Origin of the sequence: Chryseobacterium sp. SIMBA_038 (genome assembly GCF_046535115.1) — a bacterium.
Taxonomy (GTDB): Bacteria; Bacteroidota; Bacteroidia; order Flavobacteriales; family Weeksellaceae; genus Chryseobacterium.
The window spans coordinates 1-57671 of sequence record NZ_JAWRXH010000001.1 but is presented as its reverse complement, the minus strand read 5'-3'; the positions used below and the strand labels follow the sequence as shown (position 1 = coordinate 57671).

Below are 57671 nucleotides of genomic sequence, written 5' to 3'. Positions count from 1 at the left end.
GATAATAAAGTATATTACCTTAGAGACGGCGCTCCGCAATTCCCTACTGGCCTTGCAACTTGGAATCCTCCTCATCTTGCTATCTCACCAACAATGGGAGGTGCGGGAGGTGCTATTAACCTTGACGAACCGGCTCCGGCATGGGTTCACCAGACTTTAACGGATGAAACCGACCCTGGTTCAAACAAAATTTATACACAGAGAATATTGGCAAATGAGCTATATCCTTATTGTGTAAGACCGGATATGAGATTAAGAGACACATTGAGCGGACAAAATGTTGCCAATTATGTACTTGTTCAATTATCATCAAAAATGCAAACAGGAGCACAAGGTGGAATTCTAAACGTTCCTTTTGTTAATCGTTTTGTACCGACCGTTGAAATAGATTTTAATCTTTGGATCGAAACTGTAATTGAAGATGGAAAAGAAATTCTTCAGTTACAATACGAGCAAATTATATTTTTCGAATTTGATTTTGGAAACGATGGTGGTACAACAAGCTGGCCACACATTCAGGTTAATACACTTCGTAAAATCGAGGATATTCCTGCAGATCAGAGAAAAATAATCGAACAGGAATTTTTCAATGCACCTCCCGCAATGAACATGACAACAACTGCTGCAGTTTCTGAGCGTATTGCCAATCCACCTTCAGGATGTCCTTATCATAAAGAATAAAATTTTGATTTAATCTTATCAATTCAAATAAACTCTACTCAACCTTATAGGTTTCAGAAACCTATAAGGTTTTAAAATTTTAAAGCAAAAAAACTAAAAAACCAATTTATCATGAGCAATCAATTACCTCCAATTCCGTCAGGATTTGGATTACCATTCTATTACGCAACCCTTTTCAATATTGAGGTTGCCTTTCTTGTTGATCGCGAAAAAGTTTTAAAATATCTTGAAAATACAGGACTCATCGTCGCAGATTTCGATGGAAAAGCTTTGGTTAGTTTTAATTTTCAAAATTATACAGGACAGTTTCCAAACGGATCTAGCACCACTCAGGAAATCGAGTTGAATATCGTTTCTTACCCTGAATCACAAAAAAATACTGTTGCGTTTGTAACTGCTGAAGAATATCTTCGCGGAGAAGAACAGACAAAATTAATGGGACACAAGCGTGTTTGGGTTCCTTGTGATGCTGATATGGCGATAAAAGCAGGAATAGAATTGTTTGGAGAACCGAAATTTAAAACTTCATTTACTACCAATCTTCCTTCATTAAACGTTCCCGGTCAAAATACCTGGACAGTGACTTGTAATGATCCAACTGACAGTACAGAATCAATTTTCACTTGTGTTGCAGATGTTGCGGATTTAATCCCTGAAATGTCGGCATTCTCTCCTATCACGGAATATGGAAAATTTGAAGATAAGTTAATCGGTTGCCGTTGGAATATTCTTCAACCAACAAATCTTCACTTTTTAAACTCAGAAGAAAGCAAAAAACGAGTACAAATGACTTATGGAAATTCTGATCATCAAATGAAAGCCGATATGGAGTTTTTGATCGGAGATTCATCGGCTTTTGCAGTTCGTACAAGCATGTCGGCTCCGGCTGCAATCCAGACGAGAGCTTATTATATTTAATTTAAACTAAAAACTTTTAACCTTAAAAACTAAAAATTATGAATCTAGAAAGCAAAATGAGAGGATTAACATTAGGAGCTCAAGTCCTTCCTCTTGAAAAAGTTTCTGCCTCAGATCTTGGTGCTTTGGCACCATTGGTAGGAACTTGGAAAAACGTTGACGTTCCTGCAACAGCTATTTCAGCGGGTTGGAATACCATTTCTGTTCCCGGACAGGATAAAGGATTTGTCTTTGAAGTCATTCCTTACACGGAAACATTGACTTTCAATCCGGTAGTTGTACAGGCCGGAAATCGTGGTCCTGTCGTGAATGGACAACAAGTAGAACAAATGATCTTCGGTCTTTTGTATGAACAGCAAATTATAAGCGCATGTGACAGTAGTTTTTGCAACGAACGTGGTTTTCCTGCAGGATCCACAATTCATGTTGAGACAGGATTATTTTTAAATTTAGGTCAGCCCAACGGAGGGTATACGATTGCCCGTATGTCGACTATTCCTCACGGAAATTCATTATTAGCGCTTGGAAGCTCAGTTGAGGTAGGTAATCCGGGAACAGATTTCTTTAGTCCGGCTTCTTCAATTCCAACTTTATTGAATGGTGACAGAATCACTCAGCTTGGTTATTCGGATCAGATTATTGGGAATCCTCAGTTTGCGCCATTCAATCAGGTTAATCCAAATGCTTTCCTTGAATCTACATTGGAAGCTTTAGTAGGAACAGGCGGAGTGAGCAATATGACTGTTATTCAAATGTCTACCGACACACCGGATGCCAACGGAGGAATTTTGAATATTCCGTTTATCCAGACCAATGTAAACGCTACAAAAATGGATGCAACCTTCTGGATTGAAGATATCGTGGACAGCGCAGGAAATCCTAGTCAGGTATTGCAATATTCGCAGACAATCAATCTGGTTTTCCCGGCTACAGGATCTGCACAGCCTGTTAACTGGCCTCACGTTACGGTCAATTCTATGGTAAAAGTGCCTGAAACCATGCAACTACAACAAAAGTTTCAAAGCTTAGATGTAATGGAAGGATTAGATGTGACGCAAGGTCTTACAGAAAGTTAATTTTAATTTTTAAATACTAAACCTCTGGATTTAATTCGGAGGTTTTTATTTTTAATTTAGCAGCTTTCGATTTTTCTATCTTTATTTTCCTGAAATCCCACGGTGATATTGCATTTTTATCTGCCCATAAACCTCGCTTCTTTTTCTTTGCTAAAATTTCATATTCTTTTAACTGAAGATTTTTAGAAGCTTTAAAATACCACCATCCATACCCGGATTTGATGATTTCCGCAGAAAGATATTTGTCATCATCATAAAATATTTTGGCGATTGTTCTACGGTATCTGTCTTTTTTAATTCTGTAAAATATAACCTCCTTTCCAAAGACTTTTGAACTCGTAAATTGTTTTGCATTGTTGCCAAAAGGCTGTTTCTTTTCGGGACAATCTACCTCTGCCAAACGTAATGTTTCCTGAGTTTTATCTGCTAATAAAGCAACAACAGTATCTCCGTCTTTTATGCCGATAATTTTTGCCTTGATTTGAGAAAACACCCACATAGACGCAAAAAATAGCAGTACACACATCATTTTTTTCATGAGTGCAATGATAAGAACTTTAAATGGAAAATTCAAAAACCTTCAAATTAAAATTTGAAGGTTTTGTTTATTAATTATTTCTTTTAACGCAAAGTCCGCTAAGTTTTTTTTAACCAATGATTCTGCTGATCTTTAAGTTCGCAAAGGCGTTTCACTCAGCAAAGTTCACAAAAAATTTCATTATTATTTTTCAAATATTGGAAGTTCAATTCCTGAAAGCATCATTTTATAGTGTTGAAGCTGATTATTAATTGTATTTAATTCTGATTGAAAGAAATTTGATTGACTAAACAAGTTTTCATAATACGAAATTCCCTCAAAAAGATTTTCTTTAAATGTTTTCCATTTTTTATCCTGAGATTTTGTCATTGTTCCTGAGAAATCTGAAATTTCTTTTTTCAGGTGATCAACGTACATTTTCAACTCATTGATGAACATATTTGGACGGTCATTATCGGGAAGAATATTGGTATTTCCATAAATATGCTTTACCATTTGCGAAAGAGAAACTTCTTTATCGAAAAAAGCAAGATTAGGCCCCGGACAGATCACCACACCTTGTTTTTCTCCTTTTATTTCTAACTTTTGCTCCATGTAAGCAGCGTTCACCAATCCGACGCATAAACATGCTTTTTCTGTGATGATTTCTTTTCTTTTTTGAAATTGTTCTGGAGTTATCTCTTGTTTTTCGGCTTCTAAATTTTTAAGTTTAATATCCTGATATTTTTTCGAAGCCGTACAAATTCCTTCTGATGAAAACTCTTTACTCAGAGCCAATAATTTTTTAGGACACGAACTTCCGTAACGGTTTTTATTGTTTTTATTTCGTCTAAAAATCTCATTGGACGTTCCTCTTACTGTATTGAAAGGCACTCCCAAAGGCGAAAGATTACTTAAATAAAAATCATGTTCTTTAGATTTTAAAAGTAGATTTCTCGTTTCATCATCCACTGAAGTTGCCTCTGGAACAAGCAAAAATGGAGAACCCCAGCCGACACTGTTTACATCATAAGTCTTCAGTAGAAAATCATGTTCTTCCGATGTTCCTACTCCACCCTGAACGGTAATTTTCATTTCTAAAGGATCAGAAACTGTAATTTTCCCTTTTTGCTGTAAAGCATTGAGCATTAATGAATGTGCAGAATCGATCAGTTCGTTTTTCTTTTGTTTGAATTCTTCCATGATCGGGCCGAGCAATAAACCTTCGGTAGCAAAAGCATGACCGCCACAATTCAAACCAGATTCTATTCTGTATTCAGAAACCCAAAGTCCTTTTTTAGCCAAAAAATTCCCTTGAATCATCGCAGAACGGAAATCACTCACTTTTAAGATAATTTTCTTTTTCAGAAAACCATTTTCATCAGGAAAAAAGTCATCAAATTCTTCGATATAACTGTACAAACGAGGATTCATCCCCGCGGAAAGTACTACTGATGAAGATAATTTACTGTTGGCAAAACCGCGTAAAGAAGCGTGAGCATCATTATAAATAACAGGTAATTGCTCATTTTTTTTGAAATTATCCTTATCAACCTTCGTCATGATATTGACATCTATACTCCCGGGAGCAAGATTTTTTTCAATAAAATGTTTAATTGAAGATGTAAAACTTTCCTTTTGATTCAGAAGATTTTGCAACCCGTTTTTCAGCTCTGATGTGTTGGGAAGGATATCCACAAAGTTCATCAAAGCGGTTTTGTTTTTCGCAATTTCTTCTTTGAAAGCATCAAATTTTTCATTGACGATATCATCCACCATGTCCAGATAAGCGGTAATTCTTTTGGCACGGTAGTCATCTATTTTTGTTGAAATACTTGAATAATTCAAATTGAATTTTTCATTATAAAAGTTTTTCATTTTCTCTATAATTTCATCATCAATTATAGAAACAACGGAAGAAATTCCGTATTGTGCGACACGGATAGGACTGTCTATCGTATACGCTAATCCCATCACAGGAATATGGAAATTGTGTAAAGGTTTTTTGATCATTTTTATATTCATTAAAATAATTCTTGGCCTCTAAATTCCCATCAACTAATTCACTGTAAAAATATCAGTTTAAAATTAATTATGCATTAAATAATAATTGAATTTCTTGAAAATATGCTTAAAATCATTCTCTTTGAGATTTTTTAACGCAAAGAGCGCAAGGTTTTTTTGACTACTAACTGTTTTTAAGTTTGCAAAGGCGTTTGACTACGTCGAATCTTCGATTTCACTCAGCTAGGAGACATATGAATATAAACCCCAACCGTTTTAGTCAGGGTTTATAATTTTTTATAGTTAAAATAAACCTTTAATGTAGCATCAATGACTGTTAATAATCAAATAAAAACAGTGCAAATCGAAAATAAGTTATTAAAAAATTAACTGCTCATTAAAAATCTAAACTTATTGATGTTTTTAAGCGCGATTCCTGTTCCACGAACAACTGCTCTTAAAGGATCTTCAGCAACACATACAGGCAGTCCTGTTTTCTTGTGCAATCTGTCTGCCAGTCCGTTTAATAATGCACCACCTCCGGCAAGATAAATACCTGTTTTGTAGATATCTGCAGCCAATTCCGGCGGAGTCAGAGATAGTGTTTCCATCACAGCATCTTCAATCCTCATGATAGATTTATCCAGAGCTTTGAAGATCTCTTTATAATTGATCATGATCTCTTTTGGCTTACCCGTAATCAGATCTCTTCCCTGTACAGGAATGTCTTCTAAAGGATAATCCAGTTCCTCCAGTGCAGAACCTATTTCAATTTTTATTCTTTCGGCAGTTCGCTCTCCAATATATAAGTTATGATATGATCTTAAAAAGTAAGAAATATCATTGGTAAACACATCACCAGCAATTTTTAAAGATTTGTCACAAACAATTCCTCCAAGCGCAACAACAGCGATTTCGGTAGTTCCCCCACCTATATCAACGATCATATTTCCTTCAGGACTCTGTACATCAATTCCAGCTCCAATAGCTGCTGCCATTGGTTCATAGATTAACTTTACTTCCTTGGCATTTACCTTCAATGCAGAGTCTTTAACGGCTCTTTTTTCAACTTCGGTGATTCCGGAAGGAATACAAATAACAATTCTAAGCGCAGGCTGAATAAACCTGCCTCTGATTCCCGGAATTTGTTTGATGAATTCCTTAATCATATGTTCCGAAGCGTGAAAATCGGCAATAACTCCATCTTTTAAGGGACGGATTGTTTTAATATTTTCGTGGGTTTTCCCTTGCATTAATTTGGCTTGTTCACCAACTGCAATAGGCTTTCCTGTTGTTCTGTCTATAGCGACAATGGAGGGTTGATCAATAACAATCTTGTTATTATGTATGATTAGTGTATTAGCGGTTCCGAGATCCATTGCGATCTCCTGCGTAAACATATCAAATAACCCCATTTTATCGTTCTTTTATTATATTGCAAAGTACGGCTTTCTGTACGGATATAGATGTCGGGGAAATTGGCAATTGGAGTTAAAGTTGTGTTAATCTTTTTTAAATATCTGATTTTTAATAATGCTAATTTTTAACGCGAAGTTTGCTAAAATTTTTCATTTTAAGCTATATTAATTTATTCATGAATGTATTTTATCTTTTATAATTCACTCTTTTATTTTTAATTTCCAAAATATAACTTACACGACAGTAAATAATTATCAATTATTAAAATAACACAGAAAACATTTCATCTGATATTCATAAAACTTATCTATTTTTAGCCCATCAAATTAAAAATAGAATGAAGGCTAAAACTCCTTTTTACATTGCTCTCGTTTTCGGAATGATGGCAACTCCTTTTTCGGCACAAACAGACTCCCAATTAAAAAATGAAATATCTAAAGTAGAATCAGGATTGATGCCTGTTGTCCGGTTTGAAGGTGAACCTCTCTGGACTTTAGAATCCCGAATGAAATATTACAATGTTCCCGGAGTTAGCATCTCTGTCATTAAAAATTCTAAAGTAATATGGAGTAAAACCTACGGATTTGCAGATGTAGAATCTAAAACTCCTGTGAATTCCAACACGCTATTTCAGGCGGCATCTATGAGTAAACCAGTGAGTGCTTATGCTGTGCTAAAAGAAGTGGAAATGGGAAAAATCGATCCAAATGCAGATGTAAATTCTTATCTGAAATCATGGAAAGTTCCTGAAAATGAATTCACAAAACAGAAGAAAGTAAGTCTTAAAAATATTGTCAGTCACACTGCAGGGTTTAGTGTCAGCGGATTTGCGGGTTACGAAGTTGGTCAACCTATTCCGACATTAGTTCAGGTTTTGAATGGACAAAGTCCCGCCAATTCTCCCGCTGTCGTTGTTGATAAACTTCCCGGAACACCTTTTCGTTATGCCGGTGGTGGATATTGTGTGTTACAACAAATGTTGATAGACCTTGAAGGAAAAGATTTCGCCTCAATATTGACTGAAAAAGTACTTTCTCCTCTGAATATGAAAAACAGCACTTTCTCACAACCCTTATCGGAAGCTCATGCTCAGTTTGCGGCTACGGCTTATAATGAAAACGGAATTAAAGTTCAAGGAAAATACCATGTTTATCCTGAATTAGCGGCAGCAGGTTTGTGGACAACAGCAGAAGATTATGCAAAGTTTGTGATTGATATTCAAAATACGCTGAGCAATAAAAGCCACACAGTTATTTCTAAAAAAACAGCCGAGGAATTTACAACTCCATTTATTGATCCATTCATGGGATTAGGTATTTTTCTTGAAAATAGAAATGGCAAGGTCTACTTCACGCACGGTGGCTGGAATGAGGGTTTTTCCAGCAAATCTATAGGAAATAAAACCAGCGGTGACGGAATTGTAGTTTTAACAAATACCAACAAGCCTGCGTTTATTGAAGAACTTATCCGCTCGGTCGCAAACGTTTATCAGTGGCCGAATTACGTGAATTCAATTAATAAAATCCTACCTACTACCGAAAAAGATTTTAGCAACAATATCGGTCGTTACCGATCTGATAAGTATGGTTTTTATAAAGTTTATCAGGAGAATGGAAAGCTAATGGTGATCAATAATACGGAAGCTCCAACAGAACTTATTAAAGTAGGTGAAGACACTTTTGCAATTCGGGATTGGGATTTTCAATTTAAATTTATAAAAAATAGTAAAACAGGAAAGAAGGAATTGATACAAGTTTTAGGAGACAAGACCATAAGATCTAAAAATCCACAAATGAGTTCTAATGAAAAGATGCCTCTTGAGCTTATTTTGGAAGGTAATTTTGATAAAGGTTTACAATTATATCAAAAAGCAAAAACTGAAGATGCCAATCATAATCTGATTTCCGAAGGGTATTTGAATGGAGTCGGTTATGCTCTTCTTCAACAAAAACAACCTAACAAAGCCATTGATATTTTCCGAGTGAATACTCTACTCTATCCTAAAAGCGAAAATGTATACGACAGTTTAGGAGAAGCTTATCTGGGAGCCGGACAAAAGGAAAAAGCCAAACAGAATTATCAAAAAGTATTGGAAATAAATCCTAAAAATGAAAATGCCGCTAAGGTTTTAAAAACATTATAAAAGAAATTGCCTTCATTAATTTGGAGGCATTTTTTGTTTTAGAACTTTTAATTCAGATTAAAATAAACCGGTTTAAACTTTTTAATTAAACCACAAAAGATACAAAAGCCATGATTGAACATTTTAAAATTTAACCGTTTTGAAAACAAAAGCCCTCAAAAGATAAAAATCAAAGATTTTTAAAAACTTATGTGTTCTTGTTTGCAGTTCATCATGAACTTAAATAAGTAATATGTTCAGTCTTTTGTGCCTTTTGTGGTTTAAACAAGTTCAATAAAAAAATCCCAACTTTCGTCAGGATTTCATTAAGTTTTTCTTAAAATATTTCTACTCAATCACAATACTTCTCTTACTAACCGTATGCGCTGAAAAATATCCCAAAGCTCCGTTATTGATATTGCTTGGCGGGTTGGAAGGTGTAACACCTCCACCAGGGCCACCATCTCCAGAAATCTGAAGAAGAGCGCTATAATAAGTAAAAATATTATTGTCAATACTCTGCATTTCAACATGAATTGTGTCTCCTGCCACAACTAAAACATCATCCGGATCATCGCCATCATCGTTGGGAAGAAACAGAGGACGTTGATTTGGCAATCCGTTATTCACGTTATCTGAAAAAACTTCGAATGTCTTTTTAGGTTTGTCATTAACGGTAAAATTAAAAAGATAACGATTTCCTAATGCCTGAGGATCAGTAAAAACAGGTAAAAGGGTGTATGTCGTTGTTCCTCCAAACACAAAAGAATCCTGCGTTAATCCATCAAAATTCACTTCTTGAGGCATCGTACTTTGGGCAGTATATTCTTTTCCTTCTGCCTGAATTTTCAATGTATAAGTTCTTCCCACTACTCCGCTGAAAGCTGTGGTTTTATATTTTCCGTCGCTAACATATTGCAATGTTTCGGTCTGACCTGTATCATCGCTTAAAACAACCTGAGCATTGGTAACTGCAGGATATTGATTGTTTTCTGTAAAAGCCACAGATTTTGTTATTCTCACAAAATACGGGCCGGGTTGATTGGTTATATTAGCTTCTATGACTATGTTTCCAGCTTTATTATCTAGATCTAAATCGATTTCTTTTTCGCAAGACGTTAATAAAAACAGGGATAATATGATAAAAAATGTATTCTTCATGATTTAAAATTTGAAATTGTAAGTGATGTTTGGTACCCAACGGAATAACGAAGTCTGCATTGCGCGGGTTGTTCCCGGATTGTTCGGAATATCTTCAAAAGTAATCGTGTAGGCATTTTCGCGACCGTACACATTGTAAATTCCGAATGACCAAGAACCTTTGAAACGTTTTGTAGATTCAGGTTCATAGGTTGCACTCAAATCCATTCTGTGATAGGCAGGCATTCTGTCAGCATTTCGGTTACTGTATTGGAAAATTGTTTGTCCGTTCAGTTCATATTTTCCGGTTGGGAAAGTCACTGCATTTCCTGTACTGTAAAGGAATAATCCTGAAAGCGACCATTTTTTACTCAATTCATAGGTTGCAACGATGGAAAGATCGTGGGTTTTATCCATTCTGGCGTTGTACCATTCGTTATCGTTTATTCCGTCTATTTTTCTTTCTGTTTTTGATAAAGTATAGGAAATCCAACCTGTCAGTTTACCGCTTTTCTTTTTAGCAATTAATTCTAAACCATAAGCTCTTCCTTTACCAAACAATAATTCACTTTCAACGTCTGCAGCGGTATCAAATGAGATCTGAGCCCCATTTTTAAAGTCAATCTGATTTTGCATTGATTTGTAATAAACCTCCGCATTAATTTCATAATTATTGTTATTGAAATTTCTGCTGTAGCCTAAACTTACCTGATCTGCAATTTCTGGTTTTACGCTGTAACTGCTTCCAATCCACTGATCTGTAGGATTTCCACTGCTACTGTTGCTCAACAAATGTAAATTCTGCGTGTTTCTGGAATATCCTCCTTTTACACTACTCACCTCATTAATACGGTAGTTTGCCGTAATACGCGGTTCAAGATTTACATATGTTTTTCCGAATTTTCCTTTTTCTAAAAACCTGCTGTCTGTAAGAACTCCGTTTTCATAACTATTAAATGTATCACCACCTAAAACACTGAAACCGGAAAGTCTTAACCCATAATTAACCGTTAATTTTTCGGTTGCCTTAAAATCATCATTGATATAGACTGCATTTTCCCATGAAGATCTCGGATTTCTAGGAAAACTGCTCACACTCGTTCCCGAAGCACTGCTTGGCGTAATTGTATGATAGATAGACTGTAAACCAAAACGAACAGAATGTTTATTTCCTGCAAACCATGTGAAATCCTGTTTAAGATTCCAGTCTTCGATCTGAGAATCTAGTCCGAATGTATTGTCGTTGCTTTGCAAGCTTACTTTATAATTGTAGTTGCTGTAAATTAAAGACGTATTGGAGAATAATTTACTATTAATAATACTGTTCCAACGAAGTGTTGCCGTTGTATTTCCCCAATCTGTTGAAAAAGTATCGCCTAACCCCAAAACATCTCTTCCAAAATATCCTGATAAATAAAGACGGTTATTTTCGTTAACCTGATAATTTGCTTTTAGATTTAAATCATAAAAATATAATTTACTGTCTTTAAAATCGTCGGTTGATTTCAAAAATAAATCAGCGTAAGTTCTTCTTCCAGAAACAATGAATGATGATTTTTCCTTTTGAATCGGGCCTTCAACGCTCAATCTGCTGCTTATTAAACCAATTCCTCCGTTGACGTTGTAATCTTTATTATTTCCGTCCTTCATTTTAACATCCATCACGGAAGAAAGACGTCCGCCGTACTGTGCGGGGCTGTTTCCTTTGATGATACTCGCATCTTTTAACGCATCACTGTTAAATGTACTGAAAAATCCAAGTAAGTGTGAAGCATTATAAACAGGCGCTTCATCTAATAATATTAAATTCTGATCGGTCGCACCTCCTCTTACACTGAATCCGCTGCTTCCTTCACCGTTACTTTTAATTCCCGGTAAGAGCTGGATCGTCTTCATCACATCTTTTTCACCAAATAAAACCGGCAGTTTTTCTATATTTTTGATACTCAACGTTTCCGTACCCATTTGAGCAGTCGAAAGGTTTTTATCTTTTTTAACACCGGAAATAATAACCTCATCGATATTGGCTGTTCTTTCCTGTTTTTCTTCCTGAATTAAGGGAAGATCAAGCTTAACATTCTGATCAACTTTTATATTCTGTTCAAAATCTTTGTAACCCGGATAGGAAATGATCATTCTGTAATTACCCTCCGGCAGGGATAAAGAATAGAATCCGTATTCATTGGCTACCACATTGATAGATGGATCTTCAGCCACTTTTACGGTCACTCCGATCAGTAATTCGCCGTTTTTCTGGTCTTTTACAGTTCCGCTTACCGAGTATTTCTGCTGGGCTACAGCTAAAGTACTGAAACAGAGCGCAGCCGAAGCAGCCGCGATTTTAAAAAAAGATGTTTGCATTCAGTTTATTATTTAATGTAGTAGATTTTTTAAATATTAAAAAAGTTTATTGATGTTAATTAAATAGATGAAATAGGAAATCAATTGAGCAAAAAGACAAAAAAAATAGTCATTTCTTCTCATTAAAAGGCCTATTTTAGGATATTTCACTGCAAAGATAAATATCAACTTGAAATAAAAACATTTTGATGTCGAAATTATTGCCTTAGTGTGAATAAAAAACTAAGTATTAAATTCTGTGATGATATTATTTCTTCAATTTTTAGATCTTTTATTGATTGATCGTAAATAAAAAAGCCCTTAAATATTACTATTCAAAGACTTTATATCTTAAACTCATCAACTTTCGAAAAAGAAGAATATTAATTAGAATTAACTTAGGAAACGATCATTTTATCTTTCAAGAATTGTGTTCTGTAATCTTTAGGAGTAATTCCTGTAATTTTCTTAAAAAGTTGAGTAAAATGGGAAGCTGTATGGAAATTAAGCTCATAAGCGATCTCCGCTATATCTTTACTTGAATGCAATAAGGCTTTGCTGTAATTAATATCCATTTCGTTGATCCATTGTTTGGGTGACTTTTGGGTTACATTTTTGATACATTTTGTGAGATAATTTTCTGTAACAGACAGTTTATCGGCATAAAAAGCAACTCTTTTTTCGCCTACATGATATTTAAACAGAATCTCCCGAAACTGAAGAGATAACTCCATAGGACGGCTAGCTGATCTATGATGATTGTTGGAATCTGTACTTAATATTTTCACTAAAATAAGATGAAGCATGGTGACAATTATTTCATTCAGATTCAATCCATTAAGCCATAATTCCTGTTCCATGATAGTAAGAAGCTGGGTGATTGTTCCGTAAGTAAGTGTATCCAAATTCAGGAAAGGAGGCATGAAAAAAATGCTTGTTTTATGCTTTGGCAATTCCTGTTCAGATAAAATATTATTTTCGTAAGCTAAGAAAAAGCCTTCAGCATCATCTGATAATTCTATGGTTGCCGTAATCGTACCTTGTTTTATAAAAATAACTCCACCTTTCTCAGCCTGAAATTCCTGATTATCCAAATACTGCTTGATATGACCATTGGTAATAAAAATAATAAAATTAAACGTGGTTCGGTAAGGAATCACAGGCATGAGAATCCCTTTTAGGTAATCCTCAAGCCTGTAAAGCTGTATATCTGCGTTGTTAGACAGTATTTTCTCAGTAATATTCGGGAGAAAAAGCTTTTTATATTGAAAATTGGAAAGTACTTCCATATCAGTTAATTATCATATCTAGCGTTATACAAATTTAATGCTGAAATTCTATTTAAAACTTATAAAACACACCCATTTTTATTCCGAAAGGAATTCCTGGAGTGTAGGTAATGTCTGTGATAGGTTCGGCTTCATTTTTTAATTGGGTTTCTGTAGCAAATTGAGCTTCGTTCCATTTTACGTTGAAAAGGTTGTTGATTTGCAGATTGGCACCCCATTTTGCCCGATTGTAAGAAAGTACAAGATCATTCACAAAATAGGCTTTTGTGCGGAGGCTATTATCTTCAACGGCTGGTCGATCGCCCAAATAACGGTATTGTAATCCTACAGATAAACCATTCAGAAAATCCCAGTTTACGTAACCTGTACTCGTTATTACCGGAGCTAACGGAACATAATCCTCCCCTTTTTTTTCGTCAACAAATCGGGCGTGAGAATAATTAATATCAGCATTCAGATACAAATTTTCCAACGGTTGAAAACGGATTCCCAAATCTGCTCCAAACCGTCTTGATTTTCCGGAAGGTTCTACTACAGCATCATCTCCGACATACACAAACTCCTGCTGTAAAGCCAGATACCAGATGGTTGGTGTAATAATTAATGATTTGAAAGGATGCAGTCTAACTCCAAAATCTCCGCCGATAGAATACGGTAAAGTTTTCGCATCTTTTTCCTGAACAACCACTCTCATGTCGTTGGAATGAAACCCCATGCCTGTTTTCAGAAACCACATGATTTTGTCGTTGGCAGCGTAGGAAAAATTAAGTTTTGGGTTTAATCTTGTACCTTCAGATGATTGTCCGGAAGGCAGTTGCTCATAATCCAGCAAATTATGCATGTTGAAAATGAAATGATCTACCCTCAAGGCTGGATTAATCGTCCACTTTCCTGTTTTCCAAATCAATCCTGAATAGGCATGAAGATTGGTTTCTGTTCCATTCACATCAGCCATTTTATCTAACAATAAATCTCTGTGATAAACATGATTCAGCTGCAAAGTATTAATATCATCGTTTCGGAATCCTACTCCCGATATCCAGTTTAATGAGCCGTTGGGCAGAGAAAAACTTTTGGTGTATTTAATTTCAGTTCCGTATATATTTCTGCCGTCTTTCTGCTCGATTTCGTCGCCATGATCTATATCTTTCAAATAAAATGTAAAATCAGAATACAGGTTAAAATTATACTTAGAATACCAAGCCATTGCTTCAATTTGTTCAGATGGAGAAATAATATGCTTATAATTCATCTGAAGATTTGTTCGTGACGTACTTCCGCCTTCTGTAGGATCAATGCTTCCCCAGCGGTCAATAATCCCTTCATTTACGGCACGTTCCGGGATTTGTCCAGACGCATTCCATGAAGAATTGAATGTTGAAAACTGAATATTAAAATAATCTTTATCGGTAATCCATTGGTTGTATTTTCCGAAAATATTGACTCTGTTGAAGTTTTGTTTCACATCAAACGGACCATCGGTATAATTGTACTCTGCAGCGACGTAAGCATTTTGCCTTTTGTTAGAATCATTGATGATATTGAACATTCCCAATATCCTTTTTGAATTAAAAGAACCTCCTTCCAGCTTTACCATGCTGTTTTTCAGTTTATCATATGTCTGAAAATCAACGTAACCCGCAGTATCAAAATCTCCGCGATCCATGTAATAAGCTCCTTTTCCAAAATCAATATTATTAACGGTTTCAGGAATGATAAAATGGAGGTCTGAATATCCCTGTCCATGAGCATGAGAAACAATATTTACGGGCATTCCGTCTACATTTACACTGACATCGGTTCCATGATCGGCATCAAAACCTCTTAAAAAAAGCTGTTCTGCTTTTCCGCCTCCGGCATGTTGAGCAATGAATAACCCGGGAACTTTCCGCAACAAATCCTGAGCAGAATTTACCGGAAATTTATTCAAATCAACCTTTGTAATTGCTGAAAGAAATGAACTATGATTAATTTCTACTTCAGAGATCTGAAAAGGTTTGTGTTGAATAAAAACAACTTTATTTTTATCTTCATCACTATTAATCACCAATTTAACCTCATCATAACCGTTATGACTTACTACCAAAGTATCCGGGAATGACTGAACATTAAATTTAAATGATCCATCAGATCCCGAATGTGTATGATCATTTCCATGATTGTATTTTATCAAAGCTTCATTAATCGGAAATTTATCGTCTGCATCTTTAATAAATGATTGCTTTTCTGAGCTTTTTTCTTGTGCCAGAGCTATTCCGTTTATCATTAAGGCCAGAAAGGCAACCATTATCTGAGTTCTCTTCATTGATATTCTTTTTGAATGATTTTTTACTGTTAAATATTTTAGTTTTCTTTTTTAGAAATAAAAATTTTCTGAATTAATAAAGTAATCCATGTTCCTGCAACAAACGGAAAAGTAAGCACTCCGCCGACTTCAGTAAGAACATGATTATCAATTAATAAATCATCGATTCCGACTGTAATTAATACAGATACAAGCACCCAAAATCCATCCATTTTTTTGAAACCTGAAAAAACAATGGCAGAAAGCACGGCATTAAAACCAAATAATCCCATATGAACTTCTTCAACAGATTCTCCATTCACATGAGAAATATAAGCTCCCAAAACAGAGCCTGCAAAACCATATAAAGCGGCGGCGGGTGAACTGATGAAAACGGCTAAAAAGAAAATTATTCCTGATAATATTCCACCCTGAAAAATAACTTCTCCGAAGCCATTAATTGGAGTTATTACCTCATCATAATCAAGATTTTCGGCTTTCGCACTGATTAATTCTGATGGTGGGATATGCGTAAAATGATGCAACACAAAAACACTTATCCAAATGATAATGATGAAAGGAAAGGTAAAAACCGGAATTTTTTTAGCAATAAAAAAATGCTGAATAATGGCTGCCAATGCTCCACCCAAAATAATAAGAACCCAGATTAAAATAGTTGTCTGAAATATGAAAGATAAAGCAACTCCCACCAAGGCAGCACTGAAACCGTATAGTCCAGCGTTTATTTCAGATTTATCGTAATTCAGCTTCATTGCGGTAAATGTTCCGACACTTGTGGACAAGAGAACAGCGATGCCGCTTTCCCAACTTCCCATAAAGATCCCGATAAGGAACAGAAGGCCTGTCCATCTGTTTTCCTGAAGCATAATTTGCCCGATTCCTTTTAAAATATGATCAATAAAAGGGAATTTTTCAAAAATTTTATTCATAGTTTAATTTTATAAATGATTGAGACTAAGATTGTGAAATATGAATAGTCAATTTGGCTTTGCCAGTGAATGATATTGACAAGCGAAGCAAATTCACTATTCACCATTCGCTACCAGCCTAAAAAGACCATTCCTATACCGCATATCGTAACTACTGCACCGCTTATCACACCCATATAACGTTCTAATTTTTCGGTATTGAATAAGGTTGAATATCCGTATCTTCCGAGCAAAACCATCCCCAACATCGTTGCAACTGTTGTTAATGTAAAAGGCAGTACCAATGCCAGAATTTCAGTTACAGAACGGTTTAATCCTGAATAAAAAAGAAGCGGAGTAAGCGGTTCGCTCGGTCCCATCACGAAAATCATGAACAGGACAAAAGGAGTTACTTTTATTCTGCTTTGTGGCATTACCATTTCAGTGTGATTGTGTTCGTAAACGTAAACATCATCTCCCAATACATCAAAATGTTTGTGAGGTTTGTTTCTTGCTGCCTGAATCAATCCATAAATTAAATAAGCAATCCCGAAAATAAGCAATGCCCATCCCGAAATATTCCCTCTGATATCCTGAAACCAAGCAAACTTATTAAGCTGCCATCCAAGAAAAACTCCGATCGCTCCTATCACCAAAGAACTCAGAACATGACCAAAACCGCAGGCAATTGTTAACAAAATGGTTCGGCTTCTGCTCCATTTTTTTGATTTAGATAAAACAATAAATGGCAGATAATGATCCGGCCCCGTTGCGGTATGGATAAAACTTATAGAGATGGCACTTAGCATTAATGCCCAAATAGTTGCGTTCATTTCTTTATTTTATTTATTCTAATTCCCAAAGGATATCCTGAACTTTAAGGAAAAAATTATACATCACCTCGCCTCCATTTCCCAATGCTCTGATGATAAATCCGTTATCTTCCATTGCTGAAATACCAATTTCCATTTCATCTTGGGATTCTATTTGAGTGTAGATGATTTCGATAAGATCATTCTTATTCAAGTCCTTTTTAGTACTGTAAAAAATAAGAGTTCCTTGATGGGTATATTCTTCCAGATTTCCGATGCTTTTAATTGGAATCAAATCAGGTCGAATCAGCACGTTATCTTTCACCTTTAATTTATCTTTATGGTAAATTTCTGTGAGATTCTGGAATTTTTTAAGCTTAAAAACTTCTCCGTAATGCTTTCGTCCACAAGTGATGATCTCAGCCATAATTACCTGACTGTTTTCTCCAATATTGATGTTTGCTTTACTTTTAAAATTCGAATCTTCATGCGGAACCACAGGGTGCGGAACATAGGCAAAAGAAGTATTATCCTCCATGGAAATATTCAACTGCTGAACGGCTTCATCCTTCATATTGAATAATCTTTGATAAGACTGAGACTGAAGTTGTAACGCAGAACCTTTTTCCAACTCAATATCCAACTTATATCGGTCACCATCCAGAATTCCGGGAGAAGAACTCATCACGATCTGATACAGTTTGTTATCATTTTTCCTTTGTCCGACAGAAACTACACGGAAAGGAGGTGATACAAAAAGATCTTTCACGTAGGATTTTCCGGCTTTGTGTCCGGCTATGATATGTAAGCGACTATCCATTTATCTTACAAGATTCGGTTCTTCAATTTCTTCCAATAAGGCGTATTTTTTTACCCAGCCAATCACTTTTTCAAGACCTTCATCAGTTTTAAGGTTGGTAAATACGAAAGGAGATCCGTTTCTCATTCTTCTGGCATCATTTTCCATTACTTCAAGGCTCGCGCCTACGTGAGGAGCTAAATCTATTTTATTGATAATCAACAAATCTGATCTTGTAATACCGGGACCACCTTTTCTTGGAATTTTTTCACCTTCAGCAACATCAATAATGAAAATTGTAACATCAGCAAGGTCAGGACTGAATGTTGCCGATAGATTATCACCTCCACTTTCGATAAATATCAATTCGATCTCCGGAAAACGCGCTGCCAATTCATCAACCGCTTCCAAATTCATACTTGCATCTTCACGAATCGCTGTGTGAGGGCAACCGCCTGTTTCTACACCAATAATTCTGTCGTGAGGAAGAAGACTGTTTTTAGCCATAAATTCTGCATCTTCTTTGGTGTAAATGTCATTGGTAATTACTCCAAGATCATATGTTCCGTATAATTTTCTGCTTAATCTTTCCAATAAAGCTGTTTTTCCTGAACCTACAGGTCCGGCTACTCCTACTTTTATATATTTTCTATTTTCCATTTTAAATTGCTTCTGTTTTTATTTTTATCGCAAAGTCCGCAAGGATTTTTTTGATTTTAGTTATGAATATTTTTTAAGTTCACAAGGGCGTTCCACTCAGCAAAGTTTTGTGGTTGTTACATTTTTAAACTCTGATTATGACATGTAAAGCCTTGAATAAAGCCTTTCATGCCGCATACAGCGGATATCGAAAGAAGTATTGCAAAGACCGACTAAATCTCTGTCGAGTTCTATGGTTTCCTGAGCTGTTTTTTCCATTATTGAATATAATTTGAATAGAATATCCTGTCCATCAAGCTGTCCAAGAGGAACTAACTTTACTGCATTCGTAATTATTCCTGCCGAAGAAGTATAGTAAAATCCGAAAAGTGCTTCCTGTAGAGGAATTCCTAATAAACTCGCATACATTCCGAAGACGATGCTGTAATGAGAACTTGCTTCACGATTTTGAACTGCCTTTTCATAAGCTTCCATCAACTCAAAATTTTCATGTCTTTTGAATATTTTGATTAAACGCAAACCTAATTTTTGACTGGCCTGACGAATTTCTTTTGGGCATTTCAACGCGTTACATTCCTGATCCAGATTTAAAATTGTTTTTAAATCTTTAGATTCTGTAGCTTCATACGCCAGTTTTACAAAAGCTCCGTCGTTGTATTTCAGATTATATTTAAGCATATTTTCTACAAATTCCTGCGCGGTTTCTCTGTTGTGTACAATCCTTTTTTGCACAAAAGTTTCCAGTCCGTTGGAATGCGTGTAACCTCCGATCGGCAAGGTTGGATCTGAAATATGTAATAAGCTGGCTAAAAATTTCATGTTATTCATCTTTTGGAGCTGCCATTTTTAAAATTTTAGTAAAAATTGATGAGCCTAAACTTCCGTGTCCGTGAGGTTCTACATTTGATTTGAGAAGATTCAACAACTTTACAGTTTGTTTTTCAGGCTTGAAACCACTTACTTCCAACCATCTGTACATCGGCATTTCAAAAGGTAACAACACTTTATTTTCCTGTATAAAAAGCGGAATATGTTTGTTCCCAATTTCATAGCAAACCGTTCCCATTTCCAACATAGAATCCGGAGAAATTACAATGGCTTCTGTCTCCAAAATATTGATAACAATGAGCTTTTCTTCGTTTTCAAAAAGAATATCACCTTCTCTGAGACGCTGACCTTCTCTAAGAAATTTAATCGCAATATCTTCTCCCTGACGTGTTTTTTTACGTTGAATTCTCTTTGTAGATTCAAACCATTCCAGATCAAGATAATCTATTGATTTTCCGACAACAGGTTTATCTGAAATATTACCTAAAGTTTCATTAATTATCATCTTTCTTAGCTTTTTTTCTGAAATTAAAATTCTTAGAAATACCAACTCCGAATGTCGAACCGCTGATTCCTGCAACATACGTTTTCGTCCAGCCTTCTTTTGCCTTCGTCTGCAACATGGAAAGCTCTGCAAACTTGAATTTGAGTGCCCAACCGCCACCTAAAACAATTCCGATCAAAGGATAAGCACGCAGACGGTATCCATTAAAGTTTTCCATTGATTCTGCAGTTGTTGAAACCTGTTGTCCCCAAACGTAATGAGCATCGATCTGAGCGATCAGTAAAAAATATTTTCCGAGTGTTAATGATGGGCTGTACCAAATTCCGGCTTCATTCTGTTTATAGACAACGTTATGATCCACAGCATTTTGTGAATAAGCATAATTTACCCCGATAACGTCATTGTTATTGATAAAATACCCCAATCCAATCGGCGCACCTGAAACTGTACTACTTGTGCTTGAAGGCGTTGTAATTTTTGAATAATCTAATGAACCGTAAACCATGAACTGTCCTTTTGGGCCATCTTCATCACTTTTCATTCTCATTCCGCCCAAAAGTTGTGCATTTGTTTTTACTGAAAATATTGATAATCCAACTATTGCAAAAGAAAAAATGGTTTTATTAAAGTTTCTCATTCTTAATTTTAATTCTGTTATTATTTAAATTTTTCTTTGAGATAAACCTTATAGGTTTTTAAAGCCTATAAGGTTTGTTTTATTTTTAAAATAAATAATACAACTGTGTTAATGGCAGTTTGTCTGCCGGTTCACAAGTGATATGCACTCCATCAACCGTTACTTTATAGTTTTCAGGATTTACCTCAATTACCGGAGTTTTATCATTATGAATAAGATCTTTCTTTGAAATATTTCTGCAATTCTTTACAGGAAGAATCATTTTTTCTAATTTATATTCAGCAATTGTCCCGTTATCAATTGAAATTTGGGAAACGAAATTGGCACAAGTTCCATATTTAGCACGACCATGAGCTCCAAACATATTTCTGTAAATAACAGGTTGTGGCGTTGGAATCGATGCATTCGGGTCACCCATTTTTGCAGCAATTACGAAACCTCCTTTTACGATCATTTCTGGTTTTACGCCAAATAATGCAGGTTTCCAAATCACTAAATCTGCTAATTTCCCAGCTTCGATTGATCCAACATATTCTGAAATTCCGTGAGCAATAGCCGGATTGATGGTATATTTCGCAACATAACGCTTCGCACGGAAATTATCATGAGCTGTATTTTCATCTTCTTCTAACTGCCCGCGTTGGTCTTTCATTTTGCTCGCAGTCTGCCAAGTTCTCGTAATTACTTCTCCCGGTCTTCCCATCGCCTGAGAATCGGAACTCATGATACTGAACACTCCGATATCATGTAAAATATCCTCTGCAGCAATCGTTTCCGGACGAATACGTGAATCTGCAAACGCTACATCTTCAGGAATATTTTTACTTAAATGGTGACAAACCATCAACATATCCAAATGCTCATCAATCGTATTGATCGTGTAAGGACGCGTAGGATTTGTTGAAGCCGGTAAAACGTTGGGATACATTGCTGCCTTAATGATATCCGGAGCGTGACCACCTCCCGCACCTTCAGTGTGGAAAGTATGAATTACTCTGCCATTAATCGCTCTCATTGTATCCTCCAAAAAGCCACTTTCATTTAAAGTATCGGTATGAATTGCCACCTGAACATCATATTTATCTGCAACTTTTAACGCTGCGTCAATCGTTGCAGGAGTCGCTCCCCAGTCTTCATGAATTTTTACGCCTAATGCTCCAGCTTCTACCTGTTCTTCAATCGGTTCTTCTGCAGAACAGTTTCCTTTTCCGAAAAAACCTAAATTCATAGGATATTCTTCTGCTGCTTCCAACATTTTCTGCATGTTGAATTTCCCCGGCGTAACGGTTGTTGCGTTAGTTCCGTCATTTGGGCCCGTTCCGCCACCGATCATTGTCGTAATTCCACTGTAAAGAGAAGTTTCGATCTGTTGCGGGCAGATAAAGTGAATGTGTGTATCAATTCCTCCTGCTGTTACGATGTATCCTTTTCCGCCATGAACTTCTGTTGATGCTCCAATGATCATGTTTGGAGTTACGCCATCCATTGTGTCAGGGTTTCCGGCTTTACCGATTCCGACAATTTTGCCGTCTTTAATTCCGATATCTGCCTTTACAATTCCCCAGTGATCGATGATCGTTGCTCCTGTGATACAAAGATCTAAAACACCTTCCGCTCTTTTTGCGGTAACGTTTTGTCCCATTCCGTCACGAACAGTTTTTCCACCTCCGAAAACGGCTTCATCGCCATAGTGAGTGAAATCTTTTTCGATCTCAATAATTAATTCTGTATCGCCTAATCTGATTCTGTCTCCTGCTGTTGGACCTAATATATTGGCGTATTGTTTTCTGTCTACGTTTAAACTCATGTTACAGATTTTTAAAATTTAATTGATTGGCTTTAGCTAAGCTTTCCTCTTTTTGAGTCGCTGAATCTACAGATCCATCAACAAGATTATTGAAGCCCATTGCTTTTTTATTTCCTCCTATTTCTACAAGTTCTACTTCTTTTTCTTCTCCCGGCTCGAAACGTACAGCTGTACTCGCAACGATATTTAACCTCTTTCCGAAAGCTTTTTCTCTGTCAAAGCTCATTGCTTTATTCACTTCAAAAAAATGAAAATGAGATCCTATCTGGATAGGGCGGTCTCCCGTATTGATCACTTTTATTTTTACCGTTTCTCTGCCTTCATTGCAGATGATGGTGCCTTCTTTTACAAAAATTTCTCCTGGTATCATAATAGTTAGGATTAACGAATTGGGTTATGTACTGTAACTAACTTAGTTCCATCCGGAAAAGTAGCTTCGATCTGAACATCATGGATCATATCTCCCACGCCCGGCATCACATCATCAATAGTAAGAATCTGTGCGCCTTCCTGCATGAGTTCTGCCACTCTTTTACCGTCTCTGGCTCCTTCCAGTAAAAAGTGACTGATCAAGGCAATAGATTCAGGATAGTTTAGTTTAAGACCTCTAGCCTTTCTTTTCAGAGCAACTTCGCCCGCCATATAAAGCATTAGCTTCTCTGTTTCTCTTGGTGTTAAATGCATAAATGTTTTTATTTAAAAATTGGACATATGTTATCCTGTCTGCCTTAATGAAAAAGGCAAATCAGAGTATCGAGAAAATTGAAATTGAACATACGAATCCCTTATCCGCTATTGAATACGGATTAATTAGAATTAGTTATGATTAAAAAAAGAAATTAGCAGCCAGGTATCTGCAAAGAATGGTAAAGTATATACCTGGGTAAAGTAATAAATGAATAGTTGTGAGCAATAACAGGCTCAGAAGAAGAATTCTGAATTCTAAATACATTAGCAATCCATCTTTCTAAAAAGACCTCAACATCAAGAATTGATTTATCCCGATCTTCTAATGCAAATTCATCCTGAATATCTGATAAATTATAAACATCAACCTCAGTTTGCGTATTTGCTTTCTGTAAAAACTTACCTTGATTGTTATTGATAGAAAAAGAATGCTTTTCACTTTTAAAAAAGTGAAAACCTGTACATAATACCGCAAAAAGGAACGCGATATGCAACAGTAAGATTCTATTTTTTCTTTTCATCATTATAGGTGTAAAATTATAACAATGAAAATCTTATTACTATCAAAAAGGTTATTTAAAATGTTCAAAATCGTGACAAAATATAGACATCAAACTTTCAATTTTAATGAATATTTTTCACATCAACGTAAATAAGTATAATATCATTTATTTTTAAAACACTTTATTGATAATGCTTTCCAAAGATTTTAATTAAATAAATTACTTAATTATTCACTTTTAAAAAACAGATTAAGAAAGGTTCATGATTGCTATTGTAAGAGTTATTTTTTGTTTATCCTAAAGTCTATACAAATTTTCAATGATTTAAATTAGATATTTTATTTTGTTTTTTTTTTACTTCTGACTAAATTTGTAAAAAATAAATTAATGAATTATAAACTTGAGCTCAATACGCAGGAACCTAACTCTAATATTGTTTTCAATACAATCGTATTCGAGTCATTCAAGGTTAACATAGTTGAAAGATATGTGGGGAAAATGCGTTTTGCTCCAAAATTATGTCATGCTTTGTTTAAAATCAGGACTTTGGATAATCAACTCATTGAAACGAGAGACGGAAATGTAAGGGTAAAAATTAAAGATGATAATTTCGAAACTTATCAGAGATTAATCAATGTGCTTAATTCTTACGACTATAAGAATAAACTGATCAACAGAAAAGATGCAGATCAAGATTATGTTCACTTCATTTTAGGATTGGTGATTTCTAATTATGATCTTAACTAAATCTTTTTTTATTTCATAAAATTATTCAGAATAATATTGTTTTGGAGAACAGAAGTAAAGTAAAACTCTGTTCCCAAAACAAAGTTGATTTACAGTAAAGATCAGCTTTCTTTAACAGATGTTTTCAGAAAGCACAAAATGATGAAATAATTTCATGTATCTTAAAGTCATGAAAAATATAGTTTTGATTTCTTCATTTCTTGCCGGAATTCTTACTTATTCGCAGGAAAAACAGCATTCTTTTGTGCAAGTACGGGAAGAGTTCGGCGATCTTAATAAAGATGGTTTGAAGGATAAAGTGACCGTTTCGATGGACAATATTGATGCTGAACAGCCTCTAAAACTAGAAATATTTTTCCTACAGCCGAATAAAAAATTTAAACTAATAGTTTCTTCAACAGAAATAATGAATCCTCAATATCCAAACGGGAAATATGGCGGAGATCAAGTTCCAGATGTTTTTATTGAAGACGGTTATTTTATTCTCTATTCTGAAATTAAGGATGTTAAAAATCAATATAAATTCCTTTTCAATAACGGAAAATTTGAATTAATCAATCTTTCAAAAGTACGTTGGGACGGCAAAAATACAACTACTGAAACTGAATTTAACCTTTTAAAAGGTACAAGAATCGAAATATCCCAACTATTAGGTTCAGATAAAATCATCAAGAAAAGCGAAAAGAAAATCAATATAAAGCCGTTGCCTACCATTCAAACTCTCAGAAAATTTGATAATCAATTGGAGTAAATTTATTTAAAATTGATTTGGTTGGTAAATCGCAAAGGCGCAAATTATAACTAAAATACTGTTTTAAGGCGCAAGGATTTTATCTGCGATAAAATTTGTCATGTTTACATCTAATGCTTCTCGAAAATCTTCGATTTTCTCGCGCCGTAAAATCTGCATACAGATCAAAAACCTTTGCACCTTTGCGATTTTCCAACAAAAAAGCATTTTCCTTTTTCATCTTCTCTCATTCTCTTTTTCTTTCAAACTTCATTAAGTATTTCTACTTAAAGTTCTAATTCATTATTTCTACTCTACCACATTTTCCGCCTTCTTTGTTACTTTGAAATACATAGTAAAGACAACAATAATGTGCTTGAAATCCCCTGCACATGAAGATTTAAATTCAATCTCTCAAATATTGTCTTCTTTACTTGTTTCAAAAACAGCAAAAAACCTAAAAACAAATAACCATGAATACTGAAAACTACGACGTAATTGTTATTGGCGGAGGAGCAATAGGTCTTGCCACGGCGTACCATCTCGGCAAGCGCAAGGCAAAGACGTTGGTTCTTGAGCAGTTTACTTTTGTGAATCAACTTGGAAGTTCAGCAGGAGTATCGCGCCAATTCCGAATCCCTTATCCTGACGAATATATGGTGCAGATGGCTTTGGATGCACAGCCTTATTGGGATGAATTAGAAAAAGAAACCGAAACTTCATTGCTTGATAAAGTTGGTACGCTTTGGTTTGGAGATCCTGAAGTCCATTCCACCGAAGGGAATATCGCTGAAGCTGAAAAAGCCTTAAAAGCTTTAAATGTTCCTTACACTACCCTAACTGCAAAGGAAATTGAAGATCAGTATCATTTTAGAAATTTACCTGAAAATTATACCGGATTATTTCAGCCGGATGGTGCCAGCATCAATTTTAAAGCTACGATTGAAACGCTTTTAAGTTTATGTAAAAAAGAAGAAACTGTTGAGTTGAGAGAGGATTCGCCGGTATTGGAAATCAAACAAAATGGTGAACTTTTTGAAATCACTACTCCGAACGGAATTTATATTGCTAAAAAGCTGGCGATTATTCCGGGGCCGTACATTAACAGTGTAATCAACTTATTAGATTTTAAAATAGAAGCCACGTATTGGAATATGTCTTCCGCTTATTTCAAAAAAACTGATCCTTCCATACAATATCCGACATGGTTTGTTTTCCAGAATCCTGTAGGAAAAAACGGGAATGAATTTTATGGTTTCCCATCAGTCTCTTGGGATCATCCGGAATATATTCGTGTGGCGCCGGATTTTGTTATTAATCCTTTAGAAGAGCCTAGTGACAGAACTTTAATTCCAAATCCACAAGAACTTGCCTACACTTCTGAATGGATAAAAGAGCACATGACAGGTTTAAGTACAGAACCTGAATACACTTCAACATGTCTTATTGCTTTGAGTACGATACCCAACAAAGAACTGTTGATTGATTTTGCCCCAAAATACGTTCCCAATTATAAAAACATTGTGGTTTACGCTACTGGATGGGCTGCAAAATTCACCCCTTTCTTAGGAAAAATCATGTCTGATCTTGCCTTGGACGGACATACGGATTTTGATATTTCTCATTTCCAATTAGGACGCAAATTCTTTAAAGCCATTTAAAACTATTACACCATGAATAAAAACACCCCATTAAATCCAGGAATGCATCCTGATTTAAAAATTGAAATCGCTATTATCGGTGCCGGAACTTCCGGATTATACACCGCTTACCGTTTAGTAACGGATAAAAAATTCACTGCCGACCAAGTACAAATTTTCGATATGAATAATAAGCTTGGCGGTAGACTGGAATCAGTCGTTATGCCCGGAATGAATTTCTGGGGCGAATTGGGAGGTATGCGTTACCTGACTTCTCAGGAAATTGTAACAACATTAATTGAAGGCTATCCTCTTTCTGAAGCAAATCCAGACAAGCGTATTCCCGTTTTGAAAGATAAAATGACGCCCGTTCCATTTCCAATGGGTGATCCTACAAAATTATTAATGTATCTTAGAAAAGAACGTTTCAAACAAGATGCGTGGGATGTGGCTCAAAAAGAAGGTAAAAAACTGGAAACCCGATATTATTTGAATGATGATGATTATGGTTTTAGCTCAGATCAGCTTTTTAACAAAATTATTTATGATGTTTTAATGGCAGATCCGTGGGTAGCTAAAAAATATGGAGATAAAATCATCAAAGGAGATACGATCTACGATTACAGTTTTAAATTAACAAGCAAAGATTGGGATGATATTAAGCCTAAATTGGTCTATAATTTCCCAAATTCTCCTTACGATCAGCGTAAAGTGAATGATTTAGGATTTTGGAATTTAATTAAAGATCAAATTTCGCAGGAAGGATATGAATTTGTAGCGAATGCGGGCGGATATTATTCAAATACAATCAATTGGAACTCTGCAGAAGCGTTTCCTTATATGGTTGGAGATTTCTCTGCCGGAACTATCTATAAAACTATTGAAGAAGGTTATGACAGCATTGCGTATGCAGTCGCCAATTCTTATATGGATCATGATGGAGCCTGTATTTGGTCTGAAAATAAGCTGCTTACATTCACCAAAGAGCATTCTTTAAAAGATACTCATAAATATCAACTGACTTTTCTTAATCTGAAAACCAACACAACATGGAATGTCTATGCAAACAAGCTGGTTCTTGCCATGCCGAGAAAATCTCTGGAGCTTTTGGATCAGAATAATTTCTTTTTTGATATTAATGAAAATTCAGTGATCAATAAAAATATCCGTTCGGTGATTATGGAACCTGCGTTTAAAATTTTAATGGGCTTCCAATATCCTTGGTGGAAAGAATTAAAAATTGATTCCGGACATTCCATCACCGATTTACCGATGAGACAATGTTATTATTTCGGAACAGATCCTGAAACCAATAACTCAATGCTGTTGGGAAGTTACGGAGATATGGAAACCGAGACTTTCTGGAAAGCTTTAACCGATGACAAGCTACTTTTTGAAGTAAAACCTGCAAAATCTGCATCATTAAAAGAACTGCATCAATTAGATGATGTTCAGGCCACTCAATTAATGGTGGATGAATTAATGAATCAGCTTAGAGAACTGCACGGTTCGGATGTGACAATTCCAGATCCTTACGTAACTTATTTTAAAGACTGGACAGATGAACCTTTCGGCGCAGGATATCACGCATGGAAAGCTGGATATTCGGTTGAAAATGTGATGCCTTACATGAGAAAACCTGTAGCTGATGAGCAAATTCATATTATCGGAGAAGCTTATTCTGATCAGCAAGGCTGGGTGGAAGGCGCTTTCTGTGAAGCCGAGAAAATGCTTCAGGAACATTTTGGAATGCATCGTCCGATTTGGCTGAGCCCTGATTATTATTTAGGATGGTAGATTAAAAAAGATCAATTACAATATTAAAATAAATCCAGCCCATAATTAAATATGAGCTGGATTCTTCTTAAAAAAAATCTGTTTTTACCAACTAACAGAAATTGGAACACTATAAAACAAAACCCCTCCAGACTTTTATGCCTGAAGAGGAAATCTTTTCAAATTTTTAGTTTTGTCCGCCAGTACCTCCTGTCGGGTTTGAAGGAGTTGTAGGACAGCTTTTTGAATAAACTGCCTTTGTACTACTTAGGGGACAACAAAGAAAATATTTTGTTGTTACTTTATAGGTAACTGTACAAGATCCTTCTTTCTCTGTTACATAAGATATTTTATAACAAAAGAAGTTTGCTTCTTCTGGTTCTGCAAATTTTACTGTGTTTGCGCTCATCATTGAAGTACTGAATGTTGCAAGTAACATACCTGCCAAAATAGTTTTTTTCATCGTAAATTGAAATTTAAAAATTAATAATTAGTTTAAAATATTTTTTGCAAAAAAAATTTCTAGTATAAAGCCACGGCCTGAAACTTCGTTCCCTGGCCTCCTCCACCTTGTCGACATGTGATGTATGGGTTGCAAGTACCCTCCAGTTTAATGGTGTGAGTTCCGGCATTGAGTTTTACAAAAGCACTGCCTGTATTAAAGAAAATACCTTTAAGAGCTTCTGCACTGGTGCCTGTTCCGGTACCTACAGAAGAATTGGTATATATATTTGTAGATTTTACTACAATAACATTATTAACTACCAATTGTGTTCTCAGCATTTTGGAGCCTCCATCTGTAGGAGCCACAGAAGTACCATATTTAAAGACATCCCAGATAGGTACAGCAAAATTAATCTGCACCAAAGCATCTTTTGTAAGAGTAATTGTCTGGCTTTGGATCATACCAGGTGTTCTGGCATCATCTCCGTTAGGATTACTGTCGCTAATTCCGACGTCTGTAATTGGAGTAAGATCAAACAGAACTTCATAAGAATTAGATGTAATAGCATTTACCGGTACAGATTTTAATGCTCCATTGGCATCTGCCACTACTATCTTATCTACAGTGGAATTAAAAGTATTGGGAAGAAGGTTTCTTACCCTAGCTGTTCCATTAACGTCTAATGTGTTTGTAGGAGTGCTTGTGTTTACACCTACCAGTCCGGTCTGTGCATTGATCATTACTGATGCTATGGCAACAGCAACAGTGAAACATTTTTTTTTCATTTGTAAGATTTATAATTGTGTTTAATTTGTGTTTTTGAATGAATGAATTGTTATAATATTAGATAAAATTAGTTTTTTCTACTTTGCTATAGTATTTTTGCTTAATTTAAATGAAGCGCCAAGCGAGAATTAATAACAATTTTATAAATAATCTTTTTGAGGGATAAAAATTAATTCATATAAAATTGCGAAGTATATTTATTCTAATCTTGTTAAAGTTACTCTATAGCTTCTACTGACATTCCCGTTATTCGTAACATTTATTGTCCCAGCAGAAGGCATTGTTAGTGTATAATTAAGAGCAGTACTATCTCCTCCATCTTGACAGACTGGCTTGCCTGTCCAAGTAGTAGTTGTAGTATTTTTATTTGGTTCTCCAAAAGTAGGCCCCTTAGTAGCACTAGGACTAAGAAGTCCTGTAACTCCCCTAATAGTAAAACTTCCATTAAAAGAATAATTAATCATAAGATACTCAGCAACAGCAACATAAACACATCCATCTGAATCAATAACAATCACTTTATAAATACCTTGAGTTACCCCGGTAATTAATGTTCCGGTAGCACCACTTGCGACAGTAACCGAATTTGAAGTTAGTTCCCCATAAACAGCAGAAGGAGATGCTTTTACCAAAACCCCATTAGTATCAGAATACACAGGAGTAACAGCTGTTGATCCTGCTACAGGAATAATCGTTCTTACTCTTGTATTACCATTTACATCTAATGTATTTGTAGGAGCACTTGTGTTTACACCTACGAGTCCGGTCTGTGCATCGATCATTACTGATGCTATGGCAACAGCAACAGTGAAAATTTTTTTTTTCATTTGTAAGATTTATAATTGTGTTTAATTTGTGTTTTTGACTGAATGAATTATCAGAGTATTGGATAAAATAGTTTCTTCCACTTAGCGATCGTATTTCGGCTTAGCTGAAAATGTAGTGATAATTGAGAATTATTAAGTTTATTTTTAATCTGATATTCCAAAATTTCATGAATTGCAGAGATATCATAAGATTTATGCCTTTGATTTGATATCGAAACTTCTTTATTTTTAACATCAAATAATAAGGAATTAAGTTTTATAATATCTAAAAATGATAATTCCTGCTTGCTCAATATCGAATTACACTGTTCTTTTTTTTCCGGATATTTTCTTGCGATAATATCATTGTAAATTTTTTTGTAATCCGGTGATCCTACCTTTTGCATCATGTGTTTTTTAAAGCTTACTTAATTTTAAAATCTGATTCTGATTTTGCCTAAATTGTCTTTATCCCTATTTGACATTTTATTGAAAAAATTAATCCAAGAAATAATCATCTTGGTATTATTTTTTGACAGTGCAAATTTGCCCTTTCCATTTTTCTTACCAAAAAAAACACATCTTACTTGGCTATGACAATCAAGAAATAATTGAATGAGATGTTTATGTGACACCTATTAAAACCTATGACAAGCCTGTAATAGCAATATTTTAACACCTTAGATATCAATCAATTAAATTCAATAAATTATTAATAAAAAAACTGCAGAAAATAAAATTTTATTTATTACTGATGTTTTTCATCCAGATATAAATATCCTCGTCCGACGATATTTTTAATTTTTTTCGCAATCTGTTCTTTCTGGTTTGTATAGATTGAGGCTGCACAAATGTGTACGTTGCTATATCTTTAGTAGAAAAATTTAGAAATAATAATGCACAAAACTTTAATTCTGTATTGATGAGTTGAGGTTCAATTTCCAATAATTTCGGGAAAAACTCAGGATAAACTTCCTGAAATCTTGTAAGAAACTCAGGATCATTGTTTTTAGCCAATTGTACCACTTCCTCAAAAGCAACGTTCAGTTTTTGACTTAATTCTTTTGTTTCCTGTACTTTTACATCCAAAATTTTATTTTTTTTGTGCATTCTTTTTAAAACCAAAAGAATAAAAATAATCAAGCCTAAAATTCCAACCCAGATACTGTAGAGTAAAAATTTATTTTTTTCTTTGATTTTATTTTCCTTTTTTGTGACCAGCTCTTTTACCGTATTTTCAATTTCGGGTTGTTTAGCGCTTATTAAACTGTCAGTAATCAAAGTATATTTTTGATGATATTCTCTGGCAGAATTTTCATCTCCGGCTAACTTATAAACTTTGGAAACAGCGTCATAAAGCCATTGTACCTGTATCACATTTTTACCTTTTTTAGATAATTGGATAGCTTTCTGATAATTAACAATGGCCGAATCATACTCCTTTTTATGTTCATTAATTAAGCCTTTTATCTTATATAACTTAAAATTACTGTTTCCGAGTATTTTTATTGATTGAGCTTCCAATGGTTTAAGCTTCCTTTCTGCTGAATCAAATCGTTTTTCTTCAAGATCAATTTCGATTAATGCCAAAGAATACCATAATAACATGGCTTTTAGTTTGGGTGTTAATTTTTTTTCATGTCGTAAAATATCAGTGCCTTTCTGAATATAGAATTTGGATGAATCTAATTGATTTCTAGTCTTATATACCGTTCCTATTTCACAAAAAGCATAAGATTTATGGTATATTCTTACCGAATCAATCGGAACTTCGTCAGACAATATGGTGATTTCTTTAAACTCAGAAATAGCTTCCTGATAAAGTCCCATATTAAAATAGTTAAAGCCCAACGTATTTTTAACTAAAATCTGAAAGTCGGAATTATTCTGAGCATATTCGGTATTTTCTGCCAGTTTTAAAAATTCCATCCCTTTTTTGTAATTCTTTGCGTATGAATAACCGTTAGAGAGATTTAAATATCCTACTGCAATTCCTTTAGGATAGCTGATTGTTTTAGACTCTTTCAGCAAGAGCATGTTTTTTTTAATGTACTCATCGTACTTGCCTTCTCTGGCTAAAATTTCGGTTTTATCGAACTCCAAGTCAATGTATTTCGTCGAAATTTGCTGTCCAGACAATAGAATGGAAAAAAATAAAATAAAAAGTTTCATTTTGTGTTAATTATTTATAAATATAAAAGTAAAATATTCCTAAATAGTGATTAAAATTGAAATTATTATACTAAATTAATAATATTATCATTATGTTTTGAGTAAATAATTTAAAATTTTGTTTACATATTTCAAAAAAATCGTAGCTGATTTATTTTGGGGGCAATAATAAAAATTTACATGTTATAAATTCGTTTAAATACATATTACACAGGTATGACATTTTGAGTTTTTAACATTTTTGAGTATTTTTTTCTCTCTAAAAACAATACACTTTCTCAATCAAATACCAATAAATGATTATTCTTTTCTATAAATAATAAAGTAAAGAGGTTGTGTCACATATAAGTAAAGCCCTATTTTTTGTATTTTCTTAAAATAAATACCTAAAATTGAACGTTCCTGTTTTTTAAATTCTTAGTAAAAAAACAAAAAGCTAAAATCCATACAAACAAACACAATAACAATTAAAAAACTACCTATCAACACATTACAAACATGTAACATCCGTGTCATACGTGATAATTTGCAAAACCTAGTCTTCTGATGTAATATTGCCCCGTCAAATTTTATAAATATTGGGTAAAAAAAATTTGAGGATTCTAAACACACAAATAAGTCGAAAATTAGTTATACAGGGTAATACTGCCCTGTATAAAATGAGGAGACAAAAAGAAGAATTAAAATTAATTTCGTGTTATCTGAAACTTCATATTTACTTGATAATGAAATAACTATTCATCATCTTTTATTTTTCAACTATGCTTTTTAAGAATATTCATATCGGCAAATTAGTACAAACAAGAGTCCGTGAAACAGATTTTTCTGTAGAAAGAATTATCAATTTTTTACAATGCAACGAAGAAGATCTTGAAAAGATGTATAATAGTGCCTCTCTGGACTCAGAAACACTTCTAAAATGGAGTAAATTATTAAAATATGATTTCTTTAGGATCTATTCACAACACCTTCTATTATATTCCCCTCCCTCCTCTGTTACCTGTAATGAAATAAAGAATCAGAAAACTGAACTGCCGGAATTTAGAAAAAACATTTACACCATTGAAATTATAGACTTCATTTTAGATCTATTAAGAACTAACGAAAAATCAAAACAACAAATAATAAGTGAATATAAAATACCTAAAACGACACTTTATAAATGGTTAAAAAAATATTAGCGGAAAAATTTAACCCGATTGGCTAATATGAATAATTGATAAACAAGTTTTTTATTATTTGATTCGGTGGGTATAAATGTTATTCAACTGCTCACCGAATTGCTTTTTTCTCAGTTAAAATTTTACAATTTTAAATATATTTTTAATACAAAAAGCCTTTAAATATTACTATTTAAAGGCTTTTGATTTTATTTAGTTTCTCAACTTGCGGAAAGAAGGATTTGAATTTATCTACTTAAATACTGATTAAATCTATATTAATACATCACCGCGATTTTCTGCAAAAATTAATTGGTTTTATTTACTATTTATTTATCGGCTTATTTCAATCGTCTTACAGATACCTGCGTAACGGGACCTGAACCTGTAGAACCTGTGCTTAAATATTTAAGTGTGTAATCTTGCGTATTTATAGCTCTAAACGAATAGGTACTTGCTGCCAACATCGGAATTGAGGTAATTAAAGTATATGTTTGTAATCCGGCTGTAGGCGCTACATAAGCATCATTTACCCTTGCTACCCATAATCCCGTAGTATTGTTCCATATACCAATAACCGGGGAAGTTCCATTGGCGGTAGAAATCTGCACATTCATATTAATCTGATAAACCCCATCAGCAGATACTTTAAAAGAATTGGTTGTAGCCGTTCCTGCATAAAGATTTTCATTATCAATGATTTCATTATTGAGATTACCAATGGGATTAGCTACCGTAGCTCCTGGAGAGCCAACGGCTGTAAAGTCAGCAGTCATTTGCACAGTAATTTCCTGCGCAACTAAAAACTGTCCATTAACAGCTATAACCGTTCCTGTTGATGTTGGCACACCTGCTAAAGTTTGCCATGAAGGTGCAGCACCTGGTCCATTTGATTTTAAGACCTGACCAATAAGACCTGGCGAACCTGCAGTATTGCTATTACCTCCAACACTAAGTTCATTTGTAATTTGTAACGCACCATTCACATGAAGACTTTTTTGAGGGGTAGATGTTCCAATTCCCACTTGAGCGTAAATTGTAGAATATATTGAAAGGATCAGTAAAAAAAATATTTTTTTCATTTTTAGTATATTTTAATGCAAAAAAGCAATTTTAATTAATTTTTTACGTCGCAAAGTACCGATATTTCGATTTAAAATAACTTAAAACACACATCGAAATATATCGATAAACACGTAGATATTTATCTATATAATACTGCTAATTTCGTATTGGACATATTTTGTTCTTAACTTTTTGTCTATCCTATTTTATTATTCGCCGACTTATCTTTTTCATGAAAATCAATGCATGTTTTTAATATATTTCAACAAAAAAAGCCTTCAAATAGTAATATTTAAAGGCTTTATATTTAATTTATTAACCTGCGGAAAGGAATTTGAATGTATATCCCGATCCGCATAATAATATATTTAAACGGTAAGAAAATTAGAGTATCCTAATCTTTATGAAAAATTATAATTTTAAAATGACTTTAGCTGCTCATCATAATATGAAATAGCATCATCAATAACGGAAGTTATTTTCGGGAAATTGTTATATCTATCTCCAAAAACCTCCAATCCGGTAAATTCTGTAGAAATATTGCTTGAAAAGGTACTCGTAAAATTAATCGTCCTAAGTACATGACTTACCTGGATCAAAGTATTAATTTTATTGTCAATTGATAACTGCGGAGTTAAATGATGTCTTAAATCTTTAAGTTCATCCAACTGAGCTTTGGTTACCATTTTTTTGTTCTTTTTCATTAAACAAAAGTACGGCTTTTATAAAATTAATATTTACGTTTTGTATTAACAAATTGTAACATAAAGCCTAAAAAAGCAACTTCAATAAGTTGCTTTTTCATTTTCTGATTATTTTTTAGTGTAAGAAACTCTCCAGACAATTCCGCTTACATCGTCCGCTACGAGCAAAGATCCATCAGCGATCTGAAGAACACCGACAGGCCTTCCATAAACATCACCTTTCGCTTCATCAGCTATAAAACCTGTAAGAAATGGCTGATAAGAACCTGAAGCTTTTCCATTTTTAAAAGGAACAAAAGCAACCTGATATCCAACCAATGAGGAACGGTTCCACGAACCGTGCTGTCCGATAAAAGCACCATTTTTATAATTTTCCGGAAACTGAGTGCCTGTATAAAATGTTAATCCTAAAGATGCTGTGTGGCTTCCTAAAGGCACATCCGGAACAATGGTTTTTGCTACCAAATCAGGCTTTTCGCCTTTTCTTCGTGGATCTTCGTTTTTCCCATAATAAGCATACGGCCAACCGTAAAATGCATTTTGTTTCACACTTGTAAGATAATCCGGAACCAACTCATCACCCAATTCGTCTCTTTCATTCACAACGGTCCATAAAGCTCCGGTAGCAGGATTCCAGCTCATACCGACAGGATTTCTTAGTCCGGCTGCATAGATTTTTTTCCCGCTTCCATCAGGATTTACTTCCAGAATATTGGCTCTTCTTACTTCTTTATCCATTCCGTTTTCGCCGACATTACTGCCCGATCCAACAGAGATATAAATTTTAGATTGATCTTTATTCGCAATTAAATTTCTTGTCCAGTGGTTATTGTAACCTCCTGCCGGCAGACTCACTATCTTTTTTCCCGGTTTTGTTATTTTTGTATCTCCTGATTTGTAAGGATAAACATACAGTCCATCGGTATTGGCCACATAAAACTGATCTTTAATAATCAGCATTCCATAAGGTTGATTGAGTCCAGCTAAAAATACAGAGGAAGATTCCGGAATACCATCTTTGTTGGCATCACGGTAGAGGATAATTGTGTTAGCAGATTTTCCGGCAACCTCAGCATCACTTTTTCCACTGATGTCGTTTTTAACTTTCTCTGTCACAGTACGTTCAGAATTGGAGAGCACCACGAAGATATCTCCATTTTCTGCCTGAATCATATTTCTCGGACTTTTAATATTTTCAGCAAAACGGGTTACGGTAAAACCTTCAGGAGCAGTTGGCTTTTTGTCTTTGCCCCATCCGATAACATTACTGAATTTGTTTTTGGAGTTCTTTTCATCGGGCGGAGGTAATTTTAAAGTATCGGTTTTAGTGACAACTTCATTGGCTTGTCCACCTTCACCGGACTTGTTTTTATTATCCTTACAACTGAAAAAAAACAATGCAACTGCAGGTAAAAAAAGATAATTTTTCATATTTTATTGAGATTTGATGATTAAGAAATACTATAAATACAAATATTAGACCTCCACAGCCTTTTGAATTAAAACTTCGCCTCAACACCCAACACAAAATTTCTTTTGGCGGCAGGATTGTAATAACGGTTTCCGAACGCATTAATATCAAAACCTAACACATAATCTGTATTATAAAGATTTTGAATTTGAAGGTATAAATTCAGTCTTGTTTTATCAATATTTACAGGAAATCTGAACTGGATATTTCCAACTAAATTTGATTCAGACCAAACAGAATTAGCATCATTCAAAGGCATTTTTGAGGTGTAAAAGTGGGAATAATCAACAGAGAGTTTTCTGAAAAAAATAAAATTCACTAAAGAATTAATTGTTGTTTTTGGAACCCCGGTCAAATCATTTTCTGAAAAATCATTATCATTTTGCTGATAATTTTGAAATTTAAAATTGTAAAAACTTCCCGAAAAACGAAATTTAAATCGACTGAAAAAATCATTTTTCAAATCAAAACTTTTAGATTCCAAAAGAACTTCAACACCTTTCTGCACCGTTTCTCCTGCATTTACAAAATATTCCTGTCCGGCTTCATTTTGTCTCCTCACAATCGCATCTTTCAGTCGAAAATCAAAATAATTACCTTCCACAAAAAGAGAATTCCCAAACTGTTTTCTGATTCCGATTTCTTTATTCCAGCCATATTCTGGACTTAAATTGGCATTAAATTCCTGAGTCGATGAACGGATTTCTTCATTCGTCGGCGCAGAATTCCCCTTCCCTATTTTCCCGCGGACTGAAAAACCTTTTCCTAAAAGATAGGTCAAACCAAAATTAGGAAGCCATTGATTTTTAAACGCTACCTTTCCATTTTCTGTTGTTGGATAAATTCGTTCCCAATCGTAAGAATTTGAATTTAAACTGATGGAAATATCGGTAAATAATTTTTCATTAAAATTTAGTTTTTGAGAAAGAAAATAAAATCCTGAAGTATTTTTAATCTGATCAAAATTTTGTGGTTTGCCCTCAAAACCTTTATTATTATCATAGTTTTTAACCAAAATATCATTAATTCCGCCCTCAAAACCAAGTCTGTAGGCTAAAGAAATTATACTCCAATTTTTTCCAAAATTCAGGTGGGTTCGTAGTGCGAAATTCTTTTCAAAACGGTTTTCAAAATTGGTAATAAATGGATTTTCAAAATCAACATAAGAACCCTGAATTAGAATAAAATGAGAGAAATTCTGATTGAACTGATATTCGTTTGAAAGACCTGCCAGAAACATTTTATTACGAATTCCGGCTTCCTGTTCTTTTGAACCCGGAATTGTTGCAGTTCCTGACCTTGACTGCTTTCTGTTGATTTCCATCTGCTGCAAAGTAAGCCCGCCTGGCGTTTGATAGTCCAGATCGGAATACATCGCTACCGCTTTAAGCAACCCTTTTTCTGAATACTGAAAATTGTCTTTAATGAAAATCTGCTTCCGTTGCATTTTAGATTGTTCTCTGTAGGAATCGGTCTGATAATAATTTTGAAAAACTTCAAAAAAATGCTTTCCCACTTTCTTTGACACATCAAAACTTTGGTTAAAAGTTCCATAACTTCCAATCGACAGATTTGCAGAAAGGTTGTCGGAATCTTTGGTTTGAAGAAGAACAGTTCCGCCTGTCACAGATCCGTAATCTCCGCTTTCCGGACCTTTATAGATTTCCATTCTATCAATTAATTCCGGTGAAATGACGTTAAAATATGTATTGCCCGAAGCGTCAGACAGAATAAAATCATCGAGATAAACTTTGACATTACGAACGCCAAAAGGTGACCTCAACGTGCTTCCGCGAAGAGAAATCCTATAACTTCCCGGAGACCGTTCCTCCATTCTTGCTCCCGGAATTTGATTGATGGATTCCAGCATTCTTTCGGGTGTATTTTGAGACAGTAAATTTTCTGAAACTACTGAAACTGATTTCGTTGAAGAAATAAAACTTGCAGGTTTCTTGTATGCATCAATTTTCACCTCCGAAATCAACGTCGCCGAATCTCTTTTTTGAGAAAATAAAATTGAAACAGAAAAGATGGGTAAGAAAAGATATAGTTTTGTCATTGGATAGTGTTATGCAAAAACTGTTCTTTTTCTTTGTTTTTGGGTTATTAAAATTAGTAAATCTTACGTGTTGTTGCGCTATTTAAAAATTCAATCTCATAATTTTGTTCATTTACAACTTCTGAATATAGATTCATTAGATTTAAGTTGATTTTATAATGATCAAGTATCTGCTTGTTTTTAAGATGAAGTTTTCTTGTTAAACGCGCGATATACCAGAAAACAATCACCAACAGGGCAAGAAGTATTTGTAAAGCAATAAGTGAATAATTAAAAACCTGATCTACCAGTTTCTGACGTAAATCCTCACGTATTTTTTGAGTTGAAATGGTCTTGGATATTTTCTGATCAGTAGCAGAAGTTTGCGAAACTGTGATTTCAGAATGTGTTCCAAAATTATCATTTAAAAACACTGTAACAACCTGATTATAATGCTCATCGAAATATTTTTGGTAAAAGTCTTCACTCGTAAAAGTACTGATCAAAAGCAAAAACGCTATCGAAGCAAGAAAAATAAAAACTACTCTTTTTAGAACGTAGTAAAAATTATGATACCATTTTACAGGCTTTTGAGCTTTTATTTGCGCCAAAACATCCTGAGCACTCCGAATTTCGTTTTCAATGTATATTTTACTCTTTTTCTTAGCATCGATATATGCGCTAATCTCAATGTTATTCATCAATTTGCTGGTATTAGTTTTTTCTGATGTTTTTATCTTGTAACATCAATTTTCAAATATATAAAAAAATTGTTTTGCAATTATGGGAATACGTGATTAATGAAAATGAGAAGAGAATGTTTTGTTAACAGGAATTTGAGTTTTTTTTATTGATTTCATACTATTATCCAACTTCAACAAAAAAATCCTTTCAAAAATTTGAAAGGATTTTCTTATAATAAATCAGTCAATCTCTATTTAACAATAATTTTAAAATTACTATTCAAATCATCTCCTGAAACATTCAATATATAATTTCCTGATACTTTTCTATCGGCAATATTTAAATTAAAAATTCCGTTTCCGTTTGAATTTATTTTTTCTTTAACAACAACTCTTCCTGTCATATCAATGATGGTAGCTGTTAAGCTTGATTTTTTATATTCCGGAAGTTTAATGAAAATCTGGTCTTTCACAGGATTTGGATAGACAGATCCCACATTTTTGCTGATACTGAATTCCGCATTACCCAATACCGCTTCATTATACAAAGCAGATATTTCTGTTGGAGATAATGCATAATTGTACATTTTAAGCTCATCAAATGCACCTTTGTAAGGAGCCGGAGCATTGGCAGTTGACAAAAATTCAAGTTCACCGATGTTTCCGATGATCAGATCGCTTGCTTCACCAATACCTGTTACTGCAGTTTCGTCTCCTTCAGAACTTAAAATTCCATTGGTATAAATTCTCATTTTGTGTGCTACGATATCTCTCTGTATCACAACATGAACCCAGTTATTGGTAAAATAATTGGCAATTGGGGATGTGATTTCCTTTTTCGTAACGTCATCATCGATAGCATATCTCAGCTGACCGCCTTTGATCTCTACATTAAAACGTTTACCAGTTGCACCAGTTGTCGTATTTTTGGTAAATGAACCTTTACACAATACATAAAGACTTGTAGCAGAAGACGATGGAATCATGCTTACCGGAGCTTTCATCCAATAAGAAACGGTAAAAGAATTCGTATTAAATAAGATCTGATCCTGATGTGGAATACTTGCTATGTATGGCGTATTCGGTGAAGTTGCCAGATCAAGGGCATAATTTTCTCTTCCGGGAACTCTTACGCTTGCATTATCATAGGCTACATTTAAGATTCCATTATTGGCAAAAGACGTTAGATCTGCAATCTGTTCACCCGCTGATGGAGCTTCCATGAATGGCCAGTTTCCGACAAGACTTTGTGTTATTGCACGGAAATTCCACACATTTCCTGTTGCAAGACCGAGCGCATTGTTTGCATCAATTCTCCAATAGTAATTTGTTGCCGGACTTAAATTAGTAAGCTGATACGATGGTGTAGCAGAATAAGGTACCGTAGCGATATTAGTTAAATTTTGAGGATTCGTTCCAAAATAAACTGTATAGTTTGTTGTGTTTGCACTTCCTGTCCATTTTAAAAGCAAATTACCATTATTCAACTCAACGCCAGTATTACCATTTGCAGGAGTCGGGTTCGCTGCCTGTGTTGGAGCTGCCGGAATTGGCGGTGTAGTAACTGTATTTGAAGTATAAACAGAAGATTCAGTCGAATTTATTGCTTTAACTCTGTAATAATATTGAGTGTTTGGTGTTAAACCTGATTCATTATAACTTGTTGTATTCGCCGGAAGTGTTGCAATGACTGAAAAAGTTGTTCCATCGGGAGAACGCTCTAATACATATTTGGTTTCATTAGCAGCATTATCATTCCAGTTCACTGTTAAAGAACTTGAAGGTGTAGATCCTGTTGTGACTGCATTTGTGAAATTCAAATTCGATGGCGGAATAATAAAATCCGGAGCCGGTGTATTTGTTAAATTATTAATATAAACCTCAATGTTCAAATATGGAGCATATGTTGTGCTTACGTTCAAAGCATCAAAAACATTTGGATTCAATCCGTTGGCAGTTTCCCACGCATCCGGCATCCCGTCATTATCTGTATCTAAAGGAGCCGGAGCACCGTAAACATGTCCTGCACCTCCATTGGTAAAACCAAATTGAGTCGTTAAATCAGTTTGTACATAAACATAAGTCGCAGTTGTTCCTTTCGACTGTAAATCTGAAACTATTAAATTATCTACTTGATCACGTCTCGGATAAGAAGCTCCTACCTTTGCAACAATATTATCGAATGCCGTCTGAGCCGTCACTGTCGTATTTTTCATCGGATAATCATACGGAGCCGCCATGATTGCGTTGGCATCTCCTACAGGATATCCCGTTAAGTCTTGAGGAACTAAAGATCCATCTAAAACCCCGTTTCTATTGTTATCAAAATAATTTCCGGAACCATATAAATTGAAATTGGCATTTCCTACACTAAAAGGTGTAGTAACCGTAGTACTTGTATTGGGACCTCCGATAAAGTAATTGTTGATGATATTCGCATAAGAAGCTCCTGCCGAATCTCCGCCCATAATGTAAGCTTCACCGGATTGGGTGTGACCATAGGTGTTTCCGTAATTCCCCCAATTGTAAACAACATTGTTTACAAACTCATTAATTCCTTTTATTTTATTATTTCGGGTTTTATTACAGATGTATAAATTTCCGATTAAACTAATCTTTCCGCCTGGAGGAGGTTGCATTAATCCTCCCGCAGAGTGATTGTGGCGATGCATTCCCTGTCCTATAATAGAATTCTGAATTGTTATATTATCCGGACTCGTCCCGTTACCATCCCAGTTAACAGAAAATACTTCGTCTGTACCCCAGGTAAAAGTCATGTGATCCAAAATGATATTAGCACCATTCGCAATTCCTGAAGCATCCTGATTTTGAGATGTTCCGCCATAACGAAGACGAAGAAATCTCGCAATCGTATTATTGGCTCCTGAAAATGAAACTCTTGGCCCTAAAAACACAATTCCTTCTCCGGGAGCTGTCTGCCCCGCAATCGTTGTATTAGCAGGCACCGCAACTATTGACTGTAAATTAACAATACCTCCCACTTTAAAGATAACAAATCTACCCGGCTGACTCACTGCGTCACGGAACGAACCTGGCCCACTGTCATTTAGATTGGTAACCAAGTAAATTTGAGGATTTGCGGCACCTCTCGCTCCTGTAGTATATCTACCAAAACCGGTAGCTTCTGGAAATGCTAATGTTTGAGCATCCAAACCAACAGTGGAGAATGCCAATCCACAAAACAGTAAAGATTTAAGTGATTGCTTAAATAGTAAAGTTCTATTTTTCATAAGTATTAATTTTGTGTTAACCAATCTACCTACAAACCCAAATATGAGCATCCTGCTCCATCCTGCCGACCTCCTATCTATCAATTAATTACGATAAATACACAAAAAAGTCATAATATTTCTCTTAATAATGAAACAAATAAAACTTCATAAATATTTAAACTTGACTCCAAAATTAAGCTCTGAATTTTATTTATTTAAATATGACATCTCAAGTATTCTATAATGTGATGTACATCACGCAACCAGAAGAAGAATGTTAACGTACTTTGCCCTGTACTCAAGAAAAATAAAAATCTTATAAATTAAATATCTTATGAAAAAAATAAACAAACTGTCATTCATATTATTTTTGATGATATTCTTTTCAAAAACAACTATACAGGCTCAGGGTTTGGAAACTAATAAATTGGGGAGCATCTTTCCTGAAGACATCAAATGGTCATCATTTCCTGCATTTCCAAAGTCGGCAGGGCTTTCGGTCTTGATTGGCGATCCTACAAAAGCAGGACTCTATACAGTAAGAGTAAAAGTACCCGCAGGATTAAAGCTTGAACCACATGTTCATCCTGAAGACCGTATTTATACTGTGATATCAGGGGTATTTTATATCGGGATAGGAGATAAATTTGAAGACTCAAAGTTGAAGGCATATCCTCCGGGAAGTGTACTTGTACTTCCTGCAAATACTCCCCATTTTCATTGGGCTAAATCAGGTGATTATATTACACAGGTTACGGCAATCGGTCCGTTGGGAATAAGTTATTTAGATGCAAAGGATGATCCGAGAAATAAAAAAGACTGAAAAAATTCACTCAATTATTCAAAAATAAATATCCCCTGCCTGAGCAAGGGATATTTTGTAACAGATGCCTGAAAAGTCATCCTTATTTAACTATACTTTTCTTTATTATGATTCTGGGGTATAAACAAGCACACCGCCCAACCATGTTTCCAATACCGAAATGTTTCTCATTTTCATATATTGTGAAGATTCAGTAGTCATTGAAAGCGGATCCTCTCCTAAGATAACGAAATCGGCAAAATACCCTTTATCTAATGATCCAACCCACTGATCTGCATAACATTGCCATGCAGCATCATACGTCACAGCAATCAATGCCTGCTCGGGAGTAAGGCATTCGGCTTTATTTAATACTTCTTTAGTTTCTTTATGCTTTTCCATGATCCTAGTAATGGATTGTTCCATCATCCTCAAAGGGCCTAATGGACTTACCTCATTATCGCTATGAAGGGTAATTCTCATGCCGACAGCAAGAGTTGAACCACAAAGATCAAGCATTTGCGCCTTCTCTTCACCGAATATTACTTTACTAAAAGCATATCCCCAATATCCTACATGTCCGATAAGGAAACTTGGCGAAACACCCATTTGCAGCATTTGGGTAATCTGACTCCTTGTTAGAAGCGAGCAGTGTTCTATACGGTTTCGAAGCTCTGACCCTCTGTATTGAGCAAGCGCGCTTTGATAAGCATTTATAGCAAATGATACCGCCTGGTCACCATTGGCATGAACCATTAAAGGCCAGCCTTTGCCCGCCACTACGGTATTGATTAATTTATCATAATTTGGCGGGATCGTAGTTGCAGGAATCCCTGACTGCGGAAAATTGAATATCCCAATATTATCAGCAGGATTGCATATATAAGGCGTACTCTGATAACCAGTTAATCCTTGGTTTGAACCATCCGAAACTACTTTAACATGTCCATAATATACCGACTCGTAATTAACTGGCGGTGTGTAAGTTCCCAAACCATCAGCTTCCGACTGATTCGCACAAAGTAATGCTCCGCCAGTTCTTACTAACTCCGTATTACTGCCCAGATATGTAGTCAACAGTTTTTCAAAATTACTGTTCAGTCCTGCATCATACATAAAAGTAACTCCCCTTGAATTTGCCAATTGAAAAAGCTCTGTAAGGTAGGTATCAATATCTTGAGCCATAGCAATAACTTGTTCTTTTATCACTTTCAATGCCGGCGTCATTTCTAAACTTTCCTGAAGCTGACCATTGGTTGCACTGATATAATCGGCAGCTGATTTATACTTTAAATGCAGTTCAAGATTGTGATCATACACATAAGTTAGTGCCTTGGTGTTTAAATAAAGTGTATGCATAGAAGCACTTAATAACATCATAGGTATATCCGAATTAATGCCGTCAAGCACAGTATTATCGATGGTTACCAATTCTTTTACCCCATTATTGTCTACAAATGGCATCAGCGACGGATCTAATCCTCTGCCTAAAATAACATATCCGGACTTTGTAGGAAGATTACCGTTGATCGCTTTTCCAACAGTAGTCAAATCGTATTCTTCCAGTAAGTCCTGTTCTTTAAAAGGGCTCACGTCTATCCAGGCAGTCATCATTGCTGTCGGAACGATGTGAACGTGTGGCTCTATCAGACCTGGAAGTAAAGTTTGTGTGCCTGTTAATTTTTTTGGTGTAAATCCATGATGGTTTTTAATCATAAATTCTTCCACTTTAAGATGGCTTCCGGCAATAACAACATTTCCATTGGCTATCCCGATAGCTTCAACTGTATCTGTTGAACCGCCAATCATTGGTCGGATCGTTCCTCCGCTGATCAAAAGTGACTGAGGTTGTTGTTGGGCATTTTGTGCCGATTTAGACTTCATTTTTCCCAAATTTTCGGGACTGAAAAGTTCTTCTTTAAGAATTTCTAAAACAGGATTGTTGCAGGCGCAATGTGTGCAGCCATGAGCGTGTGTGTGGTTTTCCATAGGATTGATTTGGTTGATTTAGTTTTAAGTCTTTGTTGTATTTAATATTTTTTAATTTGTTTTATTGACATAGTAAGACAAGCCTATCATCGGATGAGGCTTATTTTTCAATTGAAATAAAATAGGATTATATGTAAAGTATTACGATTACGTAGATATTGGGATATAAATCGTTGTCATTGTATTTTCGGGTATTAGTTTAGGTGTTAAAAATATAAAAAAAATCCATTCATTACACTTTTTATCACACAATATTGAATATTTATTTTACATTAAATATTTAATTCACATTATGTTTACAATTATAATAATGATATTAAAATTTTCAATCTTACACAAAACCCCACTATTAAGGGATTTAATCTTACCATTATTTTAATTAGTCTAAAAAAACTCACGAAGCTTATTATTTAAAAATTTGCTCTAAGAATAAAATTTAAGATAGTAATAGCAGTTTCATGTGGTATCTTATAAGTGAATTTTAATGTTTATTTATATCAAAACGGCGTACATAAAACCCAAATATTAGAAAATTGGCAAAAACATTGCTACGTTTTAAATATTCAGATTAAATATATTTATGTATCCTCTGAGTCTTTTATGTCAATAAAGACGCAGTAAAATTACTGGATAAGTTCATCGCTAGACGATTTGATTTTATAACCATCACTTAAAAATAAAAGATATGATAAGCAATATAAAGTTCTTCTGGGAGGTCTTAAAAGAAACCTTTACAGAATGGAATAAATCTACCGCTTCGGAAAATTCGGCAAGCTTGGCTTATTATGCTATATTTTCAATTCCCGGACTTCTTATCATCATTATCTGGATTGCCGGATATTTCTTTGGGCAGGAAGCAATTCAGGGTGAGATTAGTCATCAGATCAGCGGTCTGATGGGTGCTGAAGCCGCCAAAAGCGTAGAAGGCATGGTGAGCGGAGCATTGATTGACAAAGAGAATATCATCATGAAGGTCGTTGGAATCGGATCGCTTGTTTTCGGTTCTACTACTCTATTTTTTCAATTGCAAAAGTCATTAAACAACTTATGGGATGTAGAAGCAGCCCCTAAAAAAGCCTGGGAAAAATTTATTCTGGACAGAGCTAACTCGTTGGGAATGATTCTTATATTAGGTTTTCTGTTGATGGTCACCATGATATTGTCTTCAGCTATCAGCTTATTCAGCAATTTTATAACAAGATATTTTGGGCTGGAGACGTATTTACTTTTTGAAATTATTAATTTCATCATAGCCTTCGCGGTTGTTATGCTTTTGTTTGCCTTGATGTTTAAGATGTTACCTGACGCAGAAATAAGCTGGAAACCTGTCTGGAGAGGCGCATTTCTTACTGCAATACTTTTTACTTTTGGTAAATTTTTGCTGAATTTATATTTTAATGAATTTAAACCTACTTCAACATTTGGAACCGCAGGAACGGTTATTCTGATCATGTTATGGATCAATTATTCTTGTATGCTTGTATTTTTTGGCGTTGAATTCACAAAAGTCTACAGTTATAAGAAAGGTTATAAAATAGTTCCTTCAAAGTATGCTAAATGGAGCAATGCTAAACTGTACGAGGAAAATTCCAGTTCTGCTCTATCAGACCATAAAGTGTAAAAAATTACGTTTTTTTTAAAATAATAAAGGCTACTTCAACAGTAGCCTTTATATTTGAATTTCAATTTAGTTTTTCTTTAGTCTATAGATATAGGTCCAATAGGACAAGCTTGTCCCAAAGGGATACATACCCCATTACATCTATAAGTAGTGTGTGGATTACATGGACAATCCTTAGGTGGAATATTAGCACAGTTAACAATTCCTCCATTTAAGGATCTTAATTCAATACGTGAAAGTTTTTTTAAATTTTTCATAGTAATTCGTTTTTTAGTGAATTACTAATATACTAAAAAAATTGATATTATATTGATTATCTTTACTTTGGGAAAATATTTTAGCAATTAATCAATTTGAATGCTGTCAATTGCTTTCTTCATTGCAAAATCTTTCAAGTCGGGAACTTTCAGCCCTTCAGCACGAATAACCGTAACGTCTATCATTCCTAAAAAGCCAAGGAAAGCCTTTAAATAAGGCGCAACGAAATCATTAGCTTTACCCGGACCTTCAGAATAAACACCTCCAGAAGACATTGCGACATACACTTTTTTCCCCGTCACTTTCCCCATCGGAAGTCCATTTTCTCCATAACCAAAAGTAATACCAGGTCTGGTAATATGATCGATCCAGGCTTTTAATGAGGTATGAATGGTGAAATTAATCAATGGAGCTCCAATAACGATGATATCGGATGACATTAGCTGTTTCACCAACTCATCAGAAAGGCGGATAGATTCTTTTTCATCTTCGTTCAGTTTTTCTGAAGGAGTAAAAAGTGTGTGCAGAACTTTTGGAGTCAGGTGTGGTATTTCCATTTCCACCAGATTCAATTCTTCAAGTTCATTTTCAGGATATTTTTCCTGTATTTTTTCGATAATAGCATTCCCAAGTTTAATGCTGTATGATTCTTTGCCTAGCAGGCTCGACTTCAAATGAAGGATACGTTTCATAAAATTTTATTTAATAATTTTAACAAGACAAAGTTATGACCGTTAAGTATACATTAGTAATCAGTTACCCAAAGGATAGCGGTTACTTTTAGGAAAGTCCTTATCTTTGTTGTAATGGAAATCACTGAAAATAAAACCCTTCCGACCAAAACAGAATGTGACGGTTCTCTTAAAAACGTCATCGATGCAATGTATGTTCTTAGCGGAAGATGGAAATTACCTCTGATACTTTGTCTGGTGCAGTCACCAAAGCGTTTTAATGAAATTCAAAAAGAAATGGGCAGTATATCTCCAAAAGTTTTATCTAATGAACTGAAAGATTTAGAACTTAATTTCTTTATAGAGCGCAAAGTATTTCCCACTACCCCAGTCAGTATAATTTACGAAGCCACAGAATATACGCATACATTAAAAAATGTGCTGGCAGAGCTAAGTATTTGGGGTGAGACACATCGAAATAAGATCAAACAGACTGGGTTCTAAACTTCACCGATGTAACTCCAGAGCACTAATAAACCTTTTTATAAATTTTTGAATATTTACTAATCTTAATATTTTTCTGAAATATTAAGGTTTTAAATAATCTGTGCATACGGTTACATTTTTTAAAGTAATAAAAACAAGAAAATTTCATGAATTTACATATGTTATAAATCATATGAATCATGAATTCCTCTCATACCCCGTGTAATGGGAAGCGAGATAATTTTAATATTTTATGAATAGTAATTCACGACCCATAATTAAGAATTACTCCATTTATTCGTTAAAAATATCCTTATTTTTGCCGTGCTAAATTCCTTTTATTCATTATAAAAAAGATTAATTACTTATATAATCTTATAAAAATATAATGGTAAAGTACCTGTACCCGTTTATTCTATTATTGTTTATTTTGGTCCCTGCACAGAATAAAAATAATTTCGATCACATTTGTATAAAAACTCACGTGGAGACTTCTATGCAATCAATGCCTAAGGCATTTAAAGTTGCAGATTCTCTTTACAAATCTTCAAAAACTCCTTTAAATAAAGCAAAAAGCTTACTTCTTACAGCCAGTTTATATCAACAGATAGGTGATAATAGAAAAACGTTATCCTATGCCGAAAAAGCTAAATCATTTATCGTTAAAGCAGATGAGCATAACTGGAATTTTAGGATTACTGGATTTTTAGCAACGCAATACCGTTTGATGGGATTGTATGATAAATCCGAACAATATGTTATTCAGGCTGAGGAAATTTCTAAGAAAATTAAAAATAAGAAAAACGCCATTCAGGCAAAAATCCTAATTAATCAGGAAATTGCTTACCATGAAATTTATAAAGGAAGATATCAAAAAGGAATTGAACACATTAATACATCCTTATCTTATCTTCAAGAAATAGAGTCTGATAATATAGAATACACTGATTTTATTAAGGCCAACTCTTATGAAGTACTGGGAGAATGTTATCTCGATCTTTCCAACTACTCTGAATCTGAAAAGTTCTTTATTAAAGCTAAAGATCTTCTAAAATCACCTTCTTTTCTTCTTGGTTTTGTATCCAATGGATTGGGAATTATTGAAATGAAAAAGAAAAATTGGGTTAAAGCCAAAGAATACCTTGATCAGGCACAAAAAATTGCGATAAAATTGAAATATTTGGAGCTCGAAAAGCAAGTAAACTTAAGTTTAAGTACTTATTATGAAAATACAGGAAAACCGGAAATAGCCTCTCAATATTATAAAAAATATATAAAGCTATCTGAATATCTGAATGAACAAATTCAAGATTCTGTTAATGAAAGTTACCAAAAACTGGACAGTTCTAGTGAAAAGTTTAATTATAGTAGTAATGTAAAAAGTATAATTATTTTTCTATTGATTATTGTATCTGTAGCAATATTTACATTTTATAGAATAAAATACAAACGACAGTACAAAAAATTTAAGGTAATAACGGATGCATCTAAACATCGGATAATCCCTGATAATAAAAATATAAAAAGCTTTGCAGATGTAGATCAACCAGACATAGATGCAAAGAAAAAGAACGAATCTCCAATGTCTCCGGAAACAGAAATGAAATTGTTGAAATTGCTTGATAGCTTTGAAAAAAGCAACGAGTTTAATGATAAAAATATGTCTCTCACTACTCTAGCCGCCAAATTAAACACCAATATCAGATATCTGTCTTATGTAATTAATACTCACAAAAAAGATGAGTTTAAAACTTACATTAATAGATTGAGAATCAATTACATTGTAAATAAATTAACCACAGACGAAAAATATCAGCAATATAAAATAAGTGTTCTTGCAGAGGAATGCGGTTTTTCAACCCACAGTAAGTTTGCGGCGGTCTTTAAAACCTTTACGGGGATCTCTCCCTCGCTGTTTATTAAATTTATTAATAAAAATAATCCCGAACAATAATATCCATTTTAATCAAAACAAATCACTTTATTGAGATTTAAAATATTAATAATTAAAACTCAATTAATTGATAATCAAACACATTAAACCATCTATTTAAGTTTCATTATTCCTTTTACATAAAACAGGTATGCCTTTGCTTTTTAAATTTAAACTCTAAAAGTAATTTAGCACCAACAAATAAGCATCAAAACTTTAAGTTAAAATTTTAGTTATCAAAAATGTTATCTGACAATACTTTCTAGTTCAATAGGAAGTATTGTTTTTTAAAATTATTGGTAATTAATCATCATCTGCTTGCATAAAACACCTCTCACATATACCACCAAAAACGTAAAGAATATGAAAAAAACAGTTTTACTCACAGCCATTATTTTTTTACCTACTTTAAAAACTAAGGCACAGATAGGAATTAATACCAATTCCCCAACCTCAACGCTAGACATTGTAGCCAAAAATGCTACCGGAAATGGCACCAATGTAGACGGGCTTTTACTTCCAAGAGTCGACAGACAGAGGGCAAAAAGTATGACCTCTATACCAACTTCCACCTTAATTTATGTAAACGACATTAGTACAGGATTACAAAGTGGAACAACTGCCAATATGGATACTGTCGGATATTATTATTTTGACGGTTCAGTTTGGGTTAAATTAATTACTACAACAAACTCTACTTTTGGAAGTAATATTTATAATTCAGACGGTACATTAACCGGATCTAGAACCGTTACACAAGGCGCAAATCCATTAACCTTTACAACAACAGCAACAAATGGTTTTTCAGTTGACGGGAATACTTTTTCGATTGATGCAGCTAATAATCGTGTAGGTTTAGGCACTGTAAGCCCCAGAAGTAAAATGGAAATTGTTTCTGATAATGAAGGAAATACAGTTGAAAATGATCTATATTTTAATGGGTATGGAAGTTCCGCATATCCATCAATATTTTTAGGAAGCTCCAGAGGAACGGCAGCATCACCTTCTAATTTAGTGAATGGAGATCCGATTGGAGGATATTATTTTAGTCCAAGAACCAATGGTGGATTTGGAAATACCTTAGCATCCGGAATCTTAGCCAATTATAAAGGTGATGGAATCAATAATCTAACCGATTTAATATTTAGAACAAGTGGCGGAGACAGAGCCATCATCAATGAAAACGGAAATTTTGGTATTGGAACATCTACTCCTCAAAAACAATTACACGTTAGCGGAGCTTTACAAATTACCAATGAATTAAATGTCGGAGGTAATGCTTCAACTGCCGGAAGCGCCGGAACAGCAGGACAAATTTTAACCTCAAACGGAGCAGGAACAGCACCAAGCTGGCAAACCATCAATGCGATAAGCGGAACTGTGTATTCTGCACATTACGTTCAGGGAACAACTGCTTTAACAATTCCTCAGGGATCTACAGCGGATGTACCGGGAGCAACAATTACCTTAACGGTGCCGCCCGGAAGAACGCAGACATTTCTATTTTCTGTCTTAGGATATGCAATACGCTCAACAGCGACGGCAGGTCAAGCTACACAAGGGGTTTTTAGCTTACTACAAAATGGAGTGAAAATTTCCTCAGCCTACGTATCATCAGGAGATGGAGGAACTTTAGTTAATTTACCCGTTCCTGTAAGTTTTTTAAAAGCAACAACATTACCTGCCGGAACATATGTTTTTAAAATCAGATATTCTGCATGGTTTGGAAGTCAGATCGTCAATCATCTTCCGTCAAATTATGGAGGATATGATGGAGACACCGAAGCGATGCTGACAAAGATTCAGGTTTTAGTGTATAATAATTAGTAGAATTTTCTTCATGTAATATATTTTGGGAGGCAGTTGACTATTGTGTTGATTGCCTTTTTATTTGAATATATTTTTTGAGTATTTCTTATATCCGTTTTAAATAAAACAGACATTGTTATGTAGCAGATAGAAATTACGAACCATTACATTTGCCATTATTATTTCTTTTTAATTAAAGAATAATAGGAATTTTTAGCACTGGGTTATCCTTTTTGGATAGCCCTTTTTTAATGCTCTTTACACCAGTTTACACTCTCCTTTTTATTTAAAACAGATATACATAGTCTTTTTTAAGCCATTTTCAGCGAATACCTTTGACCCAGAATTTTTGTGACACCAAAGTAATTATATAAATCAAATGATCAGAAAAGATTTATTTCTTTTTAAAACAGTGTCTATTATTTTTTTAATAGATACTGTTTTTTTTCTCACAAGGTAATAACAAGTAAGAAATAAAAAATTATATAAAACTAAAGATGAAACACATTAACTTTTTACATTTATTTTTGATATTGGTTTACGGATTTACAAATCCTGCCTACGCACAAAGTAGTAAAACTAATCTCGATCTAGATTCTGATAAAGACGGTATATCAGATTGCTTAGAAAAACGACTGGATGGAGCTACAATGAGTGATTTGTTTGTTCTGAAAGGTACCGCCGTTAGCGGAAGTTCAGGAGTTCCTTCCAACGAAGTAAGGCTTACCGCCAATACAAACAGCCAAAGTGGCCAGATGTGGTCTATCTATAGAATTAATTTTAAAGATTCATTTACAATCAGATTTCAGGCTTATTTAGGAACTAAAGATGCGAATGGTGCTGATGGTGTTGCGTGCGTATTTCAAAATGATCCTTTGGGAACAAACGCTATTGGATCTGATGGAATCGGACTTGGAGCAGCAGGTATCAAAAACGGTATTGCCCTTGAAATGGATACATTCTTAAACGCTGCCAACTCAAAAGATATTGCCAATGACCATGGAATGATTTGGGACACAGACTGGAATGTATCAGCTACAGTAACCAATTTAAGCAACCCAATAGATCTCGGAAATATAGAAAATGGTGCGTGGCACAATGTAGAAATTTCATGGAATTCATCCACAAGAACACTTTCCTATAAATTAGATAATATTTCAGCCGGAAGCTCTACTTATTCCGGATCTTTGAATAATTTTTGTCAGACCTTTTTTAATATTCCAGCTTCTTCTACAAATAAATTAGTGTATTACGGATATACAGCTTCAACAGGAGGTTTTTCAAATGAACAAAAAATTAAATTCGATAATCTTTGTAATGACTACCCTCAATTTGTTGACACAGATGGTGACGGAATAGAAGATTATTTGGATTTAGATTCCGACGGTGACGGATGTCCTGATGCGATAGAGGGAGATGAAAATGTAAAATATTCGCAATTAAACTCTGATGGCAGTATCAACACAACTGCTTCCGGAATCAATGTAAATGGATTTCCTAATCCAGTGAACGCCGGTGGAATTTCTGATATAGGAAGCGATGAAGGACAAGGAATAGGTTCATCTAAAGATGCTTCAGCTAATGCCTGTATCTGTTATAAATCTCCTGTTACTACAGGATCTGCTTTGAATACTTCTTTCGGAATAACATCTTTGGGAAGAGCAGCAAGTGGTAATAATTGGCCTCTCGCAAGAAAAGGTGGCTGGGCAGCATTGGAGGCTAAAACTAAAGGATTTGTTCCGAACAGATTAAACAAAACTCAAAAAAACGCATTAACAGCTGTGGAAGGAATGATGGTGTATGATACAACTTTAGACTGTTTAAGCCTATTTGACGGCACAGACTGGAAATGTATTGATGAACAAATATGTCCGGATGTACTATAAACATTAAATATATTAGGGATGAGAAAAACACTAACATTAACAGCAACACTATCAGCCTGCTTTGTCATTGCACAAGTGGCGATTGGGAAAACAACAATTACCAATTCTTCAGTTTCCTTAGAATTTGGAAATGCCAATAAAGGTATTATTCTACCATGGGTAACTTCTACCGCAAGCGTCACCGGAGCAGTAAACGGAACTATGGTTTACGATTTAACCGATCACAAAATAAAAGTAAAATATTCATCAAACTGGAAAGATCTTTCCATTGATAATACAGGAACAACGATAGATCCCGTAACCAATATTGACGGGGTAAATATTCAAAATCCTCTTACAGAAAAAACTACTGCAAAAACAACAATCGGTCCTCTCACTGCGACTCCGGGAATTCTGGTTTTGGAAGCAACCAATAAAGCAATGATCCTTCCTAAAGTAGCCAATCCACATTTAAATATAATAAACCCCGCTCCTGGAATGATGGTTTTCGATACTACCTCAAAATTGTTTGCCGTTTTTAATGGTAAAGTCTGGAGTTTTTGGAAATAAAATGATTAAAAAGATGGATTTTTTAAAAATACATTTAGGGGATTTAATAAAAAAAACTGTTGAAGAAAACGAAATTGAAATTTCGCGTATCTGCAAGTTTATAAAATGTACGGAATTGGATGTTCATAGAATGTATGAGTCCAAAGGTTTAAATACAGAGGTTTTACTAAGATTGTGCAAACTTTTGGAATATGATTTTTTCAGATTGTACTCTCAGCATCTCATTTTATATGCTCCCGCATTGGGAAATAATGAAACTATGATTAAAAAAGAAAAGAAAATAAGCCTGCCTCAGTTTAAAAAGAACATATATACTAAGCAGGTAATCGATTTTATTCTGGAGGAAATCAGCACCAATCAAAAAACCAAGCAATAGGTTATGGATAGATATAATATTCCAAAAACTACATTATACCGATGGATAAGCAAATACGGAAAATAAAAGTAGAAAATAAGGTTACCAATATTAGTACGACGATCTTTTGTTTAATATTTGCCAATATTTTATTAATCTTATTAATCATTATGTGCAGAGGAAGTTATTTTTTAACATTCATAATGATCTTAAGCTTACTTTTTTTATTATGGAGATTTTCAATTATAAAATATTTTATGCTTGAAAGTTCGGGAGAAGTATTGTCTATAAAATACCATCATCCTTTTGTATATAAGAAAAGTTCAAACCTGGAAGTTCCTTTAACTAAAGTGACTTTCTCGAAGATAGAAAAAGGTCTTTTCTCGCACTTCTTTAAAATACACATCAGAAAAGGAAAGGATGAAAAGAGATATATGCTCTTCTACTATCATTTGCAAGGCCTTTCAACAAACCAAAAACAAACATTAAAAGAGTTTGTGGAAGAAAATTATTATAACACTATAATAGAATCAAAATGAAAAATACAGCACCTAATTACAAAAAAATATATACCGATCTAATTTGTAAAAAATATGCACAAAACAAAGAGGAACTTCTTCCTCTTCTTAAGAAAACCAAATTGACTTCTTTGGACATTATTAATATTGATAACAAGCTCTGTTCTATAGCTAAACTGAATTACAATATTTGCGAAGACCAGAAATTTCGTTCTTATGATAAAAGTGCAATTCTTCAAATTCTTGAGTATCAAAAAAAACATAATTTCAATAATACATCAATCGCTAAGAAATACAATCTGAGTAGGAATACCGTCAGTAAATGGAAGAAAATTTTTATAGTTTAATTTAAACCAATTTGGTATTTAGCAAGGAAAAACTGACTAAATTTTTACGAATCTGATAAATTCGATAAAAGTTTTTTCTTGATTTTTGTGTTGAGGGTCTCATTTAGAGACCCTTTTTTGATGTCCTATTTACACCTTTATTTTAGAATAAAAAGCTTCCCTAAGGAAGCTCAAAAAAACACAAATGATGAAAAAAATTACCTCGAAACCGAGATAGACAAATATAAATATTTCAGCACTGACAGTAAAGAAAAGCCTTTGTATAACACAAAACACATCAGCTATTTTATATAAAAGAGAGTAAAATTATATTCATTTTATATCAAACGGTTACTGTGTTTTTTAATGAGCTTTCTTAAACAAATATCTTTGTTCATCATCTTAATATGATGAGCTAAAAACTCAATTTATTTAGAAATTCGATTCATGAATCGAAAGTATTCTTTATTAATTATATACAAAAACACATCACAAATTTAAAGACCTTATTTATTGACTTATCAGCAATGTCAATTTTGTTTTTATCTAAAAAAATCCATTTAAAATAAGCTTTATTATGAAAAATAAAATGATCTCGAAAATACAATCGGTACTTCTATACGATATTCTTATTTTGTTATTTATCAGTATTGTAACAAACAAATTGTTTGCGGAAAACAGTACTTTAAAACTTCCCTCTCCGATTGTTCAATATAATTCTAAAAGTGTAAAAAGTAAACTTTCTACCTACTTATTAGTTAATAATGATTTATCAATTACTAAAACCGATAATAAACAAAAATATACTGTTGGAAATCAAAACATTTACACAATTATTGTGAAAAATAACGGAAATACAACGATTGCTAATGCTTCAGTAAAAGATATTGTACCGTCAGGCATTAATGCTAGTGATATGACTTATACTGCCCTAGCTTCTTCAGGTTCTTCTACGGCAGTAACGGGAACTCAGTCAGAAAATGTATGTCTTCAAACCAATTTAGACATTTTGGTTTAAATCTTTAAGGAGGATTTTCGGTTTATAAACTTACTAA

Annotated in this window: 51 protein-coding genes (1 of these 51 running past the window's edge); 19 read left to right on the top strand and 32 right to left on the bottom strand. The window is 34.3% G+C overall.

Annotated features, from left to right (window positions below; translation table 11 throughout):
- The 3 genes from SB689_RS00255 to SB689_RS00245 form a co-directional block, all read left to right on the top strand.
- Nucleotides 1-681, top strand: the end of a protein-coding gene (locus SB689_RS00255; protein ID WP_410690087.1) for a peroxidase, FMP-type. 876 nt of this gene lie to the left of the window's left edge; the window shows 681 of its 1557 coding nt (coding positions 877-1557); its start codon lies off the left edge, out of view; its stop codon occupies nt 679-681.
- A 111-nt stretch (nt 682-792) separates the two neighbouring features.
- On the top strand, nt 793-1599 hold the full coding sequence (locus SB689_RS00250) for a hypothetical protein (protein ID WP_410690086.1): 807 nt from the start codon (nt 793-795) through the stop codon (nt 1597-1599).
- A 38-nt stretch (nt 1600-1637) separates the two neighbouring features.
- On the top strand, nt 1638-2675 hold the full coding sequence (locus tag SB689_RS00245; RefSeq protein WP_410690085.1) for a heme-binding protein: 1038 nt from the start codon (nt 1638-1640) through the stop codon (nt 2673-2675).
- A 16-nt stretch (nt 2676-2691) separates the two neighbouring features.
- On the opposite strand, the gene SB689_RS00240 is transcribed toward SB689_RS00245, so the two are convergent.
- The 3 genes from SB689_RS00240 to SB689_RS00230 form a co-directional block, all read right to left on the bottom strand.
- Nucleotides 2692-3204 (bottom strand): thermonuclease family protein, encoded by a 513-nt coding sequence (locus tag SB689_RS00240; protein WP_410690084.1) that lies wholly within the window; start codon nt 3202-3204, stop codon nt 2692-2694.
- 192 nt (nt 3205-3396) lie between these two features.
- A complete protein-coding gene (locus tag SB689_RS00235; protein ID WP_410690083.1) occupies nt 3397-5205 on the bottom strand; it encodes a hypothetical protein in 1809 nt (602 codons plus the stop codon).
- A 377-nt stretch (nt 5206-5582) separates the two neighbouring features.
- The gene (locus SB689_RS00230; protein WP_066749971.1) at nt 5583-6611 is read right to left on the bottom strand and encodes a rod shape-determining protein; all 1029 of its coding nucleotides are present in this window, start codon (nt 6609-6611) and stop codon (nt 5583-5585) included.
- Between the two features lie 341 nt (nt 6612-6952).
- Here SB689_RS00230 and SB689_RS00225 point away from each other — a divergent pair, with 341 nt between their 5' ends.
- Nucleotides 6953-8758, top strand: coding sequence for a serine hydrolase (locus SB689_RS00225; RefSeq protein WP_410690082.1), 1806 nt, complete (start codon nt 6953-6955; stop codon nt 8756-8758).
- A 327-nt stretch (nt 8759-9085) separates the two neighbouring features.
- On the opposite strand, the gene SB689_RS00220 is transcribed toward SB689_RS00225, so the two are convergent.
- From SB689_RS00220 to SB689_RS00150, 15 genes are all read right to left on the bottom strand, one after another.
- Nucleotides 9086-9898, bottom strand: a complete 813-nt coding sequence (locus tag SB689_RS00220) for a DUF4249 domain-containing protein (RefSeq protein ID WP_410690081.1) — start codon at nt 9896-9898, stop codon at nt 9086-9088.
- A 3-nt stretch (nt 9899-9901) separates the two neighbouring features.
- Entirely contained in the window at nt 9902-12238 is a 2337-nt protein-coding gene (locus SB689_RS00215) for a TonB-dependent receptor (RefSeq protein ID WP_410690080.1), read from the bottom strand.
- A 377-nt stretch (nt 12239-12615) separates the two neighbouring features.
- Nucleotides 12616-13506: a helix-turn-helix domain-containing protein gene (locus tag SB689_RS00210; protein WP_410690079.1), complete on the bottom strand. Its 891-nt coding sequence runs from the start codon at nt 13504-13506 to the stop codon at nt 12616-12618.
- 52 nt (nt 13507-13558) lie between these two features.
- On the bottom strand, nt 13559-15811 hold the full coding sequence (locus tag SB689_RS00205) for a TonB-dependent receptor (protein WP_410690078.1): 2253 nt from the start codon (nt 15809-15811) through the stop codon (nt 13559-13561).
- 38 nt (nt 15812-15849) lie between these two features.
- Nucleotides 15850-16740 carry an urea transporter gene (locus SB689_RS00200; protein WP_410690077.1) on the bottom strand — a complete coding sequence of 297 codons (891 nt, stop codon included), beginning with the start codon at nt 16738-16740 and terminating at the stop codon, nt 15850-15852.
- A gap of 110 nt (nt 16741-16850) precedes the next feature.
- Entirely contained in the window at nt 16851-17552 is a 702-nt protein-coding gene (locus SB689_RS00195; RefSeq protein WP_410690076.1) for a hypothetical protein, read from the bottom strand.
- Between the two features lie 13 nt (nt 17553-17565).
- Nucleotides 17566-18351, bottom strand: a complete 786-nt coding sequence (locus tag SB689_RS00190) for an urease accessory protein UreD (RefSeq protein ID WP_410690075.1) — start codon at nt 18349-18351, stop codon at nt 17566-17568.
- Nucleotides 18352-18990 (bottom strand): urease accessory protein UreG, encoded by a 639-nt coding sequence (gene ureG, locus SB689_RS00185; RefSeq protein WP_410690074.1) that lies wholly within the window; start codon nt 18988-18990, stop codon nt 18352-18354.
- Between the two features lie 135 nt (nt 18991-19125).
- Entirely contained in the window at nt 19126-19809 is a 684-nt protein-coding gene (locus SB689_RS00180; RefSeq protein ID WP_410690073.1) for an urease accessory protein UreF, read from the bottom strand.
- Between the two features lies 1 nt (nt 19810).
- Nucleotides 19811-20323, bottom strand: coding sequence for an urease accessory protein UreE (gene ureE, locus SB689_RS00175; RefSeq protein WP_410690072.1), 513 nt, complete (start codon nt 20321-20323; stop codon nt 19811-19813).
- Complete coding sequence (locus SB689_RS00170; protein ID WP_410690071.1) at nt 20313-20960, bottom strand: hypothetical protein; 648 nt, start codon at nt 20958-20960, stop codon at nt 20313-20315. Before SB689_RS00170 ends, ureE begins: the two co-directional genes overlap by 11 nt.
- 85 nt (nt 20961-21045) lie before the next feature.
- The gene (gene ureC / locus SB689_RS00165; RefSeq protein WP_410690070.1) at nt 21046-22767 is read right to left on the bottom strand and encodes an urease subunit alpha; all 1722 of its coding nucleotides are present in this window, start codon (nt 22765-22767) and stop codon (nt 21046-21048) included.
- A 1-nt stretch (nt 22768) separates the two neighbouring features.
- Nucleotides 22769-23137, bottom strand: a complete 369-nt coding sequence (gene ureB, locus SB689_RS00160; RefSeq protein ID WP_410690069.1) for an urease subunit beta — start codon at nt 23135-23137, stop codon at nt 22769-22771.
- A gap of 11 nt (nt 23138-23148) precedes the next feature.
- Nucleotides 23149-23451 carry an urease subunit gamma gene (gene ureA / locus SB689_RS00155; RefSeq protein WP_410690068.1) on the bottom strand — a complete coding sequence of 101 codons (303 nt, stop codon included), beginning with the start codon at nt 23449-23451 and terminating at the stop codon, nt 23149-23151.
- Between the two features lie 155 nt (nt 23452-23606).
- Nucleotides 23607-23975, bottom strand: a complete 369-nt coding sequence (locus tag SB689_RS00150; RefSeq protein WP_410690067.1) for a hypothetical protein — start codon at nt 23973-23975, stop codon at nt 23607-23609.
- Nucleotides 23976-24344: 369 nt separating this feature from the next.
- Here SB689_RS00150 and SB689_RS00145 point away from each other — a divergent pair, with 369 nt between their 5' ends.
- The 4 genes from SB689_RS00145 to SB689_RS00130 all read left to right on the top strand — a co-directional run bounded on the left by SB689_RS00145 (nt 24345) and on the right by SB689_RS00130 (nt 28871).
- The gene (locus SB689_RS00145) at nt 24345-24704 is read left to right on the top strand and encodes a prevent-host-death protein (RefSeq protein WP_410690066.1); all 360 of its coding nucleotides are present in this window, start codon (nt 24345-24347) and stop codon (nt 24702-24704) included.
- 169 nt (nt 24705-24873) lie between these two features.
- Nucleotides 24874-25455: a hypothetical protein gene (locus SB689_RS00140; RefSeq protein ID WP_410690065.1), complete on the top strand. Its 582-nt coding sequence runs from the start codon at nt 24874-24876 to the stop codon at nt 25453-25455.
- Nucleotides 25456-25907: 452 nt separating this feature from the next.
- Nucleotides 25908-27095 (top strand): FAD-dependent oxidoreductase, encoded by a 1188-nt coding sequence (locus tag SB689_RS00135; protein WP_410690064.1) that lies wholly within the window; start codon nt 25908-25910, stop codon nt 27093-27095.
- Nucleotides 27096-27107: 12 nt separating this feature from the next.
- The gene (locus SB689_RS00130; protein WP_410690063.1) at nt 27108-28871 is read left to right on the top strand and encodes a flavin monoamine oxidase family protein; all 1764 of its coding nucleotides are present in this window, start codon (nt 27108-27110) and stop codon (nt 28869-28871) included.
- 166 nt (nt 28872-29037) lie between these two features.
- Here SB689_RS00130 and SB689_RS00125 read toward each other — a convergent pair whose 3' ends face one another.
- The 11 genes from SB689_RS00125 to SB689_RS00075 all read right to left on the bottom strand — a co-directional run bounded on the left by SB689_RS00125 (nt 29038) and on the right by SB689_RS00075 (nt 43431).
- A complete protein-coding gene (locus tag SB689_RS00125; RefSeq protein ID WP_410690062.1) occupies nt 29038-29313 on the bottom strand; it encodes a hypothetical protein in 276 nt (91 codons plus the stop codon).
- Between the two features lie 59 nt (nt 29314-29372).
- A complete protein-coding gene (locus SB689_RS00120; RefSeq protein WP_410690061.1) occupies nt 29373-30080 on the bottom strand; it encodes a hypothetical protein in 708 nt (235 codons plus the stop codon).
- A 198-nt stretch (nt 30081-30278) separates the two neighbouring features.
- On the bottom strand, nt 30279-30908 hold the full coding sequence (locus SB689_RS00115) for a hypothetical protein (RefSeq protein WP_410690060.1): 630 nt from the start codon (nt 30906-30908) through the stop codon (nt 30279-30281).
- Between the two features lie 50 nt (nt 30909-30958).
- On the bottom strand, nt 30959-31294 hold the full coding sequence (locus SB689_RS00110) for a helix-turn-helix domain-containing protein (RefSeq protein ID WP_410690059.1): 336 nt from the start codon (nt 31292-31294) through the stop codon (nt 30959-30961).
- 334 nt (nt 31295-31628) lie between these two features.
- Complete coding sequence (locus SB689_RS00105) at nt 31629-33059, bottom strand: tetratricopeptide repeat protein (RefSeq protein ID WP_410690058.1); 1431 nt, start codon at nt 33057-33059, stop codon at nt 31629-31631.
- A gap of 1501 nt (nt 33060-34560) precedes the next feature.
- Nucleotides 34561-35301, bottom strand: coding sequence for a hypothetical protein (locus SB689_RS00100; RefSeq protein WP_410690057.1), 741 nt, complete (start codon nt 35299-35301; stop codon nt 34561-34563).
- Nucleotides 35302-35703: 402 nt separating this feature from the next.
- Nucleotides 35704-35988: a hypothetical protein gene (locus tag SB689_RS00095; protein WP_410690056.1), complete on the bottom strand. Its 285-nt coding sequence runs from the start codon at nt 35986-35988 to the stop codon at nt 35704-35706.
- Nucleotides 35989-36096: 108 nt separating this feature from the next.
- Nucleotides 36097-37419, bottom strand: a complete 1323-nt coding sequence (locus tag SB689_RS00090; protein ID WP_410690055.1) for a PQQ-dependent sugar dehydrogenase — start codon at nt 37417-37419, stop codon at nt 36097-36099.
- A 68-nt stretch (nt 37420-37487) separates the two neighbouring features.
- The gene (locus tag SB689_RS00085; RefSeq protein WP_410690054.1) at nt 37488-39518 is read right to left on the bottom strand and encodes a TonB-dependent receptor; all 2031 of its coding nucleotides are present in this window, start codon (nt 39516-39518) and stop codon (nt 37488-37490) included.
- Nucleotides 39519-39571: 53 nt separating this feature from the next.
- Nucleotides 39572-40198, bottom strand: coding sequence for a hypothetical protein (locus SB689_RS00080; RefSeq protein WP_410690053.1), 627 nt, complete (start codon nt 40196-40198; stop codon nt 39572-39574).
- A gap of 233 nt (nt 40199-40431) precedes the next feature.
- Nucleotides 40432-43431 (bottom strand): LamG-like jellyroll fold domain-containing protein, encoded by a 3000-nt coding sequence (locus SB689_RS00075; protein ID WP_410690052.1) that lies wholly within the window; start codon nt 43429-43431, stop codon nt 40432-40434.
- A 316-nt stretch (nt 43432-43747) separates the two neighbouring features.
- Here SB689_RS00075 and SB689_RS00070 point away from each other — a divergent pair, with 316 nt between their 5' ends.
- The gene (locus SB689_RS00070; RefSeq protein WP_410690051.1) at nt 43748-44236 is read left to right on the top strand and encodes a cupin domain-containing protein; all 489 of its coding nucleotides are present in this window, start codon (nt 43748-43750) and stop codon (nt 44234-44236) included.
- Between the two features lie 105 nt (nt 44237-44341).
- Here SB689_RS00070 and SB689_RS00065 read toward each other — a convergent pair whose 3' ends face one another.
- Nucleotides 44342-46204, bottom strand: coding sequence for an amidohydrolase (locus tag SB689_RS00065; RefSeq protein WP_410690050.1), 1863 nt, complete (start codon nt 46202-46204; stop codon nt 44342-44344).
- 685 nt (nt 46205-46889) lie between these two features.
- Here SB689_RS00065 and SB689_RS00060 point away from each other — a divergent pair.
- Entirely contained in the window at nt 46890-47825 is a 936-nt protein-coding gene (locus SB689_RS00060) for a YihY/virulence factor BrkB family protein (protein WP_410690049.1), read from the top strand.
- A 77-nt stretch (nt 47826-47902) separates the two neighbouring features.
- On the opposite strand, the gene SB689_RS00055 is transcribed toward SB689_RS00060, so the two are convergent.
- A complete protein-coding gene (locus SB689_RS00055; protein ID WP_410690048.1) occupies nt 47903-48082 on the bottom strand; it encodes a bacteriocin-like protein in 180 nt (59 codons plus the stop codon).
- Between the two features lie 87 nt (nt 48083-48169).
- A complete protein-coding gene (locus SB689_RS00050) occupies nt 48170-48775 on the bottom strand; it encodes an FMN-dependent NADH-azoreductase (RefSeq protein ID WP_410690047.1) in 606 nt (201 codons plus the stop codon).
- Between the two features lie 114 nt (nt 48776-48889).
- On the opposite strand from SB689_RS00050, the gene SB689_RS00045 reads away from it, so the two are divergent.
- The 9 genes from SB689_RS00045 (at nt 48890) to SB689_RS00005 (ending at nt 57634) form a co-directional block, all read left to right on the top strand.
- A complete protein-coding gene (locus SB689_RS00045; RefSeq protein ID WP_410690046.1) occupies nt 48890-49258 on the top strand; it encodes a winged helix-turn-helix transcriptional regulator in 369 nt (122 codons plus the stop codon).
- 487 nt (nt 49259-49745) lie between these two features.
- Nucleotides 49746-51194: a helix-turn-helix domain-containing protein gene (locus SB689_RS00040; RefSeq protein WP_410690045.1), complete on the top strand. Its 1449-nt coding sequence runs from the start codon at nt 49746-49748 to the stop codon at nt 51192-51194.
- Between the two features lie 342 nt (nt 51195-51536).
- Nucleotides 51537-53000, top strand: a complete 1464-nt coding sequence (locus SB689_RS00035) for a hypothetical protein (RefSeq protein ID WP_410690044.1) — start codon at nt 51537-51539, stop codon at nt 52998-53000.
- A gap of 479 nt (nt 53001-53479) precedes the next feature.
- Nucleotides 53480-54868: an L-type lectin-domain containing protein gene (locus SB689_RS00030; RefSeq protein WP_410690043.1), complete on the top strand. Its 1389-nt coding sequence runs from the start codon at nt 53480-53482 to the stop codon at nt 54866-54868.
- Between the two features lie 18 nt (nt 54869-54886).
- Entirely contained in the window at nt 54887-55417 is a 531-nt protein-coding gene (locus SB689_RS00025; protein ID WP_410690042.1) for a hypothetical protein, read from the top strand.
- A gap of 13 nt (nt 55418-55430) precedes the next feature.
- Complete coding sequence (locus SB689_RS00020) at nt 55431-55793, top strand: transposase (protein WP_410690041.1); 363 nt, start codon at nt 55431-55433, stop codon at nt 55791-55793.
- 236 nt (nt 55794-56029) lie between these two features.
- The gene (locus tag SB689_RS00015) at nt 56030-56311 is read left to right on the top strand and encodes a hypothetical protein (RefSeq protein WP_410690040.1); all 282 of its coding nucleotides are present in this window, start codon (nt 56030-56032) and stop codon (nt 56309-56311) included.
- The gene (locus SB689_RS00010; protein WP_410690039.1) at nt 56308-56637 is read left to right on the top strand and encodes a helix-turn-helix domain-containing protein; all 330 of its coding nucleotides are present in this window, start codon (nt 56308-56310) and stop codon (nt 56635-56637) included. Before SB689_RS00015 ends, SB689_RS00010 begins: the two co-directional genes overlap by 4 nt.
- A gap of 556 nt (nt 56638-57193) precedes the next feature.
- On the top strand, nt 57194-57634 hold the full coding sequence (locus SB689_RS00005) for a hypothetical protein (protein WP_410690038.1): 441 nt from the start codon (nt 57194-57196) through the stop codon (nt 57632-57634).
- The last annotated feature ends 37 nt before the right edge of the window (nt 57635-57671 follow it).

Coding starts and splice junctions, on each gene's coding strand:
- SB689_RS00095 (WP_410690056.1), bottom strand. CDS start 35,988: ATGAAAAAGAACAAAAAAATGGTAACCAAAGCTCAGTTGGATGAACTT.
- SB689_RS00250 (WP_410690086.1), top strand. CDS start 793: ATGAGCAATCAATTACCTCCAATTCCGTCAGGATTTGGATTACCATTC.
- SB689_RS00060 (WP_410690049.1), top strand. CDS start 46,890: ATGATAAGCAATATAAAGTTCTTCTGGGAGGTCTTAAAAGAAACCTTT.
- SB689_RS00110 (WP_410690059.1), bottom strand. CDS start 31,294: ATGCAAAAGGTAGGATCACCGGATTACAAAAAAATTTACAATGATATT.
- SB689_RS00205 (WP_410690078.1), bottom strand. CDS start 15,811: ATGAAGAGAACTCAGATAATGGTTGCCTTTCTGGCCTTAATGATAAAC.
- SB689_RS00085 (WP_410690054.1), bottom strand. CDS start 39,518: ATGACAAAACTATATCTTTTCTTACCCATCTTTTCTGTTTCAATTTTA.
- SB689_RS00030 (WP_410690043.1), top strand. CDS start 53,480: ATGAAACACATTAACTTTTTACATTTATTTTTGATATTGGTTTACGGA.
- SB689_RS00180 (WP_410690073.1), bottom strand. CDS start 19,809: ATGAAATTTTTAGCCAGCTTATTACATATTTCAGATCCAACCTTGCCG.
- SB689_RS00240 (WP_410690084.1), bottom strand. CDS start 3,204: ATGATGTGTGTACTGCTATTTTTTGCGTCTATGTGGGTGTTTTCTCAA.
- SB689_RS00235 (WP_410690083.1), bottom strand. CDS start 5,205: ATGATCAAAAAACCTTTACACAATTTCCATATTCCTGTGATGGGATTA.
- SB689_RS00105 (WP_410690058.1), bottom strand. CDS start 33,059: ATGAAACTTTTTATTTTATTTTTTTCCATTCTATTGTCTGGACAGCAA.
- SB689_RS00225 (WP_410690082.1), top strand. CDS start 6,953: ATGAAGGCTAAAACTCCTTTTTACATTGCTCTCGTTTTCGGAATGATG.
- SB689_RS00170 (WP_410690071.1), bottom strand. CDS start 20,960: ATGAGAAACTTTAATAAAACCATTTTTTCTTTTGCAATAGTTGGATTA.
- SB689_RS00055 (WP_410690048.1), bottom strand. CDS start 48,082: ATGAAAAATTTAAAAAAACTTTCACGTATTGAATTAAGATCCTTAAAT.
- SB689_RS00210 (WP_410690079.1), bottom strand. CDS start 13,506: ATGGAAGTACTTTCCAATTTTCAATATAAAAAGCTTTTTCTCCCGAAT.
- SB689_RS00195 (WP_410690076.1), bottom strand. CDS start 17,552: ATGAACGCAACTATTTGGGCATTAATGCTAAGTGCCATCTCTATAAGT.
- SB689_RS00190 (WP_410690075.1), bottom strand. CDS start 18,351: ATGGATAGTCGCTTACATATCATAGCCGGACACAAAGCCGGAAAATCC.
- SB689_RS00005 (WP_410690038.1), top strand. CDS start 57,194: ATGAAAAATAAAATGATCTCGAAAATACAATCGGTACTTCTATACGAT.
- SB689_RS00130 (WP_410690063.1), top strand. CDS start 27,108: ATGAATAAAAACACCCCATTAAATCCAGGAATGCATCCTGATTTAAAA.
- SB689_RS00045 (WP_410690046.1), top strand. CDS start 48,890: ATGGAAATCACTGAAAATAAAACCCTTCCGACCAAAACAGAATGTGAC.
- ureC (WP_410690070.1), bottom strand. CDS start 22,767: ATGAGTTTAAACGTAGACAGAAAACAATACGCCAATATATTAGGTCCA.
- SB689_RS00070 (WP_410690051.1), top strand. CDS start 43,748: ATGAAAAAAATAAACAAACTGTCATTCATATTATTTTTGATGATATTC.
- SB689_RS00090 (WP_410690055.1), bottom strand. CDS start 37,419: ATGAAAAATTATCTTTTTTTACCTGCAGTTGCATTGTTTTTTTTCAGT.
- SB689_RS00150 (WP_410690067.1), bottom strand. CDS start 23,975: ATGAAAAGAAAAAATAGAATCTTACTGTTGCATATCGCGTTCCTTTTT.
- SB689_RS00010 (WP_410690039.1), top strand. CDS start 56,308: ATGAAAAATACAGCACCTAATTACAAAAAAATATATACCGATCTAATT.
- SB689_RS00100 (WP_410690057.1), bottom strand. CDS start 35,301: ATGAAAAAAATATTTTTTTTACTGATCCTTTCAATATATTCTACAATT.
- SB689_RS00200 (WP_410690077.1), bottom strand. CDS start 16,740: ATGAATAAAATTTTTGAAAAATTCCCTTTTATTGATCATATTTTAAAA.
- SB689_RS00125 (WP_410690062.1), bottom strand. CDS start 29,313: ATGAAAAAAACTATTTTGGCAGGTATGTTACTTGCAACATTCAGTACT.
- SB689_RS00035 (WP_410690044.1), top strand. CDS start 51,537: ATGAAAAAAACAGTTTTACTCACAGCCATTATTTTTTTACCTACTTTA.
- ureG (WP_410690074.1), bottom strand. CDS start 18,990: ATGGAAAATAGAAAATATATAAAAGTAGGAGTAGCCGGACCTGTAGGT.
- SB689_RS00040 (WP_410690045.1), top strand. CDS start 49,746: ATGCCTAAGGCATTTAAAGTTGCAGATTCTCTTTACAAATCTTCAAAA.
- SB689_RS00140 (WP_410690065.1), top strand. CDS start 24,874: ATGAAAAATATAGTTTTGATTTCTTCATTTCTTGCCGGAATTCTTACT.
- SB689_RS00115 (WP_410690060.1), bottom strand. CDS start 30,908: ATGAAAAAAAAAATTTTCACTGTTGCTGTTGCCATAGCATCAGTAATG.
- SB689_RS00135 (WP_410690064.1), top strand. CDS start 25,908: ATGAATACTGAAAACTACGACGTAATTGTTATTGGCGGAGGAGCAATA.
- SB689_RS00050 (WP_410690047.1), bottom strand. CDS start 48,775: ATGAAACGTATCCTTCATTTGAAGTCGAGCCTGCTAGGCAAAGAATCA.
- ureA (WP_410690068.1), bottom strand. CDS start 23,451: ATGCATTTAACACCAAGAGAAACAGAGAAGCTAATGCTTTATATGGCG.
- SB689_RS00220 (WP_410690081.1), bottom strand. CDS start 9,898: ATGAAGAATACATTTTTTATCATATTATCCCTGTTTTTATTAACGTCT.
- ureB (WP_410690069.1), bottom strand. CDS start 23,137: ATGATACCAGGAGAAATTTTTGTAAAAGAAGGCACCATCATCTGCAAT.
- SB689_RS00145 (WP_410690066.1), top strand. CDS start 24,345: ATGAATTATAAACTTGAGCTCAATACGCAGGAACCTAACTCTAATATT.
- ureE (WP_410690072.1), bottom strand. CDS start 20,323: ATGATAATTAATGAAACTTTAGGTAATATTTCAGATAAACCTGTTGTC.
- SB689_RS00120 (WP_410690061.1), bottom strand. CDS start 30,080: ATGAAAAAAAAATGTTTCACTGTTGCTGTTGCCATAGCATCAGTAATG.
- SB689_RS00015 (WP_410690040.1), top strand. CDS start 56,030: ATGCTTGAAAGTTCGGGAGAAGTATTGTCTATAAAATACCATCATCCT.
- SB689_RS00215 (WP_410690080.1), bottom strand. CDS start 12,238: ATGCAAACATCTTTTTTTAAAATCGCGGCTGCTTCGGCTGCGCTCTGT.
- SB689_RS00075 (WP_410690052.1), bottom strand. CDS start 43,431: ATGAAAAATAGAACTTTACTATTTAAGCAATCACTTAAATCTTTACTG.
- SB689_RS00065 (WP_410690050.1), bottom strand. CDS start 46,204: ATGGAAAACCACACACACGCTCATGGCTGCACACATTGCGCCTGCAAC.
- SB689_RS00025 (WP_410690042.1), top strand. CDS start 54,887: ATGAGAAAAACACTAACATTAACAGCAACACTATCAGCCTGCTTTGTC.
- SB689_RS00245 (WP_410690085.1), top strand. CDS start 1,638: ATGAATCTAGAAAGCAAAATGAGAGGATTAACATTAGGAGCTCAAGTC.
- SB689_RS00080 (WP_410690053.1), bottom strand. CDS start 40,198: ATGAATAACATTGAGATTAGCGCATATATCGATGCTAAGAAAAAGAGT.
- SB689_RS00020 (WP_410690041.1), top strand. CDS start 55,431: ATGGATTTTTTAAAAATACATTTAGGGGATTTAATAAAAAAAACTGTT.
- SB689_RS00230 (WP_066749971.1), bottom strand. CDS start 6,611: ATGGGGTTATTTGATATGTTTACGCAGGAGATCGCAATGGATCTCGGA.